This is a genomic window from Microcella sp. (assembly GCF_051860105.1).
Classification (GTDB): Bacteria; Actinomycetota; Actinomycetes; order Actinomycetales; family Microbacteriaceae; genus Microcella.
The window spans coordinates 59194-114384 of record NZ_JBHYEO010000005.1; the positions used below are offsets into that span (position 1 = coordinate 59194).

General features: G+C 71.1%; 58 protein-coding genes, 1 tRNA gene and 1 pseudogene. 18 read left to right on the plus strand and 42 right to left on the minus strand.

Annotation, left to right across the window (positions count from 1 at the left end; genetic code table 11):
- Positions 1-49: 49 nt before the first annotated feature.
- Positions 50-763: a bacteriorhodopsin gene (locus ACTIE9_RS04215; RefSeq protein WP_439564323.1), complete on the minus strand. Its 714-nt coding sequence runs from the start codon at positions 761-763 to the stop codon at positions 50-52.
- A gap of 276 nt (positions 764-1039) precedes the next feature.
- On the opposite strand from ACTIE9_RS04215, the gene ACTIE9_RS04220 reads away from it, so the two are divergent.
- Genes ACTIE9_RS04220 through ACTIE9_RS04230 form a run of 3 tightly spaced genes read left to right on the plus strand, consistent with a single transcriptional unit; the run spans position 1040 to position 3612 of the window.
- Positions 1040-1768, plus strand: a complete 729-nt coding sequence (locus tag ACTIE9_RS04220) for a TetR/AcrR family transcriptional regulator (RefSeq protein ID WP_439564324.1) — start codon at positions 1040-1042, stop codon at positions 1766-1768.
- A 42-nt stretch (positions 1769-1810) separates the two neighbouring features.
- Positions 1811-2761, plus strand: a complete 951-nt coding sequence (locus ACTIE9_RS04225) for an ABC transporter ATP-binding protein (RefSeq protein ID WP_439564325.1) — start codon at positions 1811-1813, stop codon at positions 2759-2761.
- Positions 2758-3612, plus strand: a complete 855-nt coding sequence (locus ACTIE9_RS04230) for an ABC transporter permease subunit (RefSeq protein ID WP_439564326.1) — start codon at positions 2758-2760, stop codon at positions 3610-3612. The genes ACTIE9_RS04225 and ACTIE9_RS04230 overlap by 4 nt, the downstream gene beginning before the upstream one ends.
- Positions 3613-3716: 104 nt before the next feature.
- Here ACTIE9_RS04230 and ACTIE9_RS04235 read toward each other — a convergent pair whose 3' ends face one another.
- The 8 genes from ACTIE9_RS04235 to ACTIE9_RS04270 form a co-directional block, all read right to left on the minus strand.
- Complete coding sequence (locus tag ACTIE9_RS04235) at positions 3717-5984, minus strand: polyribonucleotide nucleotidyltransferase (protein WP_439564327.1); 2268 nt, start codon at positions 5982-5984, stop codon at positions 3717-3719.
- Between the two features lie 255 nt (positions 5985-6239).
- Positions 6240-6770 carry a hypothetical protein gene (locus ACTIE9_RS04240; protein WP_439564328.1) on the minus strand — a complete coding sequence of 177 codons (531 nt, stop codon included), beginning with the start codon at positions 6768-6770 and terminating at the stop codon, positions 6240-6242.
- Positions 6767-7492, minus strand: coding sequence for a hypothetical protein (locus tag ACTIE9_RS04245; protein WP_439564329.1), 726 nt, complete (start codon positions 7490-7492; stop codon positions 6767-6769). Before ACTIE9_RS04245 ends, ACTIE9_RS04240 begins: the two co-directional genes overlap by 4 nt.
- Positions 7489-8241: a hypothetical protein gene (locus ACTIE9_RS04250; RefSeq protein WP_439564330.1), complete on the minus strand. Its 753-nt coding sequence runs from the start codon at positions 8239-8241 to the stop codon at positions 7489-7491. Before ACTIE9_RS04250 ends, ACTIE9_RS04245 begins: the two co-directional genes overlap by 4 nt.
- Positions 8238-8921 carry a hypothetical protein gene (locus ACTIE9_RS04255; protein WP_439564331.1) on the minus strand — a complete coding sequence of 228 codons (684 nt, stop codon included), beginning with the start codon at positions 8919-8921 and terminating at the stop codon, positions 8238-8240. Before ACTIE9_RS04255 ends, ACTIE9_RS04250 begins: the two co-directional genes overlap by 4 nt.
- Positions 8918-9604, minus strand: a complete 687-nt coding sequence (locus tag ACTIE9_RS04260; protein ID WP_439564332.1) for a hypothetical protein — start codon at positions 9602-9604, stop codon at positions 8918-8920. The genes ACTIE9_RS04255 and ACTIE9_RS04260 overlap by 4 nt, the downstream gene beginning before the upstream one ends.
- 126 nt (positions 9605-9730) lie before the next feature.
- Positions 9731-10000 carry a 30S ribosomal protein S15 gene (rpsO, locus tag ACTIE9_RS04265; RefSeq protein WP_409650318.1) on the minus strand — a complete coding sequence of 90 codons (270 nt, stop codon included), beginning with the start codon at positions 9998-10000 and terminating at the stop codon, positions 9731-9733.
- A gap of 87 nt (positions 10001-10087) precedes the next feature.
- A complete protein-coding gene (locus tag ACTIE9_RS04270; protein ID WP_439564333.1) occupies positions 10088-10807 on the minus strand; it encodes a lysoplasmalogenase in 720 nt (239 codons plus the stop codon).
- Between the two features lie 92 nt (positions 10808-10899).
- Here ACTIE9_RS04270 and ACTIE9_RS04275 point away from each other — a divergent pair, with 92 nt between their 5' ends.
- Positions 10900-11292: an HsmA family protein gene (locus ACTIE9_RS04275; protein ID WP_439564334.1), complete on the plus strand. Its 393-nt coding sequence runs from the start codon at positions 10900-10902 to the stop codon at positions 11290-11292.
- A complete protein-coding gene (locus ACTIE9_RS04280; protein ID WP_439564335.1) occupies positions 11289-11717 on the plus strand; it encodes an OsmC family protein in 429 nt (142 codons plus the stop codon). The genes ACTIE9_RS04275 and ACTIE9_RS04280 overlap by 4 nt, the downstream gene beginning before the upstream one ends.
- On the opposite strand, the gene ACTIE9_RS04285 is transcribed toward ACTIE9_RS04280, so the two are convergent.
- Positions 11718-12641, minus strand: coding sequence for an NADP-dependent oxidoreductase (locus ACTIE9_RS04285; protein WP_439564336.1), 924 nt, complete (start codon positions 12639-12641; stop codon positions 11718-11720). It lies immediately after the preceding gene.
- A gap of 85 nt (positions 12642-12726) precedes the next feature.
- On the opposite strand from ACTIE9_RS04285, the gene ACTIE9_RS04290 reads away from it, so the two are divergent.
- Both ACTIE9_RS04290 and ACTIE9_RS04295 read left to right on the plus strand, forming a co-directional pair.
- Positions 12727-13152: a pyridoxamine 5'-phosphate oxidase family protein gene (locus ACTIE9_RS04290; protein ID WP_439564337.1), complete on the plus strand. Its 426-nt coding sequence runs from the start codon at positions 12727-12729 to the stop codon at positions 13150-13152.
- A 60-nt stretch (positions 13153-13212) separates the two neighbouring features.
- The gene (locus ACTIE9_RS04295) at positions 13213-13794 is read left to right on the plus strand and encodes an HdeD family acid-resistance protein (RefSeq protein ID WP_439564338.1); all 582 of its coding nucleotides are present in this window, start codon (positions 13213-13215) and stop codon (positions 13792-13794) included.
- 11 nt (positions 13795-13805) lie between these two features.
- On the opposite strand, the gene ACTIE9_RS04300 is transcribed toward ACTIE9_RS04295, so the two are convergent.
- The 6 genes and pseudogenes from ACTIE9_RS04300 to ACTIE9_RS04325 form a co-directional block, all read right to left on the minus strand.
- On the minus strand, positions 13806-14573 hold the full coding sequence (locus ACTIE9_RS04300; RefSeq protein ID WP_439564339.1) for an anti-sigma factor: 768 nt from the start codon (positions 14571-14573) through the stop codon (positions 13806-13808).
- Entirely contained in the window at positions 14560-15117 is a 558-nt protein-coding gene (locus ACTIE9_RS04305) for an RNA polymerase sigma factor (RefSeq protein ID WP_439564340.1), read from the minus strand. Before ACTIE9_RS04305 ends, ACTIE9_RS04300 begins: the two co-directional genes overlap by 14 nt.
- Before the next feature lie 77 nt (positions 15118-15194).
- Positions 15195-15839: a class F sortase gene (locus ACTIE9_RS04310; protein WP_439564341.1), complete on the minus strand. Its 645-nt coding sequence runs from the start codon at positions 15837-15839 to the stop codon at positions 15195-15197.
- Positions 15840-15845: 6 nt separating this feature from the next.
- Positions 15846-16676: a DUF4397 domain-containing protein gene (locus ACTIE9_RS04315; RefSeq protein ID WP_439564342.1), complete on the minus strand. Its 831-nt coding sequence runs from the start codon at positions 16674-16676 to the stop codon at positions 15846-15848.
- Positions 16677-16811: 135 nt separating this feature from the next.
- Complete coding sequence (locus ACTIE9_RS04320) at positions 16812-17189, minus strand: hypothetical protein (protein WP_439564421.1); 378 nt, start codon at positions 17187-17189, stop codon at positions 16812-16814.
- A gap of 162 nt (positions 17190-17351) precedes the next feature.
- A pseudogene (locus tag ACTIE9_RS04325) lies at positions 17352-17420 on the minus strand (zinc-ribbon domain-containing protein); the annotation flags it as partial.
- A 252-nt stretch (positions 17421-17672) separates the two neighbouring features.
- Here ACTIE9_RS04325 and ACTIE9_RS04330 point away from each other — a divergent pair.
- Positions 17673-18737 carry a hypothetical protein gene (locus ACTIE9_RS04330; RefSeq protein WP_439564343.1) on the plus strand — a complete coding sequence of 355 codons (1065 nt, stop codon included), beginning with the start codon at positions 17673-17675 and terminating at the stop codon, positions 18735-18737.
- 11 nt (positions 18738-18748) lie between these two features.
- On the opposite strand, the gene ACTIE9_RS04335 is transcribed toward ACTIE9_RS04330, so the two are convergent.
- Positions 18749-20011 (minus strand): PrsW family intramembrane metalloprotease, encoded by a 1263-nt coding sequence (locus tag ACTIE9_RS04335; protein WP_439564344.1) that lies wholly within the window; start codon positions 20009-20011, stop codon positions 18749-18751.
- A gap of 98 nt (positions 20012-20109) precedes the next feature.
- Between ACTIE9_RS04335 and ACTIE9_RS04340 the strand changes: the two genes are divergently transcribed.
- Positions 20110-21639: an AlkA N-terminal domain-containing protein gene (locus ACTIE9_RS04340; RefSeq protein WP_439564345.1), complete on the plus strand. Its 1530-nt coding sequence runs from the start codon at positions 20110-20112 to the stop codon at positions 21637-21639.
- Positions 21640-21664: 25 nt separating this feature from the next.
- Here the strand turns inward: ACTIE9_RS04340 and ACTIE9_RS04345 are convergent, their stop codons facing one another.
- The 5 genes from ACTIE9_RS04345 to ACTIE9_RS04365 all read right to left on the minus strand — a co-directional run bounded on the left by ACTIE9_RS04345 (position 21665) and on the right by ACTIE9_RS04365 (position 29076).
- A complete protein-coding gene (locus tag ACTIE9_RS04345; protein ID WP_439564414.1) occupies positions 21665-23095 on the minus strand; it encodes an aspartate ammonia-lyase in 1431 nt (476 codons plus the stop codon).
- A 157-nt stretch (positions 23096-23252) separates the two neighbouring features.
- Complete coding sequence (cydC, locus tag ACTIE9_RS04350; RefSeq protein ID WP_439564346.1) at positions 23253-24938, minus strand: thiol reductant ABC exporter subunit CydC; 1686 nt, start codon at positions 24936-24938, stop codon at positions 23253-23255.
- The gene (gene cydD, locus ACTIE9_RS04355; RefSeq protein ID WP_439564415.1) at positions 24935-26668 is read right to left on the minus strand and encodes a thiol reductant ABC exporter subunit CydD; all 1734 of its coding nucleotides are present in this window, start codon (positions 26666-26668) and stop codon (positions 24935-24937) included. Before cydD ends, cydC begins: the two co-directional genes overlap by 4 nt.
- Entirely contained in the window at positions 26614-27630 is a 1017-nt protein-coding gene (gene cydB, locus ACTIE9_RS04360) for a cytochrome d ubiquinol oxidase subunit II (protein WP_439564347.1), read from the minus strand. Before cydB ends, cydD begins: the two co-directional genes overlap by 55 nt.
- 21 nt (positions 27631-27651) lie before the next feature.
- A complete protein-coding gene (locus ACTIE9_RS04365; RefSeq protein ID WP_439564348.1) occupies positions 27652-29076 on the minus strand; it encodes a cytochrome ubiquinol oxidase subunit I in 1425 nt (474 codons plus the stop codon).
- A 145-nt stretch (positions 29077-29221) separates the two neighbouring features.
- On the opposite strand from ACTIE9_RS04365, the gene ACTIE9_RS04370 reads away from it, so the two are divergent.
- On the plus strand, positions 29222-29893 hold the full coding sequence (locus ACTIE9_RS04370; RefSeq protein ID WP_439564349.1) for a DedA family protein: 672 nt from the start codon (positions 29222-29224) through the stop codon (positions 29891-29893).
- A 78-nt stretch (positions 29894-29971) separates the two neighbouring features.
- On the opposite strand, the gene ACTIE9_RS04375 is transcribed toward ACTIE9_RS04370, so the two are convergent.
- From ACTIE9_RS04375 to ACTIE9_RS04395, 5 genes are all read right to left on the minus strand, one after another.
- Positions 29972-30883, minus strand: a complete 912-nt coding sequence (locus tag ACTIE9_RS04375) for an ABC transporter substrate-binding protein (RefSeq protein ID WP_439564350.1) — start codon at positions 30881-30883, stop codon at positions 29972-29974.
- Between the two features lie 17 nt (positions 30884-30900).
- The gene (locus ACTIE9_RS04380) at positions 30901-31638 is read right to left on the minus strand and encodes an ABC transporter permease (protein WP_439564351.1); all 738 of its coding nucleotides are present in this window, start codon (positions 31636-31638) and stop codon (positions 30901-30903) included.
- Entirely contained in the window at positions 31635-32363 is a 729-nt protein-coding gene (locus tag ACTIE9_RS04385) for an ABC transporter permease (protein ID WP_439564352.1), read from the minus strand. The genes ACTIE9_RS04380 and ACTIE9_RS04385 overlap by 4 nt, the downstream gene beginning before the upstream one ends.
- Positions 32360-33184, minus strand: coding sequence for an ABC transporter ATP-binding protein (locus ACTIE9_RS04390; protein WP_439564353.1), 825 nt, complete (start codon positions 33182-33184; stop codon positions 32360-32362). Before ACTIE9_RS04390 ends, ACTIE9_RS04385 begins: the two co-directional genes overlap by 4 nt.
- Before the next feature lie 139 nt (positions 33185-33323).
- Complete coding sequence (locus ACTIE9_RS04395) at positions 33324-33965, minus strand: TetR/AcrR family transcriptional regulator (RefSeq protein WP_439564354.1); 642 nt, start codon at positions 33963-33965, stop codon at positions 33324-33326.
- A 209-nt stretch (positions 33966-34174) separates the two neighbouring features.
- Here ACTIE9_RS04395 and ACTIE9_RS04400 point away from each other — a divergent pair, with 209 nt between their 5' ends.
- From ACTIE9_RS04400 to ACTIE9_RS04415, 4 genes are all read left to right on the plus strand, one after another.
- A complete protein-coding gene (locus ACTIE9_RS04400; protein ID WP_439564355.1) occupies positions 34175-35236 on the plus strand; it encodes an App1 family protein in 1062 nt (353 codons plus the stop codon).
- A 73-nt stretch (positions 35237-35309) separates the two neighbouring features.
- On the plus strand, positions 35310-35750 hold the full coding sequence (locus ACTIE9_RS04405; protein WP_439564356.1) for a hypothetical protein: 441 nt from the start codon (positions 35310-35312) through the stop codon (positions 35748-35750).
- Positions 35751-35801: 51 nt separating this feature from the next.
- The gene (locus tag ACTIE9_RS04410) at positions 35802-37310 is read left to right on the plus strand and encodes a sensor histidine kinase (RefSeq protein ID WP_439564357.1); all 1509 of its coding nucleotides are present in this window, start codon (positions 35802-35804) and stop codon (positions 37308-37310) included.
- Positions 37307-37969 carry a response regulator transcription factor gene (locus ACTIE9_RS04415; RefSeq protein WP_439564358.1) on the plus strand — a complete coding sequence of 221 codons (663 nt, stop codon included), beginning with the start codon at positions 37307-37309 and terminating at the stop codon, positions 37967-37969. The genes ACTIE9_RS04410 and ACTIE9_RS04415 overlap by 4 nt, the downstream gene beginning before the upstream one ends.
- A gap of 46 nt (positions 37970-38015) precedes the next feature.
- Here the strand turns inward: ACTIE9_RS04415 and ACTIE9_RS04420 are convergent, their stop codons facing one another.
- The 3 genes from ACTIE9_RS04420 to ACTIE9_RS04430 all read right to left on the minus strand — a co-directional run bounded on the left by ACTIE9_RS04420 (position 38016) and on the right by ACTIE9_RS04430 (position 40250).
- The gene (locus ACTIE9_RS04420; protein ID WP_439564359.1) at positions 38016-38375 is read right to left on the minus strand and encodes a hypothetical protein; all 360 of its coding nucleotides are present in this window, start codon (positions 38373-38375) and stop codon (positions 38016-38018) included.
- Between the two features lie 162 nt (positions 38376-38537).
- Complete coding sequence (locus ACTIE9_RS04425; RefSeq protein ID WP_439564360.1) at positions 38538-38948, minus strand: hypothetical protein; 411 nt, start codon at positions 38946-38948, stop codon at positions 38538-38540.
- Between the two features lie 69 nt (positions 38949-39017).
- On the minus strand, positions 39018-40250 hold the full coding sequence (locus ACTIE9_RS04430; protein ID WP_439564361.1) for a phosphotransferase family protein: 1233 nt from the start codon (positions 40248-40250) through the stop codon (positions 39018-39020).
- Between the two features lie 172 nt (positions 40251-40422).
- Here ACTIE9_RS04430 and ACTIE9_RS04435 point away from each other — a divergent pair, with 172 nt between their 5' ends.
- Positions 40423-40584 carry a hypothetical protein gene (locus tag ACTIE9_RS04435; protein ID WP_439564362.1) on the plus strand — a complete coding sequence of 54 codons (162 nt, stop codon included), beginning with the start codon at positions 40423-40425 and terminating at the stop codon, positions 40582-40584.
- Between the two features lie 191 nt (positions 40585-40775).
- Positions 40776-41027, plus strand: a complete 252-nt coding sequence (locus tag ACTIE9_RS04440; protein ID WP_439564363.1) for a hypothetical protein — start codon at positions 40776-40778, stop codon at positions 41025-41027.
- A gap of 6 nt (positions 41028-41033) precedes the next feature.
- Here the strand turns inward: ACTIE9_RS04440 and ACTIE9_RS04445 are convergent, their stop codons facing one another.
- On the minus strand, positions 41034-42305 hold the full coding sequence (locus ACTIE9_RS04445) for a glycoside hydrolase family 3 N-terminal domain-containing protein (RefSeq protein WP_439564364.1): 1272 nt from the start codon (positions 42303-42305) through the stop codon (positions 41034-41036).
- Between the two features lie 68 nt (positions 42306-42373).
- On the opposite strand from ACTIE9_RS04445, the gene ACTIE9_RS04450 reads away from it, so the two are divergent.
- Positions 42374-43216, plus strand: coding sequence for a UbiA family prenyltransferase (locus ACTIE9_RS04450; protein WP_439564365.1), 843 nt, complete (start codon positions 42374-42376; stop codon positions 43214-43216).
- Here ACTIE9_RS04450 and ACTIE9_RS04455 read toward each other — a convergent pair.
- Complete coding sequence (locus tag ACTIE9_RS04455; RefSeq protein WP_439564366.1) at positions 43213-44595, minus strand: MFS transporter; 1383 nt, start codon at positions 44593-44595, stop codon at positions 43213-43215. The genes ACTIE9_RS04450 and ACTIE9_RS04455 overlap by 4 nt on opposite strands.
- A 101-nt stretch (positions 44596-44696) precedes the next feature.
- Between ACTIE9_RS04455 and ACTIE9_RS04460 the strand changes: the two genes are divergently transcribed.
- Complete coding sequence (locus tag ACTIE9_RS04460; RefSeq protein WP_439564367.1) at positions 44697-45065, plus strand: rhodanese-like domain-containing protein; 369 nt, start codon at positions 44697-44699, stop codon at positions 45063-45065.
- A 33-nt stretch (positions 45066-45098) separates the two neighbouring features.
- Here the strand turns inward: ACTIE9_RS04460 and ACTIE9_RS04465 are convergent, their stop codons facing one another.
- The 10 genes from ACTIE9_RS04465 to nadD all read right to left on the minus strand — a co-directional run bounded on the left by ACTIE9_RS04465 (position 45099) and on the right by nadD (position 55176).
- Positions 45099-46160, minus strand: coding sequence for an LLM class flavin-dependent oxidoreductase (locus tag ACTIE9_RS04465; protein ID WP_439564416.1), 1062 nt, complete (start codon positions 46158-46160; stop codon positions 45099-45101).
- A gap of 80 nt (positions 46161-46240) precedes the next feature.
- On the minus strand, positions 46241-46912 hold the full coding sequence (gene pdxH / locus ACTIE9_RS04470) for a pyridoxamine 5'-phosphate oxidase (RefSeq protein ID WP_439564368.1): 672 nt from the start codon (positions 46910-46912) through the stop codon (positions 46241-46243).
- Complete coding sequence (locus ACTIE9_RS04475; RefSeq protein WP_439564369.1) at positions 46909-48753, minus strand: hypothetical protein; 1845 nt, start codon at positions 48751-48753, stop codon at positions 46909-46911. The genes pdxH and ACTIE9_RS04475 overlap by 4 nt, the downstream gene beginning before the upstream one ends.
- Positions 48750-50648, minus strand: a complete 1899-nt coding sequence (locus tag ACTIE9_RS04480) for an outer membrane protein assembly factor BamB family protein (RefSeq protein ID WP_439564370.1) — start codon at positions 50646-50648, stop codon at positions 48750-48752. The genes ACTIE9_RS04475 and ACTIE9_RS04480 overlap by 4 nt, the downstream gene beginning before the upstream one ends.
- 28 nt (positions 50649-50676) lie before the next feature.
- A complete protein-coding gene (locus ACTIE9_RS04485; protein ID WP_439564417.1) occupies positions 50677-52035 on the minus strand; it encodes a pyridoxal phosphate-dependent decarboxylase family protein in 1359 nt (452 codons plus the stop codon).
- Positions 52036-52205: 170 nt separating this feature from the next.
- Positions 52206-52278: transfer RNA gene (locus ACTIE9_RS04490), tRNA-Ala, on the minus strand.
- Between the two features lie 88 nt (positions 52279-52366).
- Positions 52367-52723, minus strand: coding sequence for a zf-TFIIB domain-containing protein (locus ACTIE9_RS04495; RefSeq protein WP_439564371.1), 357 nt, complete (start codon positions 52721-52723; stop codon positions 52367-52369).
- Between the two features lie 23 nt (positions 52724-52746).
- Complete coding sequence (gene rsfS, locus ACTIE9_RS04500; protein WP_439564372.1) at positions 52747-53124, minus strand: ribosome silencing factor; 378 nt, start codon at positions 53122-53124, stop codon at positions 52747-52749.
- A gap of 31 nt (positions 53125-53155) precedes the next feature.
- Positions 53156-54559 carry a hypothetical protein gene (locus ACTIE9_RS04505; RefSeq protein WP_439564373.1) on the minus strand — a complete coding sequence of 468 codons (1404 nt, stop codon included), beginning with the start codon at positions 54557-54559 and terminating at the stop codon, positions 53156-53158.
- Positions 54556-55176 (minus strand): nicotinate-nucleotide adenylyltransferase, encoded by a 621-nt coding sequence (gene nadD / locus ACTIE9_RS04510; RefSeq protein WP_439564418.1) that lies wholly within the window; start codon positions 55174-55176, stop codon positions 54556-54558. The genes ACTIE9_RS04505 and nadD overlap by 4 nt, the downstream gene beginning before the upstream one ends.
- Positions 55177-55191: the final 15 nt, after the last annotated feature.

Genomic DNA, 55191 nt, shown 5'->3' on the forward strand with positions numbered 1-55191 from the left:
CCCTCGGGGGGAGCGACCGCGCCGGGTTGCGTTGAGACCGAGCCGGGGCTTAGGCCTCCGACGAGATCTTGGCCGCGCGCACCGCGACCAAACCGAAGCCCACCTTGTTGAGCACGTCGGCGATCACGTAGATGATTGCCGCAATGCCGATGGCGAGGCTTGCGTCGCCGCCGCCGAGCTCGATGAACTCCTGCGTCGCCGTTCCGATGGGGTAGATGGCCCATCCCGCGATCACGAACCACTTCATCGCCGTGACGGCGCGCTGGATGTGAGCGTCAGCGCCCGGAACCTTCACGCCGAAGACGACGAAGACGATGTAGAGCCACGCGAGGGTCGACACGATGAAGAACAGGTAGTTGCCCGCGGAACCCGGCTCGCCGATCTCACCGAGGTAGCCCGTCACGATCATGACGAGGTCGGCGACGACGAGCTTGACGACCATGCCCTTCTTGAGCGGGCCAGCCATCGCCACGACCAGCGCGAACGACACCAGCAGCAGGGGCGTCGTGATCAGCCAGTCGATGTAGCGCAGCGGCAGGGTCGCGTCCACGTCGGCCGCCGTGATCTCGCCGCCGGGGAACTTGACGACGTCCTTCATGACGTAGTACATGATCGAGGCGATGAACGTGATGACGGCCGCGTAGGTGGCGATCTGGCGCAGTTCAGGCTTCAGATCGTTCCGCTCCATGAAGAACCAGAAGGTTCCTGCTGCCATGGCGACGAAACCGAGCATGAAAAACGCTTGGACGATTTGGAAGTCCACAATTCTCCTTCGAATCGCGAGAGGTCGTATGCCGGTGGGCTCTCGACGTGGGGGTGAGTGAAGTTGTTGCTTCGGTCTTCGATCGCGACCCGGGTCGGGACGAGGCGCTCACGGATTGACGCTGACTGTACGCCGCTCCCCCGGTACCAGCCGCCGATTCGGCCAAAGTTCGCTGAGTGTCACCTGGAGAAACGCTGTCAACCGAGACGCTCGGCGTGATCGCTCTGCCGATCCGCGCATTGACTCTTGACTGAACGATCGTTTAGTGTACTGAACATGCGTTCAGCATCGACCGATCCGACGACCCGGGATCGCATCCGGGATGCCGCACTCGCCCTCTTCGGCAGCCGCGGTTTCGACGGCGCCTCGGTGCGCGATATCGCCGAACGGGCCGAGGTGAGCCCCGCCCTCGTCATGCACCACTTCGGCTCGAAGGAGGCGCTGCGCGCCGAGTGCGACGCGCTCATCGTCGACGAGGTGCTCGGCCGCAAGGAGAGCCTGCACGCGGGCGAGCAGGGCGATCTGGCGTCCACGATGCAGCGCTGGCTCGCCGACGTCGACACCCACCGCGCGAGTCTCGACTACCTCGCCCGCATGATCACCGATGGGTCTCCCGCCGGAGACCGGCTGTTCGACGACCTCGTCGCCCGCACTCGCGCGATGATCGCGCAGGGCGCCGCGAGCGGCATGATGCGCGAGAGCTCCGACCCGCAGATGACCGCCGTCATCGTCGCCGCCCACGGGCTGATTCCCCTTCTGCTCGAGCACCACCTCGGCCGCGCGATCGGCGAGCAGGGTCTCACCCCCGCGGCCGTGCGCCGCATGACCCTGCCCACGCTCGAGCTATACACGCACGGCCTCTACCGTTCCACCGCCATCCTCGAGGCGGCCGAGGCCGCTCTCGCCGGCACTCCCGACACCAGCAGGGGCCCGCGGTCCGACAAGGGCGCAGGCGACCCGAATCAGGATCCGGACCCGCCGGCCGCCCCGGCATCCGACCCCTGATCGGCGCCGCTCGGCGCACCACCCTGATGAAAGGACCCGGGGATGACATCCCTCGCCATCGAAACACGCGCGCTCACGAAGCGCTACGGACGCCGCACGGCGCTGCACGGCATCGATCTCACCATCGAGCCCGGCCGCGTCTTCGGCGTGATCGGCCCGAACGGCGCCGGCAAGACCACGACCATGCGGGTGCTGCTCGACATCATCCGCGCGACGAGCGGCCAGGTTCGGGTGCTCGGGCACGACCCGCGCACGGCCGGCCCAGCGCTGCGGCGCCGCATCGGCTACCTGCCCGGCGAGCTCGCGCTCGAGGGGCGCGCGACCGCGCGCAGCCTCCTGCGGCACTATGCCGAGCTCAACGGCGGCGCACCGCATCAGCTCATCGAGGATCTCGCCGACCGGCTCGGCCTCGAGCTCAGCCGGCCGGTGCGCTCGCTCAGCAAAGGCAACAAGCAGAAGGTCGGCCTCGTGCAGGCTTTCGTGCACCGCCCCGACCTGCTCGTTCTCGACGAGCCGACGAGCGGCCTCGACCCGCTCGTGCAGCAGGAGTTCCTCGCGATGGTGCGCGAGGCGCGCGACGCGGGGCAGACCGTGTTCCTCAGCTCGCACGTGATCAGCGAGGTTCAGCAGGCCGCCGACGATGTCGCCGTGCTCCGCGGCGGCCGCATCGTCGACGTCAGCACCGTCGAGCGCCTCCGGGCCGCGGCGCGCCGTTCGGTGCGCATCACCGTGCGTCCTGCCGATCGCGATGCGCTACTGGCACGGCTGGCCGAGGTGCCGCGGCTCGACGATCTCGTCGTCACCGAGGTCGACGGCACGACCGTCGTGCACGGGATGCTCGGTGACGGTGTCGCCGGATTCGTCGCGGCGATCGCGGCGAGCGACCCGCTCGACCTCGTCGTGCAAGAGCCCGACCTCGAGAGCGCGGTGCTCGGCTTCTACGGCCCCGGATCAGCGGCGGCGACCCGTGACGACGCGGAGGAGGCACGATGAGCACGAGCACCCTGACCATCGACCGCGCCGCGGAGCGCGGCGCCCCCGGCACGCCCCGTCGCCCGCTGCCGCTGCTGCGGCGGCAACTCGCCGACAGCTGGCGCGGCCTCATCGGCTGGAGTCTGGGGCTCGCGGCCGTCGTCGGCATGTACCTGCCGCTCTACTCGACGATCGGTGGCAACCCCGAGTTCCTCGCCATCGTCGAGAGCCTGCCCCCCGAGCTCGTCGCGGCCTTGAGCTACGACCAGATCACGACGGGCGCCGGCTATACGCAGGGCACCGTGCACGGCCTCATCGGGTTCGTGCTCGTGACGATCGCGGCCGTCTCGTGGGGGTCGTCGATCATCGCGGGAGATGAGGAGCGGGGCACGCTCGAGATCGTGCTCGCGCACGGAGTCGGGCGCATCCAGCTCGTGCTCGAGCGGTTCGCGGCGATCGCGATTAAGCTCGTGGCGCTCGCAGCGCTGCTCGCGCTCATGGTGCTGGCGCTCAACCAGCAGGCCGGTCTCGAGCTCTCGTTCGACGGCATCATCGCCGGTTCGGTCGCCCTGCTCGGCCTGGGCCTGCTGACCGCCGCGGTCGGCACTCTCGCGGGGGCCATCGCCGGACGCCGTACGGTCGCCGTCGGAGCCGCGGCCGGCGTGGCCGTGCTCGGGTACGCCCTCAACGCCCTCGGCAACCAGAACCCCGACCTCGAGTGGATGCACGCGCTGTCGCCCTACTTCTGGGCCTACGGCGCCGAGCCGCTCGCGAACGGGTTCGATCCGCTCATGGGGCTGCTGTACGCGATCGCGACGCTCGCCGTCGCCGGGGCCGTGCTGGCCTTCCGCCGTCGCGACGTCGCCGTCTGACGGAGGGCTCCGGACGCACGGGGCCCGGTGACGAGCACCGACGACGGATGCCCGCCCTCCAGCAGGAGGGCGGGCATCCGGTCGTTCAGTGCAGAGTCGGGCGCCTAGCCGTCCTCGCCCTCGGCGGGGGCGTCGCCGCCCTCGCCCTCGGCGAGCACCGGGGCGAGCGAGAGCTTGCCGCGGTCGTCGGTCTTCGTGATCTCGACGAGGATCTTCTGACCCACCGAGAGCACGTCCTCGACGTTGTCGACGCGCTTGCCGCCGGCGAGCTTGCGCACCTCGCTGATGTGCAGCAGGCCGTCTTTACCGGGCATGAGCGACACGAAGGCGCCGAAGGCGGCCAGCTTGACGACCGTGCCCAGGTACTGCTCGCCGACCTCGGGGTTGATCGGGTTCGCGATCGCGTTGACCTGCAGGCGAGCAGCCTCGGCCGAAGCGCCGTCGACGGCGCCGATGTACACCGTGCCGTCCTCCTCGATCGAGATCTGCGCACCCGTCTCGTCCTGGATGGCGTTGATCGTCTTGCCCTTCGGGCCGATCAGCTCGCCGATCTTGTCGACGGGGATCTGCACGCTGATGACGCGCGGCGCGGTCGGCGCCATCTCGTCGGGCGCGTCGATCGCCTGGTTCATGACCGCGAGGATCGCCATGCGGGCGTCCTTCGCCTGGCCGAGCGCCTGCTGCAGCACCGACGACGGGATGCCGTCGAGCTTGGTGTCGAGCTGGATCGCCGTGACGAACTCGCTCGTGCCGGCGACCTTGAAGTCCATGTCACCGAGGGCGTCCTCCGCGCCGAGGATGTCGGTGAGGGCCGCGTAGCGGGTCTCACCATCAACGACGTCGCTGATGAGGCCCATCGCGATGCCCGCGACGGGGGCCTTGAGGGGCACACCGGCGTTGAGCAGCGACAGGGTCGAGGCGCAGACCGAGCCCATCGAGGTCGAGCCGTTCGAGCTGAGCGCCTCGCTGACCTGACGGATCGCGTAGGGGAACTCCTCGCGGCTCGGCAGCACCGGCACGAGGGCGCGCTCGGCGAGGAAGCCGTGCCCGATCTCGCGACGCTTCGGGCTGCCGACGCGGCCGGTCTCACCGGTCGAGTAGGGCGGGAAGTTGTAGTGGTGCAGGTAGCGCTTGCTCGTGACGGGGTTCAGCGAGTCGATCTGCTGCTCCATCTTGAGCATGTTGAGGGTCGTGACGCCGAGGATCTGCGTCTCGCCGCGCTGGAAGATCGCCGAGCCGTGCACGCGCGGGATGACCTGCACCTCAGCGTCGAGCGCGCGGATGTCGGCGAGCCCGCGGCCGTCGATGCGGATGCCCTCCTTCAGCACACGCTGACGCATGATCGTCTTCGAGACCGACTTGTAGGCGGCGCCGAACTGCGCGAGAGCCTCCTCGGGCAGCTCGCCCGCCGCGACCTTGGCCGTGATGGCCTCTTTCGTCGATGCCTTGAGCACATCATCGGCGGTCTGACGCTCGACCTTGTCGGCGATCTGGTAGACCCGCGCGAGCTCGTCGTGGGCGACGGCGTCGACCGCGGCGTAGAGCTCGCTGCTGTAGTTCACGAAGACCGGGTAGTCCTGGATCTCCTTCGCCGACTGCGCGGCGAGCTCGAGCTGCGCCTTGGCGAGCTGCATGATGAACGGCTTGGAGGCTTCGAGGCCCTGGGCCACGATCTCTTCGCTCGGCTTGACGGCGCCGCCCTGGATCAGGTTCCAGCTGCCCTCGGTGGCCTCGGCCTCGACCATGGTGATCGCGACGTCTTCGCTGCCATCGGCGTTCGTGACGACGCGACCGGCGACGATGATGTCGAAGACGGCCTCAGCGAGCTGGCTGTGCTTCGGGAAGGCGACCCACTGGCCGCCGCCGTTGCCCTCGGGCATGAGCGCGAGGCGCACCGAGGCGATGGGGCCGCTGAACGGCAGACCCGAGATCTGGGTCGAGGCGCTCGCCGCGTTGATGGCGAGAGCGTCGTAGAACTCGTCGGGAGCGATGCTCAGCACCGTGATGACGATCTGCACCTCGTTGCGCAGGCCCTCGATGAAGGTCGGGCGCAGCGGGCGGTCGATGAGGCGGCACACGAGGATCGCCTCGGTCGAGGGGCGGCCCTCGCGACGGAAGAACGAGCCGGGGATCTTGCCCGCGGCGTACGCGCGCTCTTCGACGTCGACCGTCAGCGGGAAGAAGTCGAAGCCCTCACGAGGGTGCTTGCCGGCGCTCGTGGCGCTCAGCAGCATCGTCTCCTCGTCGAGGTAGGCAGCGACGGCGCCTTGCGCCTGCTGCGCGAGACGGCCGGTCTCGAATCGGATGGTGCGCTTGCCGTACTTGCCGTTGTCGAGAACCGTCTCGGCGAACTTGATTTCAGGACCTTCCACGAGGTCTGTCTCCTTACACGTCTGTGCGCCGGGCATCCCGTAGTGGATGCGCAGCGCAGCGCGCGGAGCAGGAGCGGGCAGGAAGGGACGTCGGCGATGTGCCGCCGGGTCTGCTCTGGCCAACAGTAGACATCCACCGCTCTGCACTGCGTCGAGTGCGGATCGGGAGATCACCACCGGTGACCAGCTTCGAGCCGGCCTGCTCCGTGCGGTATTCATTTGAACGGCGCGAGGAAACGCGCCGCCTCGAGACTATCAGCCCGGCGTGTCGCGACCTAGTGCACCGCCCGGGCGCGGCGCGCCATCGAGGTCGAGAACCGGCAACCGCACGCGGTGGGCGAAGGCCTCGAGATCGACGGGGCTGAGGTCGGGGCTTAGCGGCACGACTCGGAGGCCGGCATCGAGCAGCCAGTGCACGGGCTTGTCGCGGGCGTCGAGCCACCGGCCGAGCGCGAGGGTCTCCGTTCGGGGAACGACTCGAGCGCCGAGCGGGTCGCGCACGACGAGGGCGCGGCCATCAGACCGCACCGAGGTGCGCCAGCGCATCGTGATCGCCGCGACCGCCGTCGCCATGACGCCGAACGCGCCGATCACGAGAAGGCTCACGATGATGCGCGGGATGCCCGGCCCCGCCGCCTCGCCGATCAGGCTCCACGAGCCTGCCACGACGACCACCCCGGCCAGCACGAGGCGACGCAACCAGCGCCCCGCGCGAGCGCGCACGACCGCCTCGGGAAACAGCGACCGCGAGGCCTCCTCCGCCGCGGGCTCGTCTGGCGCGCTCATCGCTCCGGCTCCGAGGGGGGGACCGCGGGGTCGATCGTCGCCGAATCGAGGGTCGCGAGGTGCGCTTCGACCAGGGTCGAGCTCGGCGGGCACAGGGCGACGGCGCGGACGAGCGTCGCCGGGTCGGCCGCCGCGAGCGAGAAGGGGCTGAACTCGAGCGGTGTTCCCAGTCGCCGCACGTAGTCGTCTTCGGCCGGCGGGGTCGGCACGACGACCCCGATGCGGCGCAGGCAGGGCATGAGCCGCTGCGTCGCGTCTTGATACCGCCACGCTGCTTCCACCGCGCCGGGGGTGGTCGCCGCCCGCAGGTCGGCCACGCCGTACTGGGCGTTGCAGCTGTCGATCGCCCAGCGCACGCGGTCGTAGGTCTCGCCCACGGTGCCGAAGTAGGTGACGGTGAATCCGCCGTCGTCGCGGGCGACCTGAAGACGCGGATTGAGGGTCACGATGCACTGCGTCACGATGGCGTCGATGTCGTCGAGGGCCACGAGACCCTGGAACTGCGGAACCGGGAGTCCGAGCTCGTCGAGGCGACCGCCCGACAGCTCGAGGAAGTCGTCGAACCGATCGCGCTCGGCAGCGGCCAGCACGGCGAGTCGCTCGCTCGTGACGTCGTCGAGGGTGAGAGGGGCCTCGGCCGTCGCCGCGCATCCGGAGACGAAGGCGACGACGAGGGCGATCGCGACGACGCCCGGTCTCCGGATGCTCTCTAGCCGCATCACGGCCCCTCCCCGGTCTCCTCGGCCCCCGTGAGGCCGCCGCCCGAAGGCCCGAACTCGATCGGGCGGATCTCGGCGGGCCCGAGCTGCACGAGCGTGCGGCCGGGGTCGGGGCAGGCCGCGCGAATCTGCTGTGCGGTCGCGGGGTCGACGAGACGCAGCTCGGCCGCGAGCCAGACGCTCTGGGTCGCCCTGAGCGAGCCGCCCGCCGAGGTCGCATAGATCGAGGCATCGACGGCCGCGTCGATGTCGGGGATGACGAGTTCGGCGCCCCAGCGCCGCACGCACTGCGGCAGGGCGACAGTGAGCTGGTGCCGCACCCACTCCTGCTCGACCGGCCCGCCGAAGGGGAACAGCCCCGTCCACGGCACGAGCTGCACCGAGCACCGCAGCTGTGCCACGGGAAGCGCCCAGGTCGGCTCCTTGGTCGGGCGCGGGGCGACGGTGTAGATGCCGCCCTCGGAGACCGAGCCCGCCGTGCGCCCGAGGATGCCGTCCATGCACGCGGCCACTTCGGCGAGCGCGCGATCCTGCTCGACCCAGCGCTCGAACTCCAGCGGCGGGTACACCGCCTCGGGCCAGTCGCGCTCGATGTACTGCTCCGTCGCGGCGGCCGCACGCAGCCAGGCCGAGGTCATCGTGAGCGAGCGCTCGGCGCGCACCGCGTCGAGCGTCGGCACGGCGGGAGGCGCGGCGCAGCCGGCCAGCGCGGCCACGAGGAGCGCGGCGAAGGGTGCCACCGTGCGCCTCATCGGGACTCCGCGCCCTGCGGCTCGCCGACGGGCGAGATCGAGGCGAGCAGCACCGAGGGGTGCGGGCACAGAGCCTGCACGCGGCGCAGCTCCGGCGCGTCGCCGCGCACGGCCGCATAGGGATCCCACCCCGGGGTCGCGCCGCCGGAGAGGATGGCGAACGGGTCGGCGGGCAGAGGCTCGGCGGTGACGCCCTGGCGACGGAGGCAGGTGGGGAGGGCATCCCGCGCGTAGTCCGACACCCAGGCGGTCTCGATCGGTCCCGGATCACTCACGCCGAGGCCGGGCGGGGGCAGGCGGCCCTGGCAGAGGTAGATCGCGGTCTCGACGTCGCGCAGCTCCCCCGCCGTCTGCGGGGGCGGGTTCGTCGTGATGCCCGCGTCGATCTCGACGACGACGGTGCGGCCGGCCGCCTCGCTTGCGCAGTTCTGGAACGCCGTCGCCCAGACTCCCGGGCCGAGCCAGGCCTCGACGCTCGTCTCGGGAAGCAAGATGCCCGGCCAGCGATCGGTCAGGTAGTCGGCGTAGGAGGCGAGCAGAGCGTCGACGCGAGCCTCGGCCCGTGCCGCGCGCTCGTCGGCGACAGCCCCGAGCCCGAGGGTGTCACCGGTGGGCGCGCACCCGGCGGCCCCCAGGGCGAGAACCGCCGTCAGGGCGGCGGTGAGGAGGCGCGGCCTCACGGCGCGGTATCCAGCACCGTCTCGGCCGCGGGGCATCGCGCCTGCGCGCGAGAGCGCTCACTGGGGCCGTCGCCGACGAGCGCGAAGGCGTCGAACGTGGCGTCGGTGCGCCACTCGTCGCGGAACCGGGTGTCATCGGGCAGCGGCGGCACCTCGAAACCGCTGGCCAGGAGGCACGGCACGAGCACGCTGCGTGTGTAGTCGAGAGCCCAGGGCGCCTCGATGTCGCGCACCTCGTCCTCGAACCAGGCCCGCACCGGGTAGAGCGACTGGCAGCGATACACCGCCACGTCGATCTCGAACAGCTCGCGCGGGTCGCTGACCCGCACGCCGCTGAAGTCGAGGCGCTCGCCGTCGTCGGCAGGCGCGACGCCGGGGAACCCGTCGTCGCTCAGGCAGCGTGCCATGGTCGGCCCCCAGGCGTTCGCCGCGACCCACCGCTCGATCGACTCGTCGGGCAGCGCCACCGGCCCCCACTTCTCGCGGAGGAACACGGCCGAGCGCTCGAGGGTCTGCGCGTGCGCCTCGGCCGCGGCGGCGTCGCGCGCGATGAGCGTCTGCTGCAGCGAGGGCGCGGGCCCTCCCGCGGGCGCCGCGCAGGCGGCGAGCCCCGCCGCGAGGAGCGCCGCGAGAGCGAGCGCGACGGCGACCCGGGTGGGGCGCGCGGCGTCGCGATCAAGCATGTCGACAGAGTGCCATGTCTGCTGGCGCACCGGCTGACAGATGGCTCACAACCACGTGGCGCCGTGAACCACGAAGGCCGCCCACCGATCTCTCGGGGGCGGCCTTCGCAGAAGAAGTTCGCGGTGTTATCGACGCAGACCCAGACGCTCGATCAGCGAGCGGTAGCGCTCGATGTCGATGTCTTGCAGGTAGCCCAGCAGACGGCGGCGCTGGCCGACGAGCAGCAGCAGACCACGACGCGAGTGGTGGTCGTGCTTGTGCTCCTTCAGGTGCTCCGTGAGGTCTTTGATGCGACGCGTGAGCATCGCCACCTGGACCTCGGGGGACCCAGTGTCACCGGGATGGGTTGCGTACTCGTCGATGATCGCCTTCTTGACGTCTGATTCCAGTGCCATAGAGGGGACCCCCTTCTCTGCTCGTTGCGCGGCGCCCGGAGCAGGATGCTCGAGCTCTCTTGATCCGCGGCCGTTGGACGGCAACCTTCAGATACTACCAGGCTCTCCGGTTGCGCTCGCAGCGGGCACCAGCTGCCCCGCGTTGGCAAACCCCGCGGCCCGCCGCGCGGCCGTGACGACCCCGGCGATGATGAGCCCCTGGCCGAGGCAGTAGGCGAGCATGATCGCGAGATCGAGCTCGAGCACCGAGAAACCGGGCAGGAACCGGTCGAAGGCGAGAAGCGTGTCGCTGACGAGGAAGACGACGGCGCCGACGGCCACGAGCGGGCGCGTTGCGATCGCGCAGACCGCGGCGGCCCCGAGCACGAGGCCGTAGACGGCGACGGGCACCAGCAGACCGCCCAGCCAGAAGGCGAGCACCGCCACCATCGTGCTCCACCAGACGACCCCCAGGGAGACCGCCCAGCCCGGCACCCGGCGCGTGCGCAACGGGCCGATGTAGAGCGCGATGTAGGCCAGGTGCGCGAGGCCGAAGGCGCCCATGCCGAGCAAGAACCCGACGTCGCCCGGGTTCTGCAGCAGCACATCGCCGAGCCACGAGAAGACGAGCGCGAGGCCGCCCCACAGCAGTAGCGGCGAGCGCCGGTCGGGCAGGGCGAGCACGAGAGCGACCAGCAGCGCCGGCATGAGCAGCGGCTTCGTCGCGGCGACGAGGCCGGGCGGGCCCGCGGCGATCGCGGCGAGGTGCACGACCGCCACGACGAGGTACGGGGTGAAGGCGGGCAGCGGGCGGAAGGTCGGGCGCACGAGGCTCAGGCTACGCCCGCGGCCGCAGGACGTTCGTCCTGATCTGCCCCGCGCATCTCGCGCGCGACGACACCACCCAGCAGACTGGCCGCATGCTGCTTCCCGCCATCATCCTCATCACCCTCGCCCTCGTCTTCTACACGATCGGCGTGTGGGCCGAGCGCGCTCAGAAGGTGCTCAAGCCCTGGCACACCGCCTTCTTCGGGCTGGGGCTCGCGGCCGACGCGAGCGGCACCTACCTCATGAGCCTCATCGCCGAGCAGAACCGGGTCGACGGGGTCGAGCCCAGCATCCTGAACCAGGTCATGGCGGTGAGCGGCGTGATCGCGCTCGTGCTCATGGCCGTGCACCTGCTGTGGGCCGTCGTCGTGCTCGTGCGCGGGCGCGAAGCCGAGCTGCATCGGTTCCACCGCTTCTCGGTGGTCGTGTGGGCGATCTGGCTCGTGCCCTACGTCACCGGCGCTCTCGGGTCGAGCCTGTCGTGACCGCGGCACCGCTCACCTACCGCGTCACCGCTCGCGCCGATGCCGCCGCGTCGATGGTGCTTGCGGCGGGCGACGAGATCGCCCTCGACACCCGCTGGCAACCGGATGCCCCCTCGACGCACCCCGGCCCGGCCGAGCTGCTCGCCGGGGCCTTCGCGGCGTGCCTGCTCAAGAACGTCGCGCGCTCGAGCACGATGCTGCCGTTCGCCTACGAGAGCGTGCGGGTCGAGGTGACGATGCACCGGCAGGATGCCCCGCCGCGGTTCACCGCCATCGAGTACACCCTGCACCTGGTCACGACCGAGCCCGCGCACCGGGTCGAGCTGCTGCACCGCAACCTGCAGAAGTTCGGAACGGTCTACAACACCCTCGCCGCCGTGTGCGAGGTCTCGGGCTCCGTCACGGCGAGCCCGCCCACGACCTGATCAGTCGGCCGTCACCACGACCTTGCCGCGCAGGTGCCCGGCTTCCAGGAACGCGAAGGCGGCACGCACCTCGCTCAGCGGGTAGGTCGCGGCGATCGGCACGTCGAGCGTGCCGTCGGCGACGAGCGCGGCGAGGGCATCCAGCGTCGGCGGGTGCACGGCCCCGCGCCCGACGTTGCGCACCCCGTAGGCGCTGGCGTCGGCGGCGATCGTGTTGATGCGCTCCGGCGGAACGCCCAGCGCGAGCGCGGCCTCGATCGTCTCGGGCCCGAACTGATCGAACACGGCCGTGATGCCCTCAGGAGCGAGGCTCGCCAGTCGCTCGCGAAGCCCCTCGCCGTAGAGCACGGGCTCGATGCCCCGCGACCGCAGCCACTCGTGGTTGCCCGCACCCGCCGTGCCGATGACGCGGATGCCGCGGGCCACCGCGAGCTGGCCGAGCATGCCGCCCACTCCCCCGGCCGCCGCGCTGACGACGATCAAATCGCCCGCGTCCAGCCCCTGAGACTCGAGGGCGTCCCACGCCGTCTGGCCGGCAAGCGCGAGCCCGGCCGCCACCTCGAGCGGCACCCCCTCGGGCACACGGGCGACGACGGAGGCCGGCGCGAGCACCCAGTCGGCGAACGCGCCCTGCGGGATCGAGCCGAAGACGGCATCCCCCACCGCGAGGTCGTCGACGCCCGGCCCGACCGCCTCGATCACGCCCGAGAACTCGCGGCCCACCGCGACGGGCAAGGGCAGCTGGATGCGGGAGCGCCCGGAGCGGATCTTCCAGTCAACCGGGTTGAGCCCTCCGGCCGCGAACCGGACGCGCACCTCCCCCTCGCCCGGGGGCGGGGCGTCGAGCTGGTCGATGCGCAGCACCTCGGGACCACCGAACTCGTGGTAGCGAACGACACGGGAGGCGATCGACGACGCAGTCATGGCTCCAGCCTAGGCATCGGGACCTTCGGCCCTACTCGTCCGCCGCCCGGCGCGCTGGAATGAAGACGTCGAGAGGAGCGCTGCCATGGTCATGGGATTCGGGGGGATCACCGAGCTGACGACAGACCAGTGCTGGCAGCTGCTCCGCTCGCGCGACCTCGGGCGCATCGCCGCGAGCGCGGCGGGCACCGTCGACATCTTCCCCATCAACTACGCCGTCGATGCGACACCCGCCATCTACTTCCGCACCGCCCCCGGCACCAAGCTCCTCGAGCTCGCGATCAACGACCGCGTCGCCTTCGAAATCGACGACCACGATGACAGCGAGGCCTGGAGCGTCGTCGTCAAGGGGCGCGCCGAGCGCGTGGAGCGGCAGAGCGAGATGGATGCGGCCGAACTGCTCGGCCTCACCCCGTGGATCCCGACCCTCAAGTACCGCTGGGTGCGCATCCGCCCGACCGAGATCTCGGGTCGGAGATTCGCTCTCGGCCCCGAGCCCTCCCGCGTCTAGGCTGACGACAGACGCGGGCATCTCGCGCTCGTGCTCCTCTCATCCGAAAGCAGGAAGACCATGGCTGTGACCACCGCTGCCCCCTCCCCCGTCGTGCTCGAGCGCGGCTTCGTCATCGCCTCGGCGATCTCCGCGATCGCGCTCGGCATCGCCGCGCTCGTGTGGCCGGGCGCGACGCTCGTCACCGTCGCGCTGCTGTTCGGCGCCTACCTCGTCGTGAGCGGCATCTTCCGGCTCGTGGTCGCGTTCACGAGCGATTCGCTCAGCACGGGCATCCGCTGGTTCGTCGGCATCATGGGCGTGCTCATCATCGTCGCGGGCATCATCGCCCTCAACAACCTCGCCCAGTCGCTGCTCGTGCTCGCCTTCGTCATCGGCTTCGGCTGGATCTTCGACGGCGTCGCTGCCATCGCCGGCGGCATCACGGGCCGCACCGCGTTGCCGCGCTGGCTGTCGATCGTCTCCGGCGTCATCTCGATCATCGGTGGCATCGTGATCTTCACCCTGCCGGGCGTCGCGATCGTCACGTTCGTGATCTTCGGCGGCTGGATCCTCATCGCCATCGGCGTCGCGACGCTGTTCTCGCTCCCGCCCAAGAAGGGCGCCCAGACCGCTGCGCCGGTCGAGGCGGCCGCCGCCTAGTTCGGCACGTCTCAGACGTCGAGGGCCCCGCGCACGATGGAGTCTCCGGAGTGCGTGGGGTCGCCGTCGAGCGGCTCCGCGCTGATGTCGACGACCGAGAATCGCGCGAGATCGACCGAGGCCGGCACGACGAACTCACCCGAGGCACCCGTCAGGTAGCCGAGGCTGATGAGCCCGTCGACGTTCTCGGTCAGCAGCCACACCTCACGCACGACTCCCTCACCAACCTCGGCATCGAGCGAGACCTGCACGACGCGCGCCCCGTCGGCGCGCTCGGCGACGGTCGCCTGACCGGTCGCGGCGGGCCAGTCGGGAAGAGCATCCAGCTGTGCTGACGCGATGAGCTGCCCGGCGTCGCGCGGAGCCGCGGCACCCCACCAGAGCACGCCGCCGGCCACGAGGGCGGCGGCGGCGGCCGACGCCGCGATCGGCGCGATGAACCGACGGATGTTCGAGCGGCGCTCGCGCGCGGCGTCGAGCGACGCGACCGGAGCCGGTGCGCTGGCCGCGGCCGCCACGGTGACGGGAGCGGGCACCACGGTCGGTTCGAGGTCGGCCGCGAGGCCGAGCTCGGCGCGCACCGACTGCCACACCCGTGCGGGCGGCGACAGCAGCTCGGCTTCGCCGATCGACGAACGCGCGACCGAGACGGTCGAGCGCAGCGCCTCGATCTCGTGACGGCACGAGTCGCACTGCGACACGTGCTCGATAACGCGGGGGTCGGTCAGGGGCTCGCCCAGGGCGACCAGTGCCAGCGCGTCGGGGTCAGTGTGCTCCATGACTCACCTCCAGGCGTCCTCTCAATTTGCTCAGACTGCGTCTGATGTGCGACTTGACCGTGCCGACCGGGATGCCGAGACGCTCGGCGATCTGCAGGTGGGTGAGGTCATCGAAGAATGCGAGGCGCACGACGGCCCGCGGCAGCGGGTCGAGGCGCGCCATCTCGTCCGCGATCAGCAGACGATCGGCGAGGTCGGTCTCCGGCGCGGGCGCCATCTCGTCACCCGTGATCGCCGCGACCTGCTCGGTGATCGAGCGCTCACGACTGCGCGCCTGGTGGGTGTCGGCGATCGTGTGCCGCGTGATGCCGACGAGCCAGGCGGAGACCGAAGCGCGCGCGGGGTCGAAACGCTCCCGGCCCTGCCAGGCGGCGACGAAGACCTTCTGGGTCACGTCTTCCGCGTCGGTCGCGTCACCGAGCGACCGCACGGCCAGCGAGTAGACGAGCGACGACCACTGGCCGTAGATCTCGGCCAAGGCCCGCTCGTCACCCGCGGCGAAGCGGAGGGCGAGCTCGGTGGCATCGTCGAGAGCGGTGGACACGGCGGTCGCACCTCCTCGACTCGATGACGGGCGGATGCTGCGCGCATCCGGTGCCGTCATCGTAGCCGCCGTGCCTGTCATGAGACCCTCTCGGCCGTCACAATGTAGTTGTCTTCATAGCGGCCGACGCCCGAGGCGTAGCCGGGGTCGTACTCGCCCCCGCAGGTCACGAGCACCAGTCGAGGGGCGCCGGTGGTGCTGAAGTACTGATCCCAGGGCACCTCGCCCTTGGGGATGCGCTCCACCGAGACGATGCGGTAGACGTGGCCCGCGCCGTCGGTGTCGGTGATGCTCACCTCGGTGCCGACCTCCGCCGTGCGAAGCTGAGCGAAGGGCCCTCGGCCCTCATCGAGCGAGTCGACATGGGCGGCGATGACGGTTGCCCCTTCATCGCTCGCGGGTGCAGCCGCGTAGGAATACCACCCGGCCGTGAACGGGCTGCGCGGCAGAGACATCTGGCCGCGGTCATCGAGACCATGCGGTTCGACCCCCATGTCGATGTCGAGCGCGGGAATCGACAGCCGGACAGGCTCGGCGACCGGCACGAGCTCGTCGATCGAGACGGAAACATCCTCCCAAGCGACCGCAAGCTTCTGGCCTTCAACGCCGAAGCCCGGCTGGCCGAGCGATCGCTCGCTCGGCGCAGTCGAGCATCCGGCGAGGAGCAGGAGGGCGACCGTGGCGAGCGCCGCGCCCGCCCCCCTGCTTCTCGTTGACATCATCGGTGCTTAGCGAGCGGCCGAGGCCGAGACGCGACGGGCGATGACGGTGCCAGCGGCGATGAGGCCCAGCAGCAGCGCGCCGAGGCCGGCGACGAGGCCGCCGTTGACGCCGTTCTCCGCGGCCAGACCCGCCGAACCGGCGGGAACGCCAGCCGGGCTCTCACCGAGGCCCGAGATGGGGAACGACACGACCCCGTAGGGCAGGTCGAGGTCCGCACCGAAGGCGTGCACGAAGTAGGCCGTGCCCGCCGCGAACGTCAGGTTGGCCGGGCCGATGGCGACGGGGCCGCTGGGCGACACCTCGACCGAGATCGGGTAGGTGCCGGCGGGAACGTCGACGCCGCCCTGCTGACCCGAGGTCACACCGGTGAACAGCTCGTTCGTGCCCGCGAGCACGTCGACAGCGGGAGCCTCAGCGGTGTGGCGCACGACGACACGGGTCTCGCCCGCAGCGATCGGCGAGAGGTCGTTCGTGAAGCGGGTCAGGGTCGGGGTGCCCGACGCGTTCGGGTGCGCGACCGCCGAGTACGAGGTGTTCGCGGCGAGGTTGATCGTCGCCGGACCGATGGCGACGGTCGAGGTGCCCGCCTCGAACACCGTGACGGTGTAGTCGCCAGCCGGAAGGTTCACCAGCGGAGCGACGGTCTCAGGGGTGACACCGGGGAGCATCTGGTCGGCCGAGCCGGGGCCGTCGATCATGATGTCGACCGTCAGGCCGGGGAAGGCGTGGACGAGCCACAGGTCGGCCTGGGTGGGGCTGAGGGCGGTCGCCGGGGCGGCGACGCCGACGGTGGCGAGGGCGGCAACGCCCAGCCCCGCGAGAATACGGTTGCGCATGGTTCCTCCTTGGTAGGGCCCCCGAAAGGGCGTTCCCCTATCGGGGCGTCGGGCGGAAGTGCCTTCACCTACTACTTCTCGCGGAGGTGCCCGTTCGGATGCGCCTGAACCTGGCAGTCTGCTGGGAGCCTGCTCTCAGGCCAGCACCGGACCGAGGCCGCTGATGCTCACGACGAGCCCCGCGACCCACAGCACGAGGTTCACGCCGCCTGCGGCGAGACCCGCCACCGCGAGCCCCCGCCCGCGCGTGATGCCGTTCGCCGTTTCGCGCAGACCCCGTCCGCCGGCGATCAGGCAGATCGTCAACAGGCCGGCGTTGACGACGAAGACGAGAGCGAGCGTCACGAGCACGGGTGCCCACGCGCCCTGCGGGTCGCCTTCCGCCACGCGGGCGAGCGCGGCGGCACCCAGTTGCGCGGCGACGAGATTGCCGGTGATCGAGACGAGCAGCGGAGCGACACCGGTGACGAGGGCCCAGGTCGCTGCCGCGCTGCGTGCCGGCGGAGGCGTCATGCGCCCGCGCGTCGGGATGCGGGCCGGGATGACGGGCTCCGGTTCCGCATCCGGCACCGGGGGAAGCGGGGCCGCCGGGCTCGGCGGAACCGACGGAGCGGACGGGGCCGATGGGCTCGACGGAGGCGGCGGAGACGGCGGAGTCGGCGCGGCGTGCACGGGCGCTCCGCAGCGCGTGCAGAATCGAGCTCCGGGCCGCAGGGGCGCGGCGCACACGGAACAGGTCGGCATCGCGCGTCACTCCTCGGGCCTTCGACCGCGACCATGAGCGCGGCTCGACCTTCGACAGGCTAGCAAGAGCACCCCGATGCGGCCTCCCCCCATTGACGGGCGGACGACCGAGCGCGCACACTGGGACAAGATCAACTCGCCGCCCAGGTGCGCCGGAGGCATCGCCCCGCCACTGGGCGGCGAGTCTGCGTTCAGGCCTCCCGTCACCTGACCGGCTTCCGCCCGAGGCGGGAGGCGTGCCAGCATGACGCTGTGGACCGCACGATCGACTACTCGCCGCTGTTCGTGGCGCCGACCCGCGACGAGGTGATCGCGTTCCGGCGCGCGACGATGGCCGCGCGACCGGCTGCGCAGTCGGAGCAGATCGTGCTCATCGCCAGCTGGGTGCTCGGCGGGTTCATGGTGGTCGCGCTGGGCTTCTCGCTGCTCGTGCCAGCCCTCGTGTCGCTCGTCGCGGTGTCGACCGGGCGACTCGACCCCGTCGAGCTGGCGGGGGTGCTGCCACCGCTCGTCATCATCGTCGTCGTCACCGTGCTCGTGGTGCGCGCCCTGCTCGCACGGCGCTTCGACTGGGAGCGACGACTGCGGATGTCGCGCTTCGCCGCGGCGAACGGGCTGCTCTACGAACCCGTGAGCGAGGGGCCCTCGTACCCCGGCGCGATCTTCGGCATCGGCTCGTCGCGCCAGGTCACCGATCACTTCCGCACGACCGATGATCGCTATCTCGACTTCGGCAACTATCGCTACGTCACCGGCAGCGGCAAGAGCCGCACGACCCACCACTGGGGGTTCTTGGCGCTGCATCTCGATCGGGCACTGCCCCACATGCTGCTCGACTCGCGGGCCAACAACGGGCTCATGGGGTCGACGAACCTGCCCGCCGTGTTCTCGCGCGATCAGGTGCTGTCGCTCGAGGGCGACTTCGACCGGTACTTCACGCTCTACTGCCCGGCCGAGTACGAGCGCGATGCCCTCTACGTGTTCACCCCCGACCTGATGGCGCTGCTGATCGACGAAGCGGCTCCCTACGACGTCGAGATCATCGATCGGTGGATGCTCGTCTACAGCGCCCGTCCGTTCCCGCTCGCTGACCCGGCCACGTACCAGCGACTGCTCGGCATCGTCTCGACGGTGGGGGCGAAGACGCTCACGCAGACCGACCGCTACGTCGATGAGCGCATCGGGCAGTTCGCCGCGAACATCGTCGCGCCGCAGGGTCAACGGCTGCGGCGGGGCGTCTCGTGGGTCGGCATCGCGGTGATCGCCGTGTTTCTCATCGTCTGGGTGGGCGGCATCGTCAGCAGCTACCTGCGCTGAGCCGCCCCCGCCTACGCCGCGGGGGCCGGAGCCGCCCCGCGCAGTGCGTGCCGGGATGCGGCGACCCGGTGCAGCAGGTCGGCCTCATCGGCCCGGGTCCCGATCGAATCACGGTCGCCCAGCAGCCGGTGCCGCGCGTAGGCGAGGCGCGTCGCGTCGCGGATGAACGTCTTCATGAGCGGGGCCATGCCGTTCGCGCGCGCCCAGCTCATGGCCGTGCGGCGCCCGCTGGGGCTCGACAGCATGGCGACCTCGTCGGGGTGGAACCAGCCGACCTGGGCGTATTCGGTGAGTCGCTCGAAGGTGACCCGCTGCTCCTGCTTCCGCAGCATGGAGACGAGCCACACGGCGACGAGGAACATGGGAACCTGCACGAGCAGGTAGTAGCCGTAGAAGTCGCTGATGAAGAACAGCACCCCGTTCCAGAACGCGTGCAGCAGCACGGCGGGGATGAGACCGATGGCGAACGCGACGATGCCCCGGAACCAGCCGGGGCGCTGCGCGGCGAAGCCGATCGCCGCGCCGATGAACGCCGTGAACATGACGTGGGCGAAGGGCGACATGATGCCGCGGATGAAGAACACCTCGAGCGTGCTCGCCGCACCGCCGGAGGCGAGCTCGCTGCCGAAGTAGAGGATGTTCTCGGTGAACGCGAACCCGCCGGCCACCCACGCGCTGTAGACGATGCCGTCGACGGGGCCGTCGAAGTGCCGACGGACGGCGAAGAACAGCAGCAGCACCCCGAGGCCCTTGCCGACCTCCTCGACGATGGGTGCCTGGATCGCAGCACCGAAGAACTCGGCCCCGAACTCGCCGAGCCCTGATGCGGCGATGACGTTCTGGATCTCGGCGTCGACGATGAGCGCGATGAGCACGCTGACCCCCGCACCCCACAGGAACGCGAAGACCAGGGCACCGCGAGGCTCGGGCTCCCACCGATCGATCCAGCGGATGCCCCAGAACACGATCGTCAGCGGCACGAGCGCCATGATGCCGCCGATGACGACACCGGCAGGGCCCAGCCCCACGAACAGGTACGCGAGCACGAAGAGCAGCACGAGGGCGAGCACGATGAAGCCGAACACGGCCGCGATGATGAGGCCGACGTTCGATCGACGCGGGGGCACCGTCAGGCCCGGCCGCACGACCTCCCGGGTCTCGAGGGCGACCTCCTGCGGTGCTGCGGCGGGGGCGGGCGCTGAGGCGAGGCCCGTGCCTGTCGAGGTGTAGTCGGGAGTCGGATGCTGGCCCTCGGGGGCGGACGGCGCGGTCATGAGGGCAACTGTAGCGGCGGGCACAGCACGGAGGGCAGGGGTGCGGTGGTGTCCGATTCCCGCTGGTGCGGGCATCCGGAGCCTGGCACGCTGAGCGCATGCCCGTTCTCGATCACGATCGCTGCTACCGCGCGCTCGCCGCGCGCGATGCGCGCTTCGACGGGCAGTTCATCGCGGGGGTGCACAGCACGGGCATCTACTGCCGACCGAGCTGCCCGGCCACGACGCCGCGCCCGCACAACGTGCGGTTCTATCCGACAGCGGCGGCCGCCCACGAGGCGGGGCTGCGGGCCTGCAAGCGCTGCCAGCCGGACGCCGTGCCCGGGAATCCCGACTGGAACCTGCGCGACGACCTCGCTGGTCGGGCCATGCGCCTCATCCTCGACGGCGTCGTCGAGCGCGACGGTGTTCCGGGGCTCGCGCACCGGCTCGGCTACAGCACGCGGCAGCTCTCGCGAGTGCTGACCGCCGAACTCGGCGCCGGGCCGCTCGCGCTCGCGCGCGCCCACCGAGCCGAGACCGCCCGCACCCTGCTCGCGGGCACCGATCTGCCGGTGTCGCAGGTGGCGTTCGCGGCGGGTTTCGCGAGCATCCGCCAGTGCAACGACACCGTGCGCGAGGTCTACGGGCTCGCCCCGCTCGCGCTGCGGGCGCTCGCCCGAACGGGGCGCGACGGCGTCGGCGAGGCGACCGCTCCGCGCCGCGCCGACGCCGTCGATTCCGCGCCGGGCACCGCGGTGTCGCTGCGGCTCGCCGCGCGGGAGCCCTTCGACGGGGCGGGCGTGCTGCAGTACATCAGCGACCACGCCGTCACGGGTGTCGAGCGGATGCTGACCGGTGATGACGGCCGCCCCCGTGGCATCGAGCGCTGGATCGAGCTGCCGCACGGCCCCGCGCTCGCCCGCGTCGTGCTCGACGCCGACCGGCCCGGCGTGCGGGTGTCGGCGACGCTCGCCGCTCTCGCCGACGTCGCACCGCTCACGGCGCGCATCCGGCGCTGGTTCGACCTCGACGCCGACGCGGCCGCGATCGACGCCGAGCTCGGGCGCGATGCGCTGCTCGGCCCGCTCGTCGCCGCGGCGCCCGGCATCCGCATCCCCGGCGCCGTCGACCCCGGTGAGACCCTGCTGCGCACGATCGTCGGCCAGCAGATCTCGCTGCCGGCCGCCCGCACGGTGCTCGGCCGGCTCGCCGCCGATCTGGGTCAGCCGACCGAGGAAGGGGTGCTGCAGAGGTTCCCCTCCCCCGCGCTCATCGCGCAGCATGGTGCCGCGGTGCTGCGCGGGCCGGCGCGCCGGGTGCGCACGGTGATCGAGACGGCCGAGGCCCTCGCCACGGGGGCGCTCGCGCTCGACGTCGGGCTCACGACGCCCGAGCTGCGCGAGCGCCTGCTGCGGATGCCCGGCATCGGCCCGTGGACGGCCGACTACGTCGCCCTTCGGGTTCTCGGCTCACCCGACCTGCTGCTCGATACCGACCTCGTGCTGCTGCGCTCGTTGCGCGCGCGCGGAGCGGCCACCACCGCGAGCGAGGCGGCGGCGCTCGGCGAGCGCTGGGCGCCGTGGCGCTCGTACGCGACGCTGCACCTCTGGCGCGCCGCGCCGCCCGCGCAGCGCCGCGCTCCCTGAACGGCGCCGCTCGGACGCTCGAAGCTCAGTTCTCGGGCGCCACCATCGGCAGGGGGATCGCCCCCGTCGCGGGCACCACCCCGCTGAGGCGCTCGGGCGAGAGCACCTTGCCGATCTCCTCCGCGGTCATGAGCCCCCGCTCGATGACGAGCTGGCGGATCGGCACCTTCGAGGCGAGAGCCTCGTAGGCGAGCGCAGCCGACTCCTGGTAGCCGATGTAGGGGGTGAGCGCCGTGACGACGCCGACGCTCGCCTCGACCATCTCGTGCAGGCGCTCCTCGTTCGCGGTGATGCCGTCGATGCAGTTGAGGCGCAGCGTGCGGCACGCGTTCGACATCCACGCGAGCGACTGCATGATGCTCGTGGCGATGACCGGCTCGAAGGCGTTGAGCTGCAGCTGGCCGCCCTCGACCGCGGCGGTCACCGTGGCATCCGCCCCGATGATCGAGAACGCCACCTGGTTGACGACCTCGGGAATCACGGGGTTGACCTTGCCGGGCATGATCGAGCTGCCCGCCTGGCGCGGCGGCAGGTTGATCTCGCCGAAGCCGGCCTGAGGGCCGCTCGAGAGCAGGCGCAGGTCGTTGCAGATCTTCGAGAGCTTCACGGCCGCGCGCTTGAGGGTTCCCGACACGGTCATGAAGATGCCCGTATCGCTCGTCGCCTCGATGAGGTCGGGAGAGGTCACCATCGTGTAGCCGGAGATCTCGCTCAGGTGGCGACGCACGGCCTCGGCGTAGCGCGGATCGGCCGTGATGCCGGTGCCGATGGCCGTCGCGCCCATGTTGATCTCGTTGAGCCACGGGATGATCTCGCTCAAGCGCTCCTGGTCTTCGCCGAGGGTCGTGGCGAAGCCGCGGAACTCCTGCCCGAGCGTCATCGGCACCGCGTCTTGCATCTGCGTGCGGCCGACCTTGAGAATCTGCGCGAACTCCTGCCCCTTCGCCGCGAACGAGTCGATGAGCAGGCGATGCTCGTCGAGCAGGCTCGTTAGGCTGAACACCATGGCGAGCTTGATGGCGGTCGGGTAGACATCGTTCGTCGACTGGCTGCGGTTGACGTGGTCGATGGGATGAAAGTTCGCGTAGTCGCCCTTCTCGTGGCCCATGATCTCGAGGCAGCGGTTGGCGATGATCTCGTTCGCGCACATGTTCGTGCTCGTGCCCGCACCGCCCTGCAGCACGCCCAGCACGAACTGGTCGTGCAGCTGGCCGTCGATGATCTCTTGGCAGACCTCGTCGATGAGGTCGGCCCGCACGGGGCGCAGCACCCCGATCTCTTTGTTCGCGCGGGCCGCGGCCTGCTTGACCATCGCGAGAGCGATGACGAGGTTCGGATGGTTGGAGAGCGCACGACGCGTGATGGGGAAGTTCTCGAGCGCGCGCGCGGTGTGGATGCCCCAGTATGCGTCGGCCGGAATCAGCATCTCGCCGAGCGAGTCGCGCTCGAGGCGCATCGCCCGCGGAGCATCGGGGTCTTCGTCGAGGCCCGGGCGGTATACGGGAACTCCGTCGTCACTCGTGGTGAAACTGGGAGCAGGGCCAGTGGTGCGCACCATGATCAGATGCCTCTTCCTTGAGGGGGTCGGACAGCGTTGCGGTGGCGCGCCCAGCCTACTGGGTCACCGGCAGGTGCACCCGCGCCGTCACGAGACGGTCGGGCACCGGTGTGTGCGAGATGACGAGCACGGCGCGGTCGGGGCTGGCGGCGGCGCCGAGCAGCTGCTCGAGCAGGCTCTCGGCACGCTCGGGATCGACGTTCGCGGTCGGCTCGTCGAGAACCAGCACGGGGGCGTCGGTCAGCAGCGCACGGGCGAGGGCGATGCGTTGCGACTCCCCGCCGCTCACCAGGCGCCCCCGCTCGCCGACGGGAGCATCCAGCCCCCCTCGGGCGCGGCACCACTCCCCCAGCCCGACACGCTCGAGCACCGCGAGCAGGTCGGAATCGGTCGCGGTGTCGTGCGCGAAGAGCAGATTCTGGCGGATGCTCTCATCGAAGAGATGCGGGCTCTGCTCGCACAGCACGACGTGACGGCGCACCTCGTCCGGGTGCAGCGCATGCACGTCGACACCGCCGAGGGTGTAGCTGCCGTCGTGATCGAGGAAGCGCACGAGCACGTGCGCGAGCGTCGTCTTGCCGGCGCCGCTCGAGCCGTCGACGACGACGCGGTCGCCGGGGGCGAGATCGAGGTCGACGCCGACGATCGCGGGTGCGGGCGCGCCCGGCCAGCCGGCACTCACCCCGCGCAGGTGGAGGGCGAGCGGCCCGCTCGGCAGGGTCTCCGCGACCGCGGGCGGGGTCGGCAACGCGCTCGGCACGGTATCGGGGATCACCTGCGCGATGCGATCGGCGCTCGCCCGCACCCGCCACCACGCCGAGAGCGCGCCCGGCAGGGCCGCGACCACCTCGAGCACGGCGAGCGGCACGAGCACGAGCATGACGAGCTGCGGGCCCGTGATCGCCGCGGCGACGAGCGACGGCTCCGTCACGAGCAGCGTCGCGAGCAGCGTGACCCCGGCCCCCAGAGTGAACAGGGCCGCGACGCTGCCGGCCGCGGCCGACTGCCGGGTCTGGGCGTGCCGCAGCTGCCCGTCGAGGTCGATGACGCGCGCGCGCTGCGCCTCGTCGGCGCCGAACGCCCGCAGGGTCTCCCAGCGCGTGAGGTATTCGAGCACCGCGTCGGCGAGCGCGGCGCGCAGGGGCGCGATGCGCCGATCGGCGTCGCGGCTGAGCCCCTGCAGCACCGCGACGGCGGCCGCACTCGTGACGAGCAGGCCGATGAGTAGCACGAGCGCCGCCGCCGGTGAGAGCCACGCGACGCCGACGACGCTGAGCCCCGCGACCGTGAGAGCCGTGACGAGAGGCTGCAGCACGCGCAGCGGCAGGTCTTGCAGGGCATCCACGTCGCGCACGAGCGCGGTGAGCAGGTCGCCCCGCCGCACGCCGCGCACGCCGTCGGGTGCCACGGGAAGCAGGCGCCGGAAGACGCTCACCCGCAGGGTGCTGAGGGCGCGGAACGCGGCGTCGTGCGCGACGAGCCGCTCGAGGTAGCGGAACACGGCCCGCCCCAGCGCGAAGGCGCGCACCCCGACGATCGCGAACCCCAGGAAGAGGATGGGCGGCTGCTCGGCCGAGCGCGCGATGAGCCACGCGCTCGTCGCGAGCAGCGCGACGGCCGAGCCGCTCGCGAGCACCCCGAGCGCGAGCGCCGGAGCGAACGCCCGCAGCGGGGGCAGGGATGCGCGCAGCACCGCGCGCCGCGCATCACGGGCGGCCGCCGGTTCGATCGTGGTCGTCATCGCACCCCCGCTCGGTGCGAGGGCGCGGCCGCGACCGTCGACGGCTCGAGAGCGAGCACGACATCGGCGGCCGCCATGACGGCCCGACGGTGCGTCACGACGATCACGAGGCGACCGTCGGCGGCGAGCGCGAGCAGACCGTCGATGACGCGCTGCTCGCTCGCCGCATCGAGCGCCGACGTGGGCTCGTCGACGAGCACGACGCGGCAGTCGCGGTCGATCGCCCGGTAGTGCGCCCGAGCGAGCGCGACGCGCTGCGCCTGGCCGCCCGAGAGCCCCTCACCGGCGGCGCCCAGCACGGTGCCGCGCGGAACATCGTCGGCGCCCGCCCACTGCAGCGAGGCCGTCACCCGGGCGGGGTCGATCGTCGTGGCGCCGAGCCCGACCACCTCATCGAGCGGGCCGCCCGTGAGATCGGGGCGCTGGCCCGCCCACGCGAGGCGGGCGAGGCGGGCGGCGGGCGGCGCGGGGAATCCGTCGAGCTCGACCACGCCCTCGTGCTCGACGAGGCCGAGCAGTGCGCCGAGCAACGAGCTCTTGCCCGCGCCGCTCGGGCCGGTGACGGCGAGCAGGGTGCCGGGCATCCACGCGGCCGTGAGGCGGTCGACGACCACACGATCACCGCGGCGCACCGTCAGCTCGCGCACGGCGAGCGCCGGCACCGGGTGACCGGGCGACACCGTTCGTGCACCCGGGAGGTCGGCCGACGGCGCCGGGCCGGGCGACCCGGTGCCGTCGAGGAGCGCGAGCACGTCGTCGGCGGCCGCGATGCCCTCGCTCGCCGCGTGGAACTGCGCACCGACCTGCCGGATCGGCAGGTAGGCCTCGGGCACGAGCACGAGCACGAAGAGACCGAGGGCGAGCGCGATGTCGCCGTCGATGAGCCGGATGCCGATCGATACCGCGACGAGCGCCACCGACAGGCTCGCCGCGAGCTCGAGCGCGAATCCCGACAGGAACGACAGGCGCAGCACGCGCATCGTGCGCCGCCGGTACTCGTCGGTGACCGCGGCGATGCGCTCGACCTGCCGGTGCTGGCGACCGAACACCATGAGCGTCGACAGACCCTGCACGACCTCGAGGAACCCCTGGGCGAGAGCGCCGAGCTGCTGCCACTGCCGACGCTGCACCGCGCGCGTCGACAGCCCGATGAGCACCATGAAGACCGGGATGATCGGCAGGGTCAGGATGACCGTGATGCCCGTCGCGATGTCGGCGAGCAGCAGCACCCCGACGATGATCGGGGTTGCGACCGCCGTGAGGATCAGCTGCGGCAGGTACCGCCCGATGTAGCCGTCGAGAGCGTCGAGGCCCTGCCCGAGCAGCGTCGCGACGCGAGCGCTCGACGTCGTGCCGAGCAGCCGGGAGCCGCCGGCGTCGACGGCCGCGATGACTCGTGCGCGCAGCTGGCTCTTGACTCGGGCGGCGCCGCGCACGGCGAGAGCATCCAGCAGCGCCTGCGTGAGCGCGCGCACGAGGATGCTGACCGCCGTCGCGATGATCGGCCCGCCCAGCTGCGCGACCGGCACGCCGTCGACGACGCCGGTGATCGACTGGGCCGCGAACCAGCAGAACGCGATGATGCTCGCCGTGTGCGCGACAGCGACGACCGCACCGGCCGCCAGCAGGGTGCGGGCGGCCGACGCGGTGCGCAGCAGGCGCGGATCGAGCGGCTTCAGTGCGCGGCCACGGGGATCGACGCGCGCGTGACCCGCTTGCGGAACACCCAGTAGGTGAACCCCTGGTACGCGAGCACAAGCGGCATCATCACGACGGCGACCCAGGTCATGACCTGCAGCGTGTAGTCGGAGCTCGAGGCGTTCTCGATCGTGAGGCTGAAGGCCGGGTCGGTCGTCGACGGCATCACGTTCGGGTACAGGGCGGCCAGGATGCTCGCGACAGCGAGCGCGATCGTCGCGGCCATGAGCCCGAAGGCGGCTTTCTCGGCCCCCGCCCGGTTGGCGACCCACGAGCCGATGAGGGCCACGGCCGCCGCCGCGGCGAGCCCGACGAGCACCGGCAGGTGGGCGATGTCGAGGTGCTGCAGCACGGTCCAGACGAGGAAGGCCGCAGCGACGACGATCGTGACGAGGCCCGAGCGCACGGCGAGCGCCCGTGCCCGCAGCCGCAGGTCGCCGTCGGTCTTGAGGGCGAGGAACTGTACGCCGTGCGTGAAGAACAGCATGAGAGTGGTGAGCCCGCCGAGCAGGCCGTAGGGGTTGAGCAGGTCGAAGAGCGTGCCCGTGTAGGTGCCCGACTCGTCGATCGCGACGCCCTGGATGATGTTCGCGAAGGCGACGCCCCACAGCAGCGCCGGAACGGCGGAGCCGACCACGATCATCCCGTCGAACCACGACTTCCACCGGTCAGACCTGCCCAGGCGGCGGTACTCGAACGAGACGCCGCGCGCGATGAGCGCGAGCAGAATGAGCAGCAGCGCGAGGTAGAAGCCGTCGAAGAGCGTGGCGTACCAGTAAGGGAACGCCGCGAAGAGCGAGGCGCCCGCCACGATGAGCCAGGTCTCGTTGAGATCCCAGACGGGGCCGATCGTGTTGATCATGACGCGCCGGTCGGTGTCGTCCTTGCCGAGGAACGGCAGGGCCATGCCGACGCCGAAGTCGAAGCCGTCGAGCACGAAGTAGCCGATGAACAGGAATCCGACGATTCCGAACCAGAGGTATGCGAGGTCCATGATGCGTTTCTCTCCGGGTTCCTAGTAGACGGTCGCGAGCTTCGCGGGGTCGACGTCGGCGCTGTCGGTGCCGGAACCGTCGCTGTACCTCGTCCAGTCCTTCGGGCCATCGATGGCCGCGCGCTTGATGAGGCCGAACTCGACCACGGCGAGCGCGCCGTAGATGAGCGTGAAGGCGATGAGCGAGATGAGCACCTCGAGGCCCGTGACACCCGGCGAGACGCCGTCCTCCGTGCGCATGAGGCCGAAGACGATCCAGGGCTGCCGGCCCATCTCGGTGAAGATCCAGCCGACGAGGCTCGCGACGAGGGGCACGGGGGCCGACCAGATCGCGACCTTCCACACCCAGGTCTTCTCGGGCATCCGGCCACCGCGCGTCAGCCACAGGCCGACGACCGAGATGAGGGCCGCGAGGGCGCCGAGGCCGATCATCCACCGGAAGCTCCAGTAGGTGATCCAGATGATGGGCGTGTAGTCGCCGGGGCCGAACTCGGTCTGGTACTGGGCCTGCAGGTCGTTGATGCCCTCGACGGTGCCGCCGAAGTCGTGCGTCGAGAGGAATGAGAGCACGTAGGGGATGCGGATCGAGAAGAGCTCGCTCGAGCCGTCGGGCGTGCCCCAGGTGAAGATCGAGAAGGATGCGCCCGCCGTGGTCTCGTAGAGCGCCTCAGCGGCGGCCATCTTCATCGGCTGCGTCGCGACCATCACGAGCCCCAGCTGGTCGCCCGAGAGGGCGACGCCGACGAACGCGACGACGTTGACGACGAGCCCGAAGCGCAGCGCCGTGCGCATCTCATCGACGTACTGGTTCTTCGACAGGTGGTAGGCGGCGACCGCGACCATGACGACGGCCGCGAACATGATGGAGGCGAAGATCGTGTGCGGGAACTGGGTGAGTGCGACGGGGTTGGTGAGAACGGCACCGATGTCGGTGAGCTCGGCTCGCCCCAGCTCCTCGTTGATCTCGAAGCCGACCGGGTTCTGCATGAACGCGTTGGCCGCGAGGATGAAGTACGCCGACAGCGTCGTCGAGAGCGCGAGCAGCCAGATGACGGCGAGGTGCAGCTTCTGCGGCAGCTTGTCCCAGCCGAAGATCCAGAGACCGATCATGCTCGCCTCGAGGAAGAACGCGAGCAGGCCCTCCATCGCGAGCGGGGCGCCGAAGACGTCGCCGACGAAGCGCGAGTAGTCGCTCCAGTTCATGCCGAACTGGAACTCCTGCACGATGCCCGTCACGACGCCCATCGCGAAGTTGATGAGGAAGATCTTGCCGAACAGCCGCGTGAGGTGTAGGTACTTCAGCTTCGAGGTGCGCACCCAGGCGGTCTGGAACATCGCGACGAGGATGACCATGCCGATCGTGAGAGGCACGAAGAGGAAGTGGTACAGGGTCGTGAGACCGAACTGCCACCGGGCCAGAAGAAGAGGATCGAGCCATTCGACCACGAGCGGGTCACCTGCCTTGCGGGGATGGGGTGGAAGGGGGACGCGGCGACGCTGCCGGTTCGAGCCTAGGAACGCGCGCCCGGGCGCACAGGGGCCGAAGGTCCCGAATCGGCGTCGCCACAGGGGCGGTCGATAGGCTCGCCGCGTGAACGAGCTGCTCGACGCCATCCTCGACCTCGTGCAGGGCGTCGACCCCGTGCTGCGCACGGCGCTCGCCGGGCTGTTCATCATGCTCGAGACGACGATCCTGCTCGGGCTCATCGTGCCGGGCGACACCGTCGTGCTCGTCGCGAGCACCGCCGTCGACTCCCCCGCCGAGTACTGGGCGCTCACGATCACCGTCATCGTCGGGGCGCTCACGGGCGCCTCGCTCGGCTTCGCGATCGGCCGGTTCTTCGGGCCGCGCCTGCGGGCATCCCGCCTCGGCCGGCGCCTGGGCGAGAAGAACTGGCAGCGCGCCGAGCGGTTCCTCGACCACCGCGGCGGCATCGCCGTCTTCATCTCGCGCTTCGTGCCCGTGCTGCACTCGCTCACCCCGCTCGTCGTGGGCATGAGCGGCCTGCGCTACCGCACGTTCATGCTGTGGCTCACCCCGGCGTGCATCCTGTGGGCCTTCGCCTACGTGACGGTCGGGTCGGCCGCCGCCGAGGGCTACCGCAGCATCGCCGAGCAGCTCGATTACGCGGCCGTGATCTTCGTGGCCGTCATCGCCGGCTTCTGGCTGCTCGTCTTCGCCGTCAAGAAGCTGCTCGATCGCTACGTGGGGCGCTTCGCCGACCATCCGGGCGACGGAGACGCGAGCACGCGCGACGACTGAGCGTCGCGCCTCGAGAACGCGGAAGGGGCGGGCGCCAGTCGGCGCCCGCCCCTCACGGCGAAGGGATGCTGCGGCTGGCTAGCCGAGGAACCCGTTCTCGGTCAGCCACTGCGTGGCGATCTCGGCCGAGCTGAGCTGGTCGACCGTGCTCTGCACGTTGAGGGCGACGAGGCCCTCGGGCGTGAGCGCGGCGCTGACGGCGTTGATGATGTCGACAGCCTCCTGCGGAAGGTCGGCCGAGGCGATCGGCACGACGTTCGAGGCCAGGAACAGGCCCTCGGGGTCGGCGAGCGTCACGAGGCCGTTCTGGCCGATGCGCGGGTCGGCGCTGAACACGTTGGCGACGTTCACGATGCCCTCGAGCAGCGACTCGACCGTGGTGTCGCCCGTGGCCTGGAAGGCGACGGTGACGCCGTAGACCGACTGCAGGCCGGAGGGACCGTACGGACGCTCCTCGAGCTCCGGAGCGCCGCCGAGGATGAGGCCCTCGACGCCCGCGAGGTCGGCGATCGTCTCGAGGCCGTTGGCCTCGGCGAATTCGGCCGTCACGTTGTAGCTGTCTTGATCGGTCGCGGGCGACTGGTCGAGGGCCTGCAGGCCCTCGGGCACCACGGTGAGCAGCTCGGCGTAGACCTCGTCCGACTGCGTCGCGGTGGTCTCGGGGCTCCAGAACTGCAGGAGGTTGCCCGTGTACTCGGGGAACAGGTCGACCTCGCCGGCCTCGAGGGCCGGGATGTAGGCGTCGCGCTGCCCGATCTGGAAGTTGCGCTCGACCTCGAAGCCGCCGGCCTCGAGCGCCTGCGCGTAGAGCTCGGCGATGATCTCGTTCGAGTAGTACGCCTGCGAGCCGATGACGATCGTCTCGGCAGGAGCATCCGTATCCGGCTCGGGCGCCAGCGGGTCGCCCGATGCACACCCTGCCAGGGCCAATGATGCCCCGACCACGGCCGCCGTCATGGCGAACCGGCCCTTGTTCCTTGCTGTGAACATGTGTTCTTCTCTTCTCTTCAGGTGGTGGCGGAGGTTTCCGCCGTCGCGCGGCGCCCGGATGGCGACGTGCGAACGTCGATGTCGCGCCCCGCGCGCACTCCGCGCGGGACGGCGTAGCGCTCGAGCACCGCGAACAGCGCGTCGAACAGCAGAGCGAGCAGGATGACGAGGATGGCGGCGCCGAGCATCTGGTCGTAGCTTCGCAGCTGGATCCCCTGGACGATGTCGTAGCCCAGGCCGCCCAAGTTGACGTAGGCCGCGAGCGTCACCGTAGCGACGACCTGCAGGGTCGCGCTGCGCAGCCCGCCGATGAGCAGCGGCAGACCGAGCGGCACTTCGACCTTCCAGAGGATCTGCCACTCGGTCATGCCCACCGATCGCGCCGCGTCGATCGTGCGCCGGTCGATGACCTCGAGGCCCGCGTAGGCTCCCGCGAGGATCGGGGGGATCGCGAGCAGCATGAGCACGAACACCGTCGACGGCCCGCGTAGCGTGACGCCGATGAGCATGACGAACAGGAACAGCAGGCCGAAGGTCGGCAGGGCGCGTGCGGCGCCCGAGATACCCACCGCGAGCTCTCGACCGCGCCCCGTGTGCCCGATGAGCCAGCCGAGCGGGATCGCGACGAGGGCCGCGCAGACCATCGCGAGGCCCGTGTAGAACAGGTGCTCGCCGATGCGAACAGGAATCGACCCGGGGCCCTGCCAGTTGACGGGGTCGGCGAGCCACAGCCACGCATCCACGAAGAGATTCATCGCAGCGCTCCCTGCTGCACGCCGCGACCGACAGCGAGATCGGGTGTCTCGACGCCCTGCTGGCTCTCGACCGATCGACCGTTCGTCGGGCGTCCGACGCGGGTCCACGGCATGAGCGCCCGCCCGAGCAGCACGAGCGCGCCGTCGAACAGCAGCGCGACGATGACGGTCATGACGACGCCCGCGAGCACCTCTTCGACGATGCCGCGCTGGAAACCGTTCGTGAACAGGTAGCCCAGGCTCTGCACGCCCACGACGATGCCGACCGTGAGCAGGCTCACGGTGCTGACGGCGACGACGCGCAGGCCGGCGAGCAGCACGGGCCCTGCGAGGGGGAAGTCGACCGTCCAGAACCGGCTCCAGCTCGAGTAGCCGACCGCGGTCGCCGCCTGCCGCACGTCGGGGTCGACGCTCTGCAGTGCCTCGGCCACCGAGCGCGCCATGATCGCGACCGCGTAGATCGTGAGCGCGATGAGCACGTTCGCCTCGCTCAAGAACCCGATGCCGAGCAGCGGCGGCAAGATCACGAAGAGCGCGAGCGAGGGGATCGTGTAGAGCAGGCCGACCAGCGTGAGAATGAGCCCGCGCGTGAGGCGGTAGCGATAGGCGAGCCAACCGAGCGGGATCGCGATGACGAACCCGAGCACGATCGGCAGGATGCTCAGCCGGATGTGCTCCAGCGTCAGCTGCAGGATCAGCTCGAGGTTGTTGAGAACCCAGGTCACGCCGGGCCCGCCTCCACGAGACGCCCTGCCAGATTGCCGTCGCCATCGACGAGCACCCGCTCGCCGTCGACCACCTGGATGCTCAGCGCGCGCTTGCCGCGATCGGCGCCGATGAAGCTCGCGACGAACTCGCTCGCGGGGTTAGCGAGAATCTCGGCCGGGGTGCCCTTCTGCGCGATGCGGCCGCCCTTCTCGAGAATGACGACCTGGTCGCCGAGCAGGAACGCCTCGTCGATGTCGTGCGTGACGAAGACAACGGTCTTGTCGAGCTCGCGCTGCAGTCGCAACAACTCTTGCTGCAGGTCGGCGCGCACGATCGGGTCGACGGCGCCGAACGGCTCGTCCATGAGCAGGATGTTCGGGTCGACGGCGAGACCGCGCGCGACCCCCACGCGCTGCTGCTGGCCGCCTGAGAGCTGCGAGGGATAGCGGTCGGCCATCGAGCGGTCGAGGCCGACCGTGTCCATCAGCTCGAGGGCCCGGGCGTGGGCCTGCTTCTTCGGCACCCCGTTGAGGCGCGGCACGGTCGCGATGTTGTCGATCACCCGGCGATGCGGCAGCAGCCCTGAGTTCTGCATGACGTACCCGATGCGGCGGCGCAGCCGCACCGGCTCGATGTCGCTGACGTTCTCGCCGTCGATTTCGAGCTCGCCGCTCGTGGCATCGACCATGCGGTTGATCATGCGCAGCAGCGTCGTCTTGCCCGAGCCGCTCGACCCGACGAGCACGGTCGTCTGACGGCTCGGGATCACGAGGCTGAAGTCGTCGACCGCGAGCGTGCCGTCGTCGAAGCGTTTGGAGATGGAGCGGAACTCGATCACGGTGCTCTCCCCTCTGCTGCCGCTGGTGCGGAGCGCGCGCCCAGCGCGCACTCAGTCAAACAGCATTCGGAGCGGAGCGTGTTCCGATCGCCCCGGATTCTGGGCAGTTGTCCAGACGCCGGGCGTCAGCCTCGGTCGGTCAGAGACGACCGGCGAGCACCGCGCGCACCGCGCGCTCGGCCTCGGCCAGCAGAGCGGCGTCGCCCTGGGAGGATCGGGCGAAGGCCCGTGCCACGAGGGCGTCGGCGATCTCGATCGCCGTGCCCACCGCGAGGCGCACCTCAGCGCTGTCGACCACGTTGTAGCCCGCGATGAGCGCGTCGGCGACGACATCGGCCATCATGGCGTTCGCGGTCGCCTCCGTCTGCGGCGGGAGCAGATCGAGCACGTCGCCCGCGCGCACCGAGCGGTAGCCCAGCTCGCTGCGGAACAGCTCGGTCATGGCGCCGAGAACCGCGACGACGGCATCCGTCGCCGAGGCATGGCCCCCGGGCACGAGCTCGGCCGCGACCCGGCCCATGAGGCGCTCGGTGTTGCGAGCCGCCAGGCTCTGCAGCACCGCGATGCGGTCGGGGAAGTAGCGGTAGACGGTGCCGATGGAGGCGCCGGCGCGCTCCGCGACCATGGCGGTCGTCAGGCGCTCGTAGCCGATCTCATCGATGACGGCGGCGGCGGAGTCGAGCAACGCGGCGAGTCTCGCCGTGCTGCGGGCCTGCACCGGCTCGTTGCGAATAGGAGCGGCGGCACTCAGCAGCGGGGTGCTGGACTCAATGATGTTCACGGTGAACCCTTTCGACGCCGCCAGCGTACTCCTCGAGGTGAGGTAATGGCGTCTTGCCACGGCGTTTGGTGCCACTTCATGTTCGACGGGCGAACACGCGACCACTGGACCGTTCTGTGCACCCTAACTGCACAATCCGCTCTCGAGAACCGACTCATCGGCGTCTGACCGACGCGCAGCAGACCACCGCGGTCTGACACACTGAGCAGGTGCCGGCCGAGAATGACGCCCCCGATTCCCCGCCGCGAGCCCCCTGGGCGCGTCGGGCCGTCGCCCTCGAAGACCGGTTCCACCGCATGCGTGAACGCCGCGGCCGCCGTCGAGGCCTGGAACCCGTGGTCATCCCGTACAGCGGCTACGGCGGCAACGGCTGGATCCGCGTGCTGTGCCGCGTGCTGCTCGCGCGGCCCGACGCGACGCGCCGCACCCCCGAGACGATCCGCGGCTGGCGCAGCTTCGTCAGCATCCCCGTCGCCGACTGCCCGGTGACGATCACGGCCGACGGCCAGCAGTTCGTCGTGCACGCCGACCGCGGCGGTGTCGTCGACGTCGACCTGACCGTGCACCTCGAGCCGGGGCTGCGCACCATCACTCTGCAGGCAGAGGGCTCGCAGCCGGTGACGGCCCGCGTCTTCGTCGTCGACCCGGATGCCCGCATCGGCATCGTCAGCGATATCGACGACACCGTCATGGTCACGGCGCTGCCCCGCCCGTTCCTCGCCGCATGGAACACCTTCGTGCTCGATGAGCACGCACGCCGCCCCGTACCGGGCATGGCCGTGCTGCTCGAGCGCCTCACGCGCGAGCACGAGGGGTCTCCCGTGATCTACCTGTCGACAGGTGCCTGGAACGTCGCCCCCACCCTCGACCGATTCATGAGCAGGCATCTCTACCCCGCGGGCACGATGCTGCTCACCGACTGGGGGCCCACCCATGACCGGCTCTTCCGCAGCGGCCAGGAGCACAAGCGCGAGAGCCTCGCGCGCCTCGCCCGCGAGTTCCCGGCCATCCGCTGGGTGCTGATCGGCGACGACGGCCAGCACGACGAAGCCCTCTACCGGGAATTCGCGGGAGCCCACCCCGACAATGTCGCGGCCATCGCCATCCGGCAGCTCTCGACCCCCGAAGCCGTCTTCGCCGGCGGCCGCAGCCACCTCGACGAGGGGCGACCCCCGAGCGATGTGCCCTGGGTGTGGGCGCCCGACGGAGCCGGGCTCGCCGAGCAGCTCGCCGACGTGGGCCTGCTCGACGATCACGCCAACGGCGACTAGGTCGCCCTCCCGTTCGAACATTCGTTCGATAGACTCGCGGCGTTCGAACGGACGGATGCGCGGGAGGTGCGGCATGGCCCGAGGGCTCTCGCGTCGCGCCGGCCCGGAGCATCCCGTGCTGTTCCGGTTCGGCGACGAGATCCCCGAACCCGTGCGGCCGCCCCGCCCGCGGGCCGCGGCCGCGCTCGAGCCGTTCAGCGCCGTGCTGGCCGCGGCCGAGGCCACCGCTCTCGACCTGTTAGACGCGCGCTCTGACGGACGCACCGTGCTCGTCGGCGGCGAGCGGCGGCCGCCGGAGGCGTCGCTCGCCGGCGACGCCCTGCTCGACGACGGCACGGCGGTCGTGCCTCTCGTGCTCGGTTCGCGCGCCTCACGGGCTCTGCGCTCGGCCCTCACCACGCGCTACCTGCTCGTCACCGGCGTCGTGCGGCACCGCGACGGCACCCTGTCGATCGAGCCATCCGAGGTCGCCGACCTGCGGGTGATCGCGCGCGACTGGGGCGGTCGACGGTGAGAGTGCTCTCATCTGAGCCGATGGCGGGGATGCCCGGCCGATAATGGAGAGATGCTGCGACGCCCGCTCCCCCGGTTCTCGGTGCGGTCGCGCATTCTCGCCGTGATCCTCATCGTCACGATGCTCGGGATGTCGGTCTCGGGCTTCGCGGCATACCTCGTGCAGCGCGACCGGGTGATCGAGGGCCTCGATGCCGAGCTGCTCGCGTCGGTCGAAGCGGCGCGGGGCATCGTCACCGGCGCCTCCACGTCGACCTCCGATGAGAACGCCCCCGAGGCTGCGGCGCTGCCGACGACCGTCACCGACGCGCTCTCCGACATCCTCTCGCGCATCGTGCCCGGCCGGCACGAGAGCAGCGTCGGCATCATCGATGGCGAGGTGCGCTGGCTCCCGTTCGTCGAGACCGCGTTCGATCTCGAAGACGACCCGGCGTTCATCGCCCGCGCCTGGCAGGAGGCATCGGCGGGCGAGGTCACGCTCGGCACCGCCATCACGACCGTCGGCACGCTGCGCTATGTGAGCGTGCCCGTCATCGTCGACGGCGACGAGCAGCTCGGGGTCTTCGTCACGGCGATGGATGCGCAGCGCGCAGTCGACGAGGTCGGTGGGGCCTTCCTCACCTACGCGGGCCTCGCCTTGCTCTCGCTCGCCGCGATCGGCGTCATCGGCTGGTTCGTCGCGGGGCGCTTGCTCGCCCCCATCCGCACGCTCTCCGAGACGGCCTCGCGCATCACCGCTGCGGATGTCAGCGAGCGCATCCCCGTCATCGGCCGCGACGACGTCTCGGCGCTCACGGAGACGGTCAACGCCATGCTCGACCGCATCGACGAGGCGCTGACGAGCCAGCGGCAACTGCTCGACGACGTGCGGCACGAGCTCAAGACCCCGATCACGATCGTGCGCGGTCACCTCGAGCTGCTCGACGAGAGCAAACCAGGCGACGTGCGCGCCGTGCGCGACATCGCCATCGACGAGCTCGACCGCATGGCCGAGCTCGTGAACGACATCGACGCGCTCGCGCGGGTCGAGCACAGCGAGGTGCTCGCCGAGCCCACCGACATCGCCGACTTCACGGCGCTCGTCTTCAGCAAGATGCAGGCGATCCCCGGGCACGACTGGGTGCTCGTCGACGCCGCCGACGTCGTCGCGCCGCTCTCGCCCTCGCGCATCACCCAGGCGTGGGTGCAGCTCGCCGACAACGCCGCGAAGTACTCGCCCGAGGGCACCGAGATCCGCGTCGGCAGCACCTCGTACGCGGGCACGGTGGAGTTCTGGGTGGCCGATGCCGGACCGGGGATTCCGGCGGGCGCCGAGAAGCGCATCTTCGAGCGGTTCGGGCGTGCCGACACGGGCCGCGGCATCGCCGGGTCGGGCCTGGGCCTGCCCATCGTCGCTGCGATCGCCCGCGCGCACGGAGGCTACGTGAGCCTCGACAGCTCGTCGGCGGGCTCTCGCTTCGGCATCGTCGTGCCCACGATCGAGCGGGCCGCCGCACCGCCGCCACCCGCCGCCGGCTTCGTCGAGCCCGAGACCGTCGACCCCGCGAGGAGCCCCGCATGAGCAGCATCCTGATCGTCGAGGATGAGAAGCGCATCTCGTCGTTCATCGAGAAGGGCCTCGCCGCGGCCGGCTACACACCGACCGTCGTCGCGAACGGTCTCGACGCCCTCGACTACGTCGCGACGGGGTCGTTCGACCTCGTGCTGCTCGACGTCGGACTGCCCGGCATCGACGGCTTCGCGGTGCTCAGGCGCCTGCGCGAGAGCGGCGAGACCATGCCCATCATCATGCTGACCGCGCGCACGAGCGTCGACGACACCGTCGCGGGCCTCGACGGGGGCGCGAACGACTATCTGCCGAAGCCCTTCAAGTTCGACGAGCTCGTGGCCCGCATCCGGCTGCGGTTGCGCGAGTCGGGGCAGCAGACCACCATCGAGACGGCGCTGCGGCACGGCGAGGTCTCTCTCGATCTCAAGACCCGGCGAGTGTCGGTCGGCGAACGGTCGATGGATCTCTCGGCGCGCGAGTTCGCCCTCGCTGAGCAGTTCCTCCGCCACCCCGAGCAGGTGCTCTCGCGCGAGCAACTGCTCAGCCGCGTGTGGGGCTTCGACTTCGATCCGGGCTCGAACGTCGTCGACGTGTACGTGCGCTACCTGCGCGGCAAGATCGGCGCCGAGCACATCGAGACGGTGCGGGGCATGGGATACCGCCTGGTCTGATCCGATCGCGAGCGCCAGCGGTCAGACGCGCTGGCCCGCGCGGCGCTCACCCGTCGACTCTCGCGGGGCTCGCCGGGGAGGCGACCGAGTCGTCGGTCGTGATCGCGGGGCCCGGCGCAACAGGCTGCGGCGCGGGGGCCGGCGCCTGCTCGATGGCGGGCGACGAGCTCGGAGCCGGAGAGGTGCTCGGGGCGGTCGTGCTCGACGGCACCGGGAAGGTCACATCGCCGGAGTCGGTGCCGCCCTTCCCGCCGTCAGGGAGGGTCGAGATGGGCGGCACCTCGGCGGTCGTGGTGGAGTCGACGAGCAGCATGGCGTTCGCGGCGCCGATGGCGCTGGAGGCGATGATGCCGATGCCGAGCGCAGAGATCGCCGTCACGGCGATCCAGTGCGGGGCTGCGGGCATCCGTCTCTCACTCTCTCTTCGGGGTCACCACCATCCTCGCGGGCGCTCATGAGAACGGCGACAGCCCCCGATGAGAGATCTCTCATCTCACCGGGGGGGGTGCGGAGCGGACGGCGCCCGAAGGACGCCATCCGCAGCGACGGCGCCGGAGCACCACCGAGGTCAGTCGACCGAGTCGACGCTCGCCGGGCTCGCCACCGAGGCGGGGCTCGCGGGCGTGGCCGGGCTCGGCGGGGTGTCGACCGACACCGGGCTGATCGGCGACGCGGGGCTGATCGGAGAGGCCGGGCTGTCGACCGAGACCGGCGAGGGGGCCGTGTCGGCCGACGCGGGCGACGGCGTGGCGGGCGAGGTGGTCGACGCCGGCGAGACGATGGTGTCGCTCGACACCCGGAAGTCGAGCGTTCCGGGCCCGGTGCCACCCTCGGTTGTCGCCGCGATGCCGGGAACAGCGAGACCCGTGGCGTTCTCGATGAGCGGCATGGCGTTCGCGATGCTCGTCGCGCCCCACGCGATCACGCCGAGGCTGAGGGCGGATGCGGCGCCGACGGCGATCCAGCTCTTCGTGTCCATGCTGTTGTTCCTCCTGCACAGACCCGGTGGTCTGTGTCGATGAGGCCACTCTCGCCCGGAGGCATGAGATCACCAGGAGGACGTGGTGAGAGGCCTCTCATCCGCATTCACGACGCGATGGGCGCGTTCGATGAGCTCGGTCGCCCCCGCCGACCCGGCGGCCGAGCGCGAGAGCGCGTGCCCCAGCAGCTGCGTCGCGGCGATGGCGTGCGCTCGATCGGGGAACCCGGTCTCCGCCGACCGGAACCAGCGTCGACGCCAGCCGTCGGCGAGCACCGACGATCGCCGCGCGCGCACCGTCGCACGACTGCCGCCATCGTGCACGACGGTCGCGATGAGGTGCGCGTACAGCGCGGCCGCGTCGTCCGCGGGGTCACCCCAGCCGGACGTGTCGATATCGAGCACGCCCGTGATGCGCGTGGGCGCCGCGGGATCGACGAGCAGCTGGGCGAGATGGAGATCGCCGTGCACCGTGAGCGACGGCGGCGGCGCGCCGCCCGCCTGGAACCGCTTTGTGATCGTGCGCGCGGTGTGCTCGATGAGCCCGTCCTGCGCGGGAAGCTGCTCGATGAGGCGCTCTTCGTACCAGTCGACGCGTCGCACGAGGGATGCTCGCGCCGACGACACGGAGGGAACGCGAGCGATCGCGGCGCCGAGCGCGTCGATCTGGTCGAGCAGGGCATCCGGGTCGGGGATGCGGTCGAGCACGGCGATGAGCTCGGAGCCGGCCAGCGCCTCAAGGGCGACGAGGCCTTCCTCGCTCCAGCCGAGCACCGCGGGCACCGGCACGCCTGCCTCGCGCCAGAGCGTGTGGCGAGCCTGCAGCGGCTCCGCTGCGGGCGGGCGCACGACCTTCAAGAAGTAGGCGGTGCTGCCGGTGTCGACACGCACGACCGCGCGCTTGCCCGGGCGGTACGCCGCGAGGCTGACCCGGAGCGCATCGACGGGCAGACCGAGGCGCGCGAGCACGACGCCCGCCGCCTCTGCGTAGACCGCGGTGCGCAGCGCGGGCAGGGCGGGGTCGGCGGGATACACCCACACGTCGACGCGCTCACCCGTCACGGGATTGCTGAGCGCGAGAACACCGGGGCGCGTCGCCTCGGGCGGTGAGGTCTCGACGAACACCGTGTGATCGGCAGCGGCCCCGGAGTCGTCGCGGAGGCTGACGCGGTACCCGCGCGTAAAACCGTTGCCGGTCGGCTCGACCTGCAGGGCCTGCGCATCGAGGAGCGTCGACTCGAGCGACGCCGCGACGGCCTCGAGCACGTCGCGGTGCAGAAGACGTTCTCCCGGATCAGCCACCCCCCCATTCTCGCTGGTCGCCGACCGCGCGCGGCACACGCAGCGGCGCGTCGATGAGCGAAACTCGTTCCGTCAGGACTTTGGGCCTTTGCCCGATCGCCCTGGTGTCCGTAATATGGGACAGCCGCTACACCCGAAGAGCGGCGTCATCCTCACCCGAAGAGGACCCATCATGATCAAAGACGGTCTGCAGTACCTGCTTGCCGCCGCGATCAGCACCGCGCTGATCGTGACCGCGAGCATCGTGCTCGACGAACCCGCCGGCCGCGCGAACCCCGATCGCGACGACACGCGCCTCGAGCGCGTCGTGGATGTCGAGCTGCCGACGCTCTAGCCGCTCAGTCACGCGCTCCACATGCTCTCGCACCCCCCGAACGGGGTGCGAGGGTCGCTCACTCCTGGTTGCCGAACGTCGCGGGGCGGGCGTACGCTGAATCACGACCGAACGCCCCCTCGGTCGCTCCCCGATTCGGCCCGTCACCCGCGGTGCCGCGTTCCTCGCTACCCGACAGGAACCGTGACGTCATGCTCGCCCTCGTCATCACCGCCGCGACCCTCATGCTCGTCGGCGCGATCGTCGTCAGCCTCGAGCGCCACAGCCGACTCACCCCCGTCACCGCGATCGTCACCGGTCTCGGCACGCTCGCCATCGTGCTGGGAGCGATCACCGCGACGGTCGCCACGATCGATCCGGCCACCGCTGACGTGGTGCCGCGCGGCGTCACCATCAACCAGCTGCCCGAGCGCGTCACCGACGTCGAGCTGCCGACGCTCTAGAGCTGGTCACAACACGGGGCGTCGTTCGCCGGTGTCGATCTGCTGCACCGCGAGCGACCGCGGAGAGGCGCCCCAGCACTTAGGGCCGCAGTCGACGTACGGGCCTTCGAGACCCGAGGCCTCGCGCCGAAGGGCGAGCACGCGGTGCAGTGATGCGTCGATGCGCGTCTCGTCGAGCCGGCCATCCGCGAGAGCCGCGACCAGAGCATCCACCAGGCCGGCGGGGTCGACGCCGACCGTCGATGGGTCCCCGGGCAGCACGAAGAGCACGAGATCGTTGCCCGCGGCGAGTGCCTGCACGGCGTTGCTGGCCGGATCGGCGTAGGCGGGCACACCCGAGCGCTGCAGCATGAGCAGATCATCGGTGACGATGACTCCGTCGAAGCCGAGCTCGGTGCGCAGAATGTCGATCCAGGCGGGTGAGAGCGAGGCGGGCATCGGGCTGATCGCGTCGAACTGCAGGTGCCCGGTCATGACGAGCGGAGCTCCCGCCGCGATGCCGGCCACGAAGGGCACCGCGTGCGTCGCGCGCCAGGTGGCCAGATCGATCGACGAGCGCGGGATGCTCACATGCGAGTCGTCAGGGCTCGCTCCGTGCCCGGGGAAGTGCTTGAGGGTCGAGAGCACGGTGCCGAGCTCGCCGCGCACCGCCGCGGCGACCCGTTCCGCCGCAGCCGCGGGGGTCTCCCCCAGCGTGCGCGGGCGGATGAACGACGAGCGGTCGGGGGTGACATCGGCGATGATGCCGAAGTTGACGAGCACGCCCGCCTGCGCGACGAGAGCCGAGCGCGCCGCGAACGCCTGCTCGGTCGCGGCCGGTTCGAGCTCGCGCAGGTCGCGCGCCGCGAGCGCCTGGTCGTCGCGAAGGCGGCTGACGATGCCGCCTTCTTGATCGATGGCCGTCAGCACCGGCAGTCCGGGCTCGCTGCTGAGGCCGGCCGTGAGCGCCGCGACACTGCTCGCCGGGCCGGCGATGTTGTCGCCCATGAGGATGACGCCGCCGAAGCCGTGAGCGTCGATGACGCCCCGGATGCTCGCCGCATCCGTGCCCGGCACGTGGACGATGACGAGGGCGGCGAGCTTCTGCGCGGGCGACATCGCGGCGATGCGCTGCTGCAGGTACACCTCGTCGGGGTCGAGCGGCGCGGGTGCTCCGACGAGGCGGCCGGGCGGCGGCGGGGGCGGCGGGGCGTCGGGCGCGCATCCGGAGAGCACGACGACCGCGAGAGCGGCCGCCGCGGCGACCAGCCGTGCTCTCTGCCGGCCGCGTCGTCGCATGCCCTGATGGTAGTCGGCGCCGTGCGTCGACCGGGCGGGCGGAAGCACCCACGCCTAGCATGAGCGTCATGATGCGGCGGGTGCGAGCAGTGCTGGGTGCGGTCATCGGGTCGGCCCACGCGGGCCCGTCGGCGGTCGTCACGCTCGTCACCGTGCTGCTCGCGATCGTGAGCGGCCTCGATGCCGCGCGCGTCGTCGTGGTCGGACTCATGATGGCCGCCAACCAGCTGTCGATCGGGTGGTCGAACGATGCGATCGACGCAGCGCGCGATGCGGATGCGTCTCGCGTCGACAAGCCCGTCGTGCGCGGTGAGGTGGCGCCTCGCACGATCATGACCCTCGCGATCGGCGCGGCTCTCATCGCCGTCGCGCTCTCGCTGCTGCTCGGCCCCGCCCTCGCGATCGCGCACCTCGTCGCTCTCGCCTCGGGGTGGGCCTACAACGCGGGCCTCAAGCGCACGATCGCCGCCACGCTTTGCTACAACGTGGGCTTCGGCCTCATCCCGCTTCTCATCACCCTCGCCCGCGATGAGCCCCGTCCGGCGGCGTGGTGGGCGATCGCCATGGGCGGGATGCTCGGCCTCGCCGCCCACTTCGCCAACGTGCTGCCCGATCTCGACGCCGACCGGCGGCACGGCATCCGTTCCCTGCCGCACCGGCTCGGGGCCCGACGCGCGGGCGCGACGGCCCTCGTCGCCCTCGCCATGGCCGGCATGCTCGGCGTGGTGGGCCCGGCCGCCGCGACCCCGGTGACCGCCGCGGGCGCGGGCGCCACGCTCGTGCTGCTCGTGGCCGGCATCGTCGTGCTCGTGCGCGCGCCGACCTCGCGGGCTCTCTTCCGCATCATCATGCTCGCCGCCCTCGCCGCGGTCGTCACGCTCGCGGGAGCAGCAGGGGCGATCGTCGTCTAGCTGCTCGCCGCTGGCGTCGGCGGTGCCGTCACGGTCGACGGGTTGCGGATGCCGAACGCCGAGATCAGGGCGCCGGCGACCATGAGGCCGGCGCACAGCAGCAGGGCGTTGTCGAGCCACGCATCGTCGACCACGGTGCCGATGACGGCGCCGAGCAGGGCGATGGCGACGAGCCCGGCGATGCGCGCGAGAGCGTTGTTGACCGCGGAGGCGATGCCCGACCGCTCGGGCTCGATGGCGCCGAGGATCGCGGAGGTGAGGGGCGCGACCGTGATGGCGATGCCGAGCCCGTAGAGCAGCACGCCGAGCAGGGCCTGCGACACGAAGTCGAAGGGGGTCTCGATGGCCCGCAGCAGCACGAAACCGAGGGCGGCCAGTGCGGGGCCGCCCGCCATGAACCAGCGCGGCCCGAACCGGCCCGCGAGCGTGCCGAACCGCGACGACAGGGCGATGAGCATGATCGTGAGCGGCAGCATGACGAGCCCCGACACGGTCGCGCTGAGACCGGCGACCTGCTGCAGGTAGAGGACGATCACGAGACCCGAGATCGAGAGGGCCGCGTAGATGGCCACCGTGGCGAGATTGCCGACGGCGAAGTTGCGGCTGCGGAACAGGGAGAGCGGCATCATGGGATGCCGTGCCGTCGCCTGGCGCACGATGAAGCCGACCAGGCTGAGGGCGCCGAGGGCGAGCGGAACCCACACCACGGCCGACTCCCAGCGGTAGTTGGCCTGCTCGATGAGCGCGAAGACGACGCCGCCGAGCCCGATCGCCCCGAGTGCGGCACCGAGCACATCGATGGGCGTGCGCACGGCGGCTGGCTCGTTGCGCATCGGTCGCATGAGCACGAGGGTGACCGCGATCGGCAGCACGTTGATCACGAACACCCAGCGCCAGCTGATCAGGTCGGTGAGCACCCCGCCGAGCAGCGGCCCCACGATGAAGGCCGCCGAGGTCCAGGCCGTCCAGAGCCCGATCGCCCGGGCCTGGCTCTCTCCGCGGTGGGCGCTCATGATGAGGGCGAGCGAGCTCGGCACGAGCAGCGCTCCCGCGACGCCCTGGGCCGCGCGGGCGGCGATGAGCAGCTCGGCCGTGGGGGCGAGCCCGCAGGCGAGCGACGTCACGCCGAAGCCGACGAGCCCGATGCGGAGCACGGCCACGCGGCCGAGCAGGTCGCTGAGGGAGCCGGCGAGCAGGATGAGGGCTCCGAGGGTGATGAGATACGCATCCACCACCCACTGCTGAACCGGGAGCCCGCCTCCGAACTCCTCCGTGATCGCCGGGAGCGCGACGTTCACGATCGACCCGTCGAGGAACGCGACGAACGCGGCCAGGATCGCGACGACGAGCACGCGGCGATCGATCGTGGTGGCAGGCATGCTCTCAGTCAAGCACCGCGCGGGCTCCGCACGGCTCCGAGTCTCCTCAATACCCCCGGGGGTATATGATACGATCGTATCCCATCGACACCGGAGGACCCGTGCGCCGCATCCTGATCTCGATCTCTCTCGCGCTCGGCCTCGCCCTGGGCGCTACCGCGTGCGCGAGCCCCGCCGAGCCCGTCGCCCTCGACGCGAGCACGGTCGTGATCGACGTGCGCACGCCCGAGGAGTTCGCCTCGGGCCACCTCGAGGGTGCCCTCAACATCGATGTGCAGTCGCCCGACTTCGAGGCCCTCGTGAGCCAGCTCGATCCCTCCGGCAGCTACTACGTGTACTGCCGCAGCGGCAATCGCTCGGGGCAGGCCATCGACCGCATGAGCGGCCTCGGCTTCACCGATCTCACGAACGGCGGAAGCGTCGAGAGCGCGTCGAGCGCCACGGGCATCCCCGTCGTCACGGGCCCGTAACCGGGCCCGGCACTCCTCGTGCCGGTCGGCTGCTCAGGCGCCGGCCGGCACGAGCTTCTCGGCGAGCAGCTCGCGCACGCGCGGGATGACCTGCGTTCCGTAGAGCTCGATCGCGCGCATGAGCTTCTCGTGCTGCAGGGGCCCCGTGCTGTACTTCAGATCGAAGCGCTGGATGCCGAGCGCCGAGACCGTGGCCGCGATCTTGCGGGCGACCGTCTCGGGAGAACCCACGTAGAGCGAGCCGTGCTCGACCTCCTGCTGGAAGTGCGCGTAGGTCGTCGGGCCCCAGCCGCGCTCGCGGCCGATGCGGCCGAACATCTGCTCGTAGGCCGGCCAGAGCTCGTCCATCGCCTGCTCGTCGGTCTCCGCGATGTAGCCCGGCGAATGCACGCCGACCGGCTGCCAGGGCCGCTCGAGCTGCGTGAGCGCGCGGTGGTACAGCTCGACGAAGGGGGCGAACCGCTCGGCCGGGCCGCCGATGATCGCGAGCATGAGCGGAAACCCGTAGTTCGCCGCGCGCACGACCGACTCGGGGCTGCCTCCGACCCCGACCCACGTGCGCAGCGCGCCGCTCTCGGTCGTCGGGTAGACCATCTGGTTCTGCAGCGGTGCGCGCGTCGACCCCTGCCAGGTGACGGGCTGCTCTTTGCGCACCTCGGCATACAGGTTGAGCTTCTCCTCGAAGAGCCGCTGGTAGTCCTGCAGCTCGTAGCCGAAGAGCGGGAACGACTCCGTGAACGACCCGCGGCCCATGATGACGTCGGCGCGCCCGTTCGAGATCGCCTCGATCGTCGCGAAGCGCTGGAACACGCGGATGGGGTCGTCGGAGCTCAGCACCGTCACGCCGCTGCCGATGCGGATGCGCTCGGTGCGGGCGGCGATGGCCGCGAGCACGATGTCGGGCGCGGAGACGGCGAAGTCGTCGCGGTGGTGCTCGCCGATCGTGATGGCGTCGACACCGACCTGGTCGGCGAGCACGCCCTCTTCGACCACATTGCGGATCACCTGGCCGTAGGGCAGCGGCTGCCCGTCCGATCCGTTCGTGACATCACCGAAGGTGTCGATGCCCAGCTCGAGGTCGTTCGCGTCGGCAATGGCCACTGGTCTCCCCTATCTATGCGTACGTATCGAATGGGTCAACAGTCTCATGAACCGCCGTATTCCCGCGAGACCGATCAGGGCTGCAGGCGCTCCACGCGCCACCCCGAGCCCTCGCGGTGGAACAGCAGCCGGTCATGCAGCCGAGAGGTGCGCCCCTGCCAGAACTCCACACGGTCGGGCACGATTCTGAACCCGCCCCACCGATCCGGCCGCGGCACCTCGGGCGCATCCGCGAACCGCTCCTCGGCATCGCGCACCTTCTGCTCGAGCGCGTCGCGCGAGGCGATCGGCTGCGACTGGTCGCTCGACCACGCCGCGACCTGCGCACCGCGCGGCCGGTGAGCGAAGTAGTCGTCGCTGTCGTCGGCATCGACCGGATGCGCGTGGCCGAAGATCTTCACCTGCCGGTGCAGCGTGTACCAGGGGAACACCACCGCTACGGCCGGATTCGCGAGCAGCGCGCGGCCCTTGCGCGAGGTGTAGTCGGTGTAGAAGGCGAACCCGCGCTCGTCGACGCCGCGCAGCAGCACGGTGCGGATCGACGGCGCACCGTCGGGGTCGATGGTGCCGAGCACCATCGCGTTCGGCTCGTAGACCCCGCGCTCGGCGGCCTCGGCGAGCCAGGCGACGAACTGCCCGAAGGGATCGTCGGCGAGGTCGGCCTCTTCGAGCTTCTCGACGCCGTAGTCGGTGTGCGTGCGCAGGGCGCTCTCAAGCGTCGGATCGGTGCCGGCGGGATCGGTCATGCAGCTACGGTAGAGGCCTCGGGCCGGGAATCGGCCGAGTCGCGTGCGGTGGCCGTCGCCCACACGGCCATCACGGCGGCCAGGATGAGCGCGGTACCGAGCAGCTCATCGCCGAATTGGGCGAAGGCGTCGAGATCGATGGCGGCCCCGAGGTCGCGCGCGAGGGTTCCGAAAGCCAGCACGGTCACTCCGAACACGGCGTTGGCGAGGAAGAGCATGACGCGCGCCGGCCGCGGGTAGGCCGCACTGGTGCCGTGGGTGATGTCGGCGTCGGTCATGAACCCCCAGACGAAGCCGAACAGCACGAGGGCGATGCCGCTGGCACCGATGACGGCGCTGAGCGGATCGGCGAGTACATCGCGCCACGCCGCCGCGGCCGAGAGCAGAAGCGCCACCGTGAGCAGTGCGATGCGGCGAGCGTCGAGCCGTCGGCGCACCGCCAGCACGACCGCGAGCGACAGCGTGCCGAGCGCGATGACGACGGCGAGCGCCGGCGACGACCACGTCAGGGGTGCGCTGACCAACGCCGGCAGCACGCTCAGCAGCGCGAACAGCCCGATCGCGGCGAGTAGCTCGGGCAGGCCGCGAGTTCCGCGCCGTGCCAGCACGAACGCGATGATGATGAGGGCGACGCCGACCGCGCCCCGCACGATCGTGAGGGCGACCGTGCCGCGCAGCGCATCGGCGATGACGAAGACCACGCCTACGGCGGCGCCGTCAGCGCCCCACGCGGTGACGACCTGCGCGGCGAGCAGCAGCACCACGACCGGTGCGAGGGTGATCGACAGAGCGGCGGCCACCGGCAGCCCGGCGTCGTCGAGGCGGCCCATGACGTCGTCGATGCGGGTCGCCGACGACCGGCGCGCCCGTGCGATGCCCCACCACAACCCGGCGATCGCGAGCACGATGCCGATCGACAGCGGCAGATCGCGCACCTCGACGACGACCCCGCCGCCGGTGGCGAGCCCCAGCACCACCTCGATGATCCGCCACACAGCCACGAGCACAAACGCAACGATGAGCACGAGCGAGACCGAGCGCAGCACGCCGTGCCGACGGGCGTTCTCGAGGGGCCGATGCACGGCGGCGACCACCGTCGTCGATGCCCCGATCGCGAACTCCGCGACGGCGACTCCTGCGGCAAGAGCCGCCGGAACGGCCAGCTGCCCGAGCGAGGACATGACGAGCGAGGCGGTCGTCGGCCCGAAGTCGAGCCCGAACGGAGCCGCCTGCGCCGCGCTGCGCCCGAGCGAGACCACCGTCGACAGTCCGGTGATCGCGAGCACGAGCGGAAACTCCCACCAGGCGAACACCGAACGACGCCGCAGCACCACGAGCACGATGATGCCGACGACCGCGAGCACCGACACGACCTTGCCCGGCGTGATCGAGACGCCGCCGGCGCCGTCGGCCCCGAGGTCGAGCGAGCCGATGAAGAGCAGCACGAGCGAGGTCATGATCGTCAGCACGACCGTCGTCCGGCGCCGCGTGTGCAGCGCCGCCGTCTGCATGAGGGCGAGCGACAGGATGACAAGCCAGAAGATCGTCGGCAGCAGCAGCCGCGGCAGCGAGAGCACGATCGAGCCCACGCTCACCGTCAGCGGCACGATCGACCGCACGAGCGGGGCGCCCAGGATCAGCGCGACCGCCAGGCAGAACGCCACCACCCCGACCACCACGATGGGGCCGAGCCCGGGCGGCGAGTCGGTATCGCGCAGCCGTCCGCGCCGGATCGGGTCGACGATGATGCCGCGCCACAGCGTGCGAGCGCCCGTCGCGATGCGCGGCATCGTGCGCGAGCGCGGCGGCGACGGCAGGGCGGTCATCCCCTCCGCGCTCATCGCAGCTCCCACCGCCGCAGCACGCCGTCGCTCTCGAGCACGACGAGGGTGGCGCCGACCGCGAGCACTGACCGGCTCGCCGAGATCGACCCCGCGTCGATGGGCTGAGCGTCGATGACGGCACCATCGGCGGTGGCTCGCAACTCGACGTCGGCAGCCCGCACGATCGTGACGACGCTCGACGTGCTCTCGCCCACGAGGGACTCCCCGCCCGCTCCGCGCCACCGCACCTCGCCGCTCCCGGCCTCGACGGCCACGACGGCCTCGTCGGTGAGGGCGACCACGACGTCGTCGACGACCAGCACGCCGCGCGCGAGGCCCGTGTACCCCGTGCTCCAGCGCTCGTCGCCCGACACCCGCTCGAGGGCGACGATCTCGCCCGACTCGAGCATCGCCACGACCAGCCCCGACGCACCGCCCGCGGCCGCGAGCTCGACGACGAGCCCCAGCTCGTCGCGCCAGACGACCGCGCCCGAGGCGGCGTCGAGGGCCGTGAGCCGCTCCCGCTCATCGGCCACCAGCACGAGATCGTCGACGACGACGACCTCGGCGCGGGCGTCGGCGCCGAGCGACTGCGACCAGCGGGGTGTGCCGGTGCGGGCATCCACTCGCGTCACGGTGCCACTGCGGGCGGCGACCACGATGTCGTCGACTCCGGAGTCGCCGGCAGGAACGGCGACCGGTGCGGCGAGCACGAGCTCGTCGGCCGCCCAGTTCCAGAGCCGGCGCCCGGTCGCATCGTAGGCGACGACCTGCCGCCGCGCCGTCGTCGCCACGACGAGGTCGCCGGCCGTGCCGACGGCCACGACCGTGCCGCCCGGGTGCCCGAACCATGCGAGTCGCGCCTGCGCGCGCCCGAGGGTGAGCACCTGCACATCGTCGCCGCGATCGTTGACCACGACGAGGCGCCCGTCCGCGGTGGCCGCGGGCGCGACGGGATACTGGCCGGTCACGTCAGACGGCCCGAAGAAGGGATCGGTGATGGTGATCGGCAAGGTGCGGCCGGGCAGGAGGCGCGATGACGGATCAAGCAGGGCGCCGAAGGATGCCGCGGCAGTCGAGGGCCCGCCGAGCGGCGCGAGAGCGCCCGGACGCAGCTCAGCGCGGCCCGCGGGCCGATCGTCGATCGTGCCGCTGCTCCAGACGGCTCCGCGCCCCGGGCACCACACCGTCGACTCATCGAGGGTCGTGGAGAGGCCCGCATCGACATCCTCGATGCGCACCGTGCTCTCGACGCCGATGCAGCCGCCCGTCAGGGGAATCTCGCGACCCTCGTCGAAGTCGGTGAACGGCCCATCGGCTCGCAGCGCTGAGAATTCGGCCGTGTAGACGAGCACTCCGCCGGGCAGTGCCGAGCCGACCGAGCTCCAGGTGTCTCCCGGCTGCACCTCCGGCGGCAGCAGCACGATCGCGGGCTCGAAAACGAAGCCGATCGGCCCGCCCCACGAGGCGACCTGGGTGACGCCATCGCTCGACAGCCGGAACAGGTCGGCGCCGCGCTCACCGCGATCGTTCACCGTCGACGCCCGCCACCACTGCGCCTCGCGCACCTCGGTCTCCCCGAGCGAGCCGAGCACACTCGCGGCGATCGTCGAGGGTGCCGCGAAGATGCCCTCGATACCGATCGAGCGCGTGTGCTCGGTGACGATCTGGATGCCCGCGGCGTCGGTCGCGACCGAGCGTTGGCCATCCGGCGGCACGAACCGGGCGGCCGCCCCACCCGACACCTCGGGAGCCACGAGGTCGACGGCATCGAGCGCCGCCCCCAGCATCAGCACGACGAGGGGCGTCACGACCCACGGCACCCAGCCGGGCGTCCTCGCGCGCACGGCGTCGTCAGCACCCGGCGGCGCGAGCAACGGCTCGGGCGACGGCTCAGGGGCGCCGATGGTCACGAGCGCCAGTGTACGGCCGCCCTCGCCCTCACTGCATCGAGTCGAGGATGCCGACCAGGTCGTCGAGCGTCGTGCGCGGGTTGACGATCGCGAACCGCGCGTTCGTGCGGCCCGCGTGCGAGCTCGGCACGACAAACGCGTGCTGGTCGTCGAGCAGGCGATTCGACCAGTGCGCGTAGTCGCCCGGGCTCCACCCCACGCGCTCGAACACGACGACCGAGAGCTGCGGCTCGCGCACGAGGGCGAGATAGTCGCGTGCCGCGATCTCCCCCGCCACCACATGGGCGAGCTCGATCGAGGCGCTGATCGCATCGCGGTAGGCCTGCGCGCCGAAGGTCGCCAGCGAGAACCACAGGGGCAGCCCCCGGGCGCGACGGGTCAGCTGCACCGAGTAGTCGGAGGGGTTGTACTCGGTCGACTCGGTGAGGGCATCCAAATATTCGGCGTGCTGCGTGTGCGCGAGCCGCGCGATCTCGGGGTCGCGGTAGAGCAGGGCGCACGAGTCGAACGGCGTGAACAGCCACTTGTGGGGGTCGACGATGAGCGAGTCGGCACGCTCGATGCCGGCGAACCGCGGTCGAGCGAGGTCGCTGAGCGCGGCCGCGAGGCCGTACGCCCCGTCGATATGCAGCCAGAAGTCGTGATCGTCTTTGAGCGCGGCGATCGAGGCGATGTCATCGACGATGCCGAAGTTGGTCGAGCCACCGGTCGCGACGACGGCGATGACAGCCTCGCCGTGCTCGAGCAGCGCCGGGCTCACGGCGTCGCCCTGGAGCATGCCGCTCGCCCCCACCGGCACGGCGACCACGTCGATGTCCATGACTTTCGCGGCGCTCGCGATCGACGAGTGCGCCTCGGCGCTCGCGATCACGACCCAGCGCTCCGGTCGTGCGCGCCCCGTCTCGCGGCGGCGCCGGTCGGCGTGGTCGCGCGCGGCCACCAGGGCCGAGAGGTTGCCGATCGTGCCTCCCTGCACGAAGACGCCGCCCGCCGTCTCGGGCAGGCCGAACTCATAGGCCAGCCAGCTCAACACGTCGTTCTCGGCGTAGACGGCTCCCGAGCCTTCGAGCCACGATCCGCCGTACACCGCCGTGGCGGAGACGATGAGGTCGAACGCCGTGGCGGCTTTCGACGGTGCCGAGGGGATGAACGACAGGTACTGCGGATGCTCGGTCGTGATGCACGACGGAGCGAGCACGTTCTCGAACAGAGCCAGGGCGCGCCGCGCCCCCATGCCCTCCTCGCTGATGGTGCGCCCGGCCAGCCGTCGCAGCTCGGCGGGGGTGAAGGGCTTGTCGAGCGGGGTGTCGTCGCTCAGGATGCGACGGCGCGCGTACTCGAGCACCATGTCGACGATCGCGGTCGTCTCGTCGGTGATCGCGTGCATGCGCGTCGCGGAGACAGGGGCAGAAGCGGCCAGATCGCGGCTCACGCAAGGTCCTCTCGAACCGGATCAGCGCGCATGGCGCGCGATCCTCCGGCACGCCGCCCCGCCACTCGGGTCAGCAGGCGCCGGATACGACGAATCCCGGCCGAGGCCGGGATGTCGATCGTACGTGGACCTGAGGGGACTCGAACCCCTGACCCCCTGCATGCCATGCAGGTGCGCTACCAGCTGCGCCACAGGCCCGTGGCGACCGGCCGCAAGGCCGGTGACAACTCGACAAGACTAGTACACGGCGGGGCCGCCGACCAATTCGTGCGGAAGCCCTCGCGGCTCAGTCGAAGAGCTCGCTCAGCCAGTTCTTCGGGCGCTTGTGCGAGCCACCCGGGTAGCCGTATCCGGAACCGTAGCGGGGGGCCGATCCGGGCGAGTTCGAGCCCCATCGCTGCGGATACCCGGGCTGCGCGAAGCCGCCGGGCGGGTAGCCGCCGGCAGGCCGGCCAGCGGGCGGCACGTCGCGGGGAAGCTCGACGCGCGGAGCGGCGGGCGGGGCGGCCGTCGACGCCCGGTCGATGATCTTGTCGAGCTCACCGCGGTCGAGCCAGACCCCCCGGCACTGCGGGCAGTAGTCGATCTCGATGCCGTTGCGATCGCTCATCACGAGCAGGGTGTCGTCGGTAGGGCACTTCATGCCCCTAGTCTGCCGCGCTCATCCTATGCGTCGACTGGATGCTCTCCGAGCGTCAGCGGAATGGTCGGGCAGTCCTTCCAGAGACGCTCGAGCGAGTAGAACAAGCGCTCCTCCTCGTGGAAGACGTGCACGACGACGTCGCCGAAGTCGAGCAGGACCCACCGGCCCTCAGCACGGCCTTCGCGGCGCAGCGGCTTGGCCCCCGTCTCGATCATCTTGTCTTCGATCTCGGCGGCGATCGCCTGCACGTTGCGCTCGTTGCGCCCCGTGACGAGCAGGAACACGTCGGTGAGCGGAAGGGGGCCGGAGACGTCGAGCGCGACCAGGTCGTCACCCTGCTTGGAGTCGGCGGCGCGGGCCGCGACCTGGGTGAGGGCGATGGCGCGTTCGGTGGCGGTCACGGGTTCCTTCGACGAGGGGAGGGCAAAGACTTCAGAATAGCCCGTTGACGGCGGCCAGCACGAACAACCCGATGGCGACGACGGCCATCACGACGGTCGCGGCGACGAGAACGGTCGTCACGGTGTTGCCCGCCGACCGCTTCCCCGGGGCCATCACGCCGGTCGTGCCGGTGTGGCTACTGACGGCCTTGAGCGCGCTCACCGGTGCGGCGTCGGTCGGACCGGCCGCGAGGTCGCCCGGGTCGAAGAGGTCATCGATGTCGGGGCTCTCATGCACCGTCGGCACGGCGCCGGTCGACGACACCGCGCGCGGAAGGTCGATCATGCCGGTGATGATGATCTCGCCCGTGCCGGAGACCGGTCCGGAGAGGCTGCCCAGCGGCATCTCGGGCAGCACGAGGGCGTTCGTGTTCGTCATGCTCACCGCCGAGCCGACCTCGCGGCTGAAGGTGTTCTCGAACGGATCGTCGTCGTCGTGGATTCCGACCGACCAGTGCGATCCCGTCGGTGCGGAGGACGTGGGTGCCGAGGAGGACCGCGCCGTCGGCACCGCGGCGGGCGCGGGCGCAGGCGCAGGTGCCAGCACCGGTGGGGGTTCGGGGGCGAGCACCGGTGCGGGCTTGAGCTGCCCACCGGGCTCGAGCTCAGGCTCGGGCTCGGACTCGGGCTCGAGCTCGGGCTCGGACTCGGGCTCGAGCTCGGGCTCGGACTCGGGCTCGGGCATCGCACTGGGCTCCGGCTCGACCGGCAGACCGGCCGCTTCGCGCAGAGCGCGCAGCTCGCGCCGCGACAGCGTCTGCTCGGGCGCGGCCGACGCGTGCCCGAGCGGCGTCACGACCGCGGGCGACTCGACGACGGGCCGATCCGGCGGAGGAGTCGACGGGGTCGCGGTGATGACATGCATCGGCGGTGCCCCCGACGCCCCCGAGGCGGTGTCGGCGAGGTCAGCGGGAAGCCCGCTGCGAGCATCCGGCCCCGGCGTCAACTGGGTGTGGTACTCCAGCGAGGTGTCGTAGGTCGCCGCGGCGAGGGGCGCGGACTCGAGCCGCTCGGCAGGCGGGCGGAAGTCGCGGCGGCGCATCTGCGCCGACGCTGCCGAGGGCGCCACGGGGGGCTCGACGAGCGGTTCGGGGGCGGCGCCGAGCGACGGAGCGACCACCGGGGCGGCCTCGTGCGCGTCGTGCGGAGTCGCGAGGGACCCCGCGGGGATCACCGTGTGGGTGGGCGGCGCGGCGTCGTAGTGCGGCACGCGCGGACGCACCTGCGTGCGGTAGGCGACATCGCTCGGGGCCGAGGAGGGCACCGAGACGGGCGTGCCGGCACGCGCGCGGCGATCGAGCGGCTGTGCGAAACCCTCGGGCGGAGCATCCTGCGCCGACAACTGAGCCTGCCGTGCGGCACGGCGGCTGAGAGGCGGATCGGTCGGGTTGCTCATGGTGTGGGGCTCCGATAGAGCTGGTGCTTCGAGATGTACTGCACGACGCCGTCGGGCACGAGGTACCAGACCGGAGAGCCGTGCTCGACGCGCTCGCGGCAGTCTGTCGACGAAATGGCCAGCGCGGGAATCTCGAGCAAGCTTACGTCGCCCTCCGGCAATCCGCGAACGCTCAGGTCGTGGCCGGGCCGGCTGACGGCGATGAAATGCGCGAGGCGCCAGAGCTCGGCCGCGTCCTTCCAGTCGAGGATCTGCGCGATCGCGTCGGCGCCGGAGATGAAGAACAGGTCGGCGTCGGGATGCTGCGCCCGCATGTCGCGGAGGGTGTCGATCGTGTAGGTCGGCCCGTCGCGATCGATGTCGACGCGGCTCACGCGGAACCTCGGGTTGGCGGCCGTCGCGATCACCGTCATCAGGTAGCGGTGCTCGCTCGGCGTGACACCCTGCTTCTGGTACGGCTGGCCCGTCGGCACGAACACGACCTCGTCGAGGTCGAAGGCGTGCGCGACCTCGCTCGCCGCGACCAGGTGGCCGTGGTGGATCGGATCGAAGGTTCCGCCCATGACACCGATCCGCGCGCGGCGCGCGTCGGGCTCAGGGGCGGCTGTGGTGGCGATGGGTATCGCGTCGGC

Excerpts from the sequence above, each read along its gene's own strand:
- ACTIE9_RS04220 (WP_439564324.1), top strand. The coding sequence starts at position 1,040 with ATGCGTTCAGCATCGACCGATCCGACGACCCGGGATCGCATCCGGGAT.
- ACTIE9_RS04225 (WP_439564325.1), top strand. The coding sequence starts at position 1,811 with ATGACATCCCTCGCCATCGAAACACGCGCGCTCACGAAGCGCTACGGA.
- ACTIE9_RS04230 (WP_439564326.1), top strand. The coding sequence starts at position 2,758 with ATGAGCACGAGCACCCTGACCATCGACCGCGCCGCGGAGCGCGGCGCC.
- ACTIE9_RS04240 (WP_439564328.1), bottom strand. The coding sequence starts at position 6,770 with ATGAGCGCGCCAGACGAGCCCGCGGCGGAGGAGGCCTCGCGGTCGCTG.
- ACTIE9_RS04250 (WP_439564330.1), bottom strand. The coding sequence starts at position 8,241 with ATGAGGCGCACGGTGGCACCCTTCGCCGCGCTCCTCGTGGCCGCGCTG.
- ACTIE9_RS04260 (WP_439564332.1), bottom strand. The coding sequence starts at position 9,604 with ATGCTTGATCGCGACGCCGCGCGCCCCACCCGGGTCGCCGTCGCGCTC.
- rpsO (WP_409650318.1), bottom strand. The coding sequence starts at position 10,000 with ATGGCACTGGAATCAGACGTCAAGAAGGCGATCATCGACGAGTACGCA.
- ACTIE9_RS04275 (WP_439564334.1), top strand. The coding sequence starts at position 10,900 with ATGCTGCTTCCCGCCATCATCCTCATCACCCTCGCCCTCGTCTTCTAC.
- ACTIE9_RS04285 (WP_439564336.1), bottom strand. The coding sequence starts at position 12,641 with ATGACTGCGTCGTCGATCGCCTCCCGTGTCGTTCGCTACCACGAGTTC.
- ACTIE9_RS04290 (WP_439564337.1), top strand. The coding sequence starts at position 12,727 with ATGGTCATGGGATTCGGGGGGATCACCGAGCTGACGACAGACCAGTGC.
- ACTIE9_RS04295 (WP_439564338.1), top strand. The coding sequence starts at position 13,213 with ATGGCTGTGACCACCGCTGCCCCCTCCCCCGTCGTGCTCGAGCGCGGC.
- ACTIE9_RS04300 (WP_439564339.1), bottom strand. The coding sequence starts at position 14,573 with ATGGAGCACACTGACCCCGACGCGCTGGCACTGGTCGCCCTGGGCGAG.
- ACTIE9_RS04310 (WP_439564341.1), bottom strand. The coding sequence starts at position 15,839 with ATGATGTCAACGAGAAGCAGGGGGGCGGGCGCGGCGCTCGCCACGGTC.
- ACTIE9_RS04315 (WP_439564342.1), bottom strand. The coding sequence starts at position 16,676 with ATGCGCAACCGTATTCTCGCGGGGCTGGGCGTTGCCGCCCTCGCCACC.
- ACTIE9_RS04320 (WP_439564421.1), bottom strand. The coding sequence starts at position 17,189 with ATGACGCCTCCGCCGGCACGCAGCGCGGCAGCGACCTGGGCCCTCGTC.
- ACTIE9_RS04335 (WP_439564344.1), bottom strand. The coding sequence starts at position 20,011 with ATGACCGCGCCGTCCGCCCCCGAGGGCCAGCATCCGACTCCCGACTAC.
- ACTIE9_RS04340 (WP_439564345.1), top strand. The coding sequence starts at position 20,110 with ATGCCCGTTCTCGATCACGATCGCTGCTACCGCGCGCTCGCCGCGCGC.
- ACTIE9_RS04345 (WP_439564414.1), bottom strand. The coding sequence starts at position 23,095 with ATGCGCCTCGAGCGCGACTCGCTCGGCGAGATGCTGATTCCGGCCGAC.
- cydC (WP_439564346.1), bottom strand. The coding sequence starts at position 24,938 with ATGACGACCACGATCGAACCGGCGGCCGCCCGTGATGCGCGGCGCGCG.
- cydB (WP_439564347.1), bottom strand. The coding sequence starts at position 27,630 with ATGGACCTCGCATACCTCTGGTTCGGAATCGTCGGATTCCTGTTCATC.
- ACTIE9_RS04375 (WP_439564350.1), bottom strand. The coding sequence starts at position 30,883 with ATGTTCACAGCAAGGAACAAGGGCCGGTTCGCCATGACGGCGGCCGTG.
- ACTIE9_RS04380 (WP_439564351.1), bottom strand. The coding sequence starts at position 31,638 with ATGAATCTCTTCGTGGATGCGTGGCTGTGGCTCGCCGACCCCGTCAAC.
- ACTIE9_RS04405 (WP_439564356.1), top strand. The coding sequence starts at position 35,310 with ATGGCCCGAGGGCTCTCGCGTCGCGCCGGCCCGGAGCATCCCGTGCTG.
- ACTIE9_RS04410 (WP_439564357.1), top strand. The coding sequence starts at position 35,802 with ATGCTGCGACGCCCGCTCCCCCGGTTCTCGGTGCGGTCGCGCATTCTC.
- ACTIE9_RS04415 (WP_439564358.1), top strand. The coding sequence starts at position 37,307 with ATGAGCAGCATCCTGATCGTCGAGGATGAGAAGCGCATCTCGTCGTTC.
- ACTIE9_RS04420 (WP_439564359.1), bottom strand. The coding sequence starts at position 38,375 with ATGCCCGCAGCCCCGCACTGGATCGCCGTGACGGCGATCTCTGCGCTC.
- ACTIE9_RS04425 (WP_439564360.1), bottom strand. The coding sequence starts at position 38,948 with ATGGACACGAAGAGCTGGATCGCCGTCGGCGCCGCATCCGCCCTCAGC.
- ACTIE9_RS04435 (WP_439564362.1), top strand. The coding sequence starts at position 40,423 with ATGATCAAAGACGGTCTGCAGTACCTGCTTGCCGCCGCGATCAGCACC.
- ACTIE9_RS04440 (WP_439564363.1), top strand. The coding sequence starts at position 40,776 with ATGCTCGCCCTCGTCATCACCGCCGCGACCCTCATGCTCGTCGGCGCG.
- ACTIE9_RS04445 (WP_439564364.1), bottom strand. The coding sequence starts at position 42,305 with ATGCGACGACGCGGCCGGCAGAGAGCACGGCTGGTCGCCGCGGCGGCC.
- ACTIE9_RS04450 (WP_439564365.1), top strand. The coding sequence starts at position 42,374 with ATGATGCGGCGGGTGCGAGCAGTGCTGGGTGCGGTCATCGGGTCGGCC.
- ACTIE9_RS04455 (WP_439564366.1), bottom strand. The coding sequence starts at position 44,595 with ATGCCTGCCACCACGATCGATCGCCGCGTGCTCGTCGTCGCGATCCTG.
- pdxH (WP_439564368.1), bottom strand. The coding sequence starts at position 46,912 with ATGACCGATCCCGCCGGCACCGATCCGACGCTTGAGAGCGCCCTGCGC.
- ACTIE9_RS04475 (WP_439564369.1), bottom strand. The coding sequence starts at position 48,753 with ATGAGCGCGGAGGGGATGACCGCCCTGCCGTCGCCGCCGCGCTCGCGC.
- ACTIE9_RS04485 (WP_439564417.1), bottom strand. The coding sequence starts at position 52,035 with ATGCACGCGATCACCGACGAGACGACCGCGATCGTCGACATGGTGCTC.
- ACTIE9_RS04495 (WP_439564371.1), bottom strand. The coding sequence starts at position 52,723 with ATGAAGTGCCCTACCGACGACACCCTGCTCGTGATGAGCGATCGCAAC.
- ACTIE9_RS04505 (WP_439564373.1), bottom strand. The coding sequence starts at position 54,559 with ATGAGCAACCCGACCGATCCGCCTCTCAGCCGCCGTGCCGCACGGCAG.